This window comes from Pantoea sp. CFCC18179 (assembly GCF_059412405.1).
Map to the genome: position 1 here is coordinate 115,343 of NZ_JBNBPM010000004.1, position 57,671 is coordinate 173,013.

Here is a 57,671-nt window from a genome sequence, read left to right on the forward strand (position 1 = left end):
GTGGTTAACGTAGCCATCTCTAAAGCCTCTTAAATCAGTGATATCCCCGACATTCGATCGACATCACTGGCGGCAAAGAAGGAAGGTCAGGGAGGCCCTTCTGGCCGTCTACGGCATAGTGGAAAGTGTGATTTGGCTCACATTATATCACTCGATTTTAAATTTTGAACAAAATTTATACCTGGTATGGTAGAAAATTTTTTATCGAAGCGAGATAGGTAATTGCGGGAGAAGGCGGGCAAAAAGAGGTGCGCCCGCGAAGGGCGCGCAGAAAAGGTCAGCTAACCGGGCAGCACTCGCCGGTGGTGCGCTGGGCAAAACTGTTCATGTTGTTGTCGGCGCAATCAAAACTCAGCAAGCGTGGACGCTGAATCATCGCCTGGCGGCGCATGGTGTGGCGATAGGCAGTTGGCGTTTGCGAGAACTGACGACGGAACACGCGCGAGAACGTCTGCTGCGAGTCATAACCGTACTGCATGGCGATATCGAATACCGGGCGTTGCGTCTGGCGCAGCGCTTCAGCAGCCAATGTCAGGCGGCGTTCGCGAATATAGCCACCCAGCGTTTGTTTCGTGACTGCACGGAACATACGTTGCAGGTGCCATTTTGAATAACCGGATTTTGCCGCGACTTCATCAATCGACAGCGCTTTATCCAGATTCTGATCGATCCAGTGAGTCAGTGAATGAATGATTTCCTGTTGCATCATAGCCTCATCCTTCTGATGGTTTTTTGCCTGGTGAGAAATTCGAAGTTTTGCTGGGGTGCGAGTATAATTCCTCAAGTTAACTTGAGGTAAAGGCCCTAAATGAAAAAAGAACGCAATTACCCGAAGCCGGTGCTGACGCCCGGTGAAGTGGCGAAGCGCAGCGGCGTGGCGGTCTCGGCGCTGCACTTCTACGAAACCAAAGGCTTGATTTTTAGTTCGCGTAACGGCGGCAATCAACGGCGTTATAGCCGCGATGTGTTGCGCCGCGTGGCGATTATCAAGATTGCCCAACGCATCGGCATTCCGCTGGCAACGGTCAGCGACAGTTTGAATCACGTGCCAGCCAACAAGCGCATGTCGACGCAAGAGTGGGACGCGCTAACCCAGCATTGGCGCGAAGAGCTGGATAAACGCATCGAAACCTTGACGCGGTTGCGTAACGATCTGGACGGATGCATCGGCTGCGGCTGTTTATCGATGCGCGATTGCCCGCTGCGTAATCCGGGTGACCGTTTGGGCGAGCAAGGTTCCGGCGCGGTGTTGCTCGATCCTGAACAAGACGAACAGAAGCGTTAAGCCCGCATCCGCTATACTTGCCGGGAAACATTTACCGGCAAGGAAAACCGCATGATCACCGTTCACCATCTGGAAAATTCCCGTTCGCACCGCGTTTTATGGCTGCTGGAAGAGCTGTCGGTGCCGTATCAAATCAAACGTTATCAGCGAGAAAACACCTTGCTGGCGCCGGATTCATTAAAGAAGGTGCATCCGTTGGGCAAATCGCCGGTGATCACCGACGGCAACCGGGTGATCGCCGAATCGGGCGCGATTCTCGAATATCTGCAATTGAAATACGACAGCGAGCACCAACTGGCACTAACCGATGAAGAGGAGCAGATTCAGGCGCGGTACTGGCTGCATTACGCTGAAGGTTCGCTGATGCCGCTGCTGGTGATGAAACTGGTGTTCGCGCAATTTGGCAAGAAGCCGGTGCCGTGGCTGCTGCGTCCGGCGGGCATCGCGTTAAGCAAAGGCATTCAAAAAGCGTGGCTGAATAAACAGTTGGCGTTGCACGGCAGCGTGATCGAACAGCATCTCAGCCAGCATCGTTTTTTTGCCGGTGCACGTTTTAGCATTGCCGATGTGCAGATGAGTTTCCCGCTGCTGGCGCTGCAAATGCGCGGTTCCCTGCGTGAAATGCCCGCCACCGCCCGCTGGCTGGAAACCATGCAGCAACGCGCCGCCTGGCAACGCGCGCTGGAGCAGGGCGGCCCGATTCAGTTTCAGAGTTGATTTGGTTGGTCACCATAACTGGCGACCCTACATTCTGCGGTTTTGTAGGGTCGCCATTTATGGTGACCAAATAACCCTAAACCAGAGCGCATCATCGCATTTATGCGCGCCTAAAACACAGCGTCCCTGGATTTGTCCTGCTCTACCCACGATTAGTAGTTGAAAACCCCATGCCAAACGCCAGATAATCGTTTGCCTTTTTTCCGCGCCCCTTTTTACGGATCGGAATACGCGGCGACGTAAACGTTTGCCTGGATTTTCAGCTTGAAAAACCGCCATCAGGGATCGGCAAAGGTGCGCCGTGCGGCGACTCACATCACAAAAAAATATTGAGGAATAACTATGTCTGGCGAATCGCGCCCGGCCAGTGGAAAACTGGACGCCTGGTTCAACATTTCAGCACGCGGCAGCAGCGTGCGTCAGGAAGTCTTAGCGGGCTTAACCACGTTTTTGGCGATGGTCTACTCGGTGATCGTGGTGCCCGGCATGTTGGGCAAAGCCGGCTTCTCACCGACGGCGGTATTCGTTGCCACCTGTTTGGTCGCCAGCTTTGGCTCAATCATCATGGGCTTGTGGGCCAACCTGCCGATGGCCATTGGTTGCGCTATCTCGCTGACTGCCTTCACCGCTTTCAGTTTGGTGCTCGGTCAGCACATCAGCGTGCCAGTAGCGCTGGGCGCGGTGTTCCTAATGGGCTTGTTGTTCACGCTGATTTCGGTCACCGGCATTCGTGCGTGGATACTCCGCAACTTGCCGATGGGCGTGGCGCACGGCACCGGCGTCGGTATCGGCCTGTTCCTGCTGCTGATTGCCGCAGACGGCATTGGCCTGGTGGTGAAGAATCCTGCGCCGGGCTTGCCGGTGGCGTTGGGCCACTTCGTCTCCTTCCCGGTGATCATGTCGCTGATTGGTCTGGCCGCCATTTTCGGTTTGGAAAAACGTCGCGTACCGGGCGGTATTCTGCTGACCATTATTGCGATTTCGGTTCTCGGGCTGATTTTCGATCCGGCCGTGACTTACCAAGGCTTGTTCGCCATGCCGAGCCTGAAAGATGCCAACGGTCAATCGGCGATGTTTAGCCTCGATATCATGGGCGCGTTGCAACCCGTAGTGCTGCCAAGCGTATTGGCGTTAGTGATGACCGCGGTATTTGATGCTACCGGCACCATTCGCGCGGTCGCGGGTCAGGCAAATCTGCTGGATAAAGATGGCCAGATCATCAACGGCGGACGCGCATTAACCACCGATTCGGTTAGCAGCATCTTCGCCGGTCTGGTGGGCGCATCGCCTGCGGCGGTGTATATCGAATCGGCGGCGGGTACCGCGGCGGGCGGCAAAACCGGTTTGACGGCGATTGTGGTCGGTTTGCTGTTCCTGGTGATTCTGTTTATGTCACCGCTGGCCTATTTGGTTCCTGCTTACGCCACCGCGCCTGCGCTGATGTACGTTGGATTGCTGATGTTGAGCAACGTCGCCAAAATCGACTTCAATGATTTCGTCGATGCGATGTCCGGTTTGCTGACCGCAGTGTTCATCGTGCTGACCTGCAACATCGTCACCGGCATCATGCTGGGCTTCGCTTCGCTGGTGATCGGTCGCCTGTTTGCTGGTGAATGGCGCAAGCTGAATATTGGCACCGTGGTGATTGCTGTGGCGTTAGTGGCGTTCTACGCGGGTGGCTGGGCCATCTAACGGCAAAGTGGATTAATCCCCAGATTTTTCTCTTTCTTGCTCTCGCCGCACATCGGGTTGCCCCGCTGTGCGGCGTTTTGTTTTACACTTTCCAGCGCAACAACATCGCTTTAATGAAAATGATTCGCCTAAGGAAAGCATGGAAATCTTCTTTACTATTCTCATCATGACGCTGGTGGTTTCCCTCTCCAGCGTGGCGGCACGTATTCTGCCGTTTCAAATTCCGCTGCCGCTGGTGCAAATTGCCGCCGGTGCGCTCCTCGCCTTACCGGTCTTCGGCTTGCATGTCGATTTTGATCCCGAACTGTTCCTCGTGCTGTTCATTCCGCCGCTGCTGTTTGCGGACGGCTGGAAAACGCCGATTAACGAGTTCCTGCATCACGGGCGTGAAATCATCGGGCTGGCGCTAGTGCTGGTGCTGATGACCGTGGTCGGCATTGGCTACCTGATTTACTGGCTGGTGCCGGGTATTCCGTTGATTCCTGCCTTTGCGCTGGCGGCGGTGCTGTCGCCCACCGATGCCGTGGCGTTGTCCGGTATCGTCGGGGAAGGTCGCATCCCGAAAAAAATCATGTCGATTGTGCAGGGCGAAGCTCTGATGAACGACGCTTCCGGTCTGGTATCGCTGAAGTTTGCCGTCGCAGTAGCGATGGGCACCATGGTATTTACCTGGGGCGGCGCCAGCGTCGAGTTCCTCAAAGTGGCGGTCGGCGGTTTGGTTGCCGGTGTGGCGATTTGCTGGCTGTACGGCCGCTCGCTGCGTTTGCTGAGCCGCTGGAGTGGTGATGATCCGGCGACACAAACCGTGTTGCTGCTGCTGTTGCCATTCGCTTCCTATCTGATTGCCGAACACCTTGGCGTGTCGGGCATCCTCGCTGCCGTGGCTGCCGGTATGACCATCACCCGTTCTGGCATTATCCGCCAGGCTCCGTTGGCGATGCGTTTGCGCGCGAATAGCGTGTGGCAGATGCTGGAATTTGTCTTCAACGGCATGGTGTTCCTGATGCTGGGCCTGCAACTGCCGGGCATTCTCGAAACCTCTGTCGCGCAGGCGAATGCCGATCCCAACGTTGAGCTGTGGATGCTGTTTACCGACGTGGTGCTAGTGTATGCCGCGTTGATGGTGGTGCGCTTCGGCTGGTTGTGGATCATGAAACGCATCAGCCAGCGCTTCCTGAAAAACAAGCCGCTGGAGTTCTCTAACTATTCGCTGCGTGAACTGCTGATTGCTTCTTTCGCTGGCGTGCGTGGGGCGATTACGCTGGCCGGTGTGCTGTCGATTCCGCTGTTCCTGAGCAATGGCGACGCCTTCCCGGCGCGTTATGAGCTGATTTTCATCGCCACCGGCGTGATTCTGCTGTCGTTGCTGGTCGGTGTGGTACTGCTGCCCATCCTGCTGCGTGATGTTGAAAAGATTGATAAAACCGGTCACCGCCGCGAGATTCAATTTGCGCGCGCGGCGATGGCGGGCGTGGCGATTGAAAGCCTGCACAAGATGGAACAGCGGCTGGAAACCGATACCGAAGAGAACATCGATCCGGAGTTGCTGAAGGAAGTGAGCCTGCGGGTGATTGGCAATTTACGTCGCCGTGCGGAAGGTAAAAATGATATCGAGCAGGCGCAGTTTGCCGAAAATCTGGAGCGTCGTTTCCGCCTGAATGCATTGCGTGCTGAACGTGCCGAGGTGTATCACCTGCGCGCGACCCAGGAAATTTCCAACGAAACCATGCAGAAGCTGCTGCACGATCTCGATCTGCTTGAAGCCTTGCTGATCGAGAAGGAAGAATAATCCTTTATGGGCGTCCCAACGGGCGCCCTTGCTTCAACGCACTCAACCTTCGTAGGGTCGCCATTTATAGTGACCGGAAAAGCGCTACAGAAGCCTTCTTGTCTCCATCACATCTTACACCGACAGCCGCGGCGCCTGATCCGGCCAATACTCACGACAACACTCAATCCACGCCTGCGCGCTGCGCGACAAGTAACTGCCTTCCCGCCAAATCAAGCCTAAACTCCATTGCAGCTCCGCCTCCAGCGGCAGCCACAGCAGCGATTGCTTATCCAGACGCTGACAAATCGGTTCAGGCAGAATCGCCAGCCCCATTCCCGCTTGCACCATCGCCGCCAGAAAATCCCACTGCGCGCTGCGCAACGCAATGTTGGGCGTCAGATGCAGGCGCTGAAAGGCTTTCATGATCTGACGATTAAGCGCGAACTCTTCATTGAGGATCAGCAGCGGATGTTGCGCCAATTCCGGCAAACCGACCTGCGTATGCTCGAGCCACATCTCGTTGCGCGGCAGCAGCACGCAAAGCGGATGGTGCATCAACTCCAGCGTATTCAGCGGCAATTCGGCATCGATCGGCAAGGCGGTGAGGGCGATATCCAATGCGCCGCTCAGCACCGCTTGCTGCGCCGTCAAACCGCCATATTCGGCAATTTTCAGCTGTACACCGGGATAGCGACGACGAAAGGCGGAGATCGACCCGGCAATCTGCATGCCGACCATTGGCGGAATGCCCAGGCGCAACTCGCCGGTTTTCAATTGGTTGATATCGCCGAGCTGTGCTTCGAGCTGATGAAATTCCTGCAAAATCGCCAATCCGCGCTGATAAACCGCCTGGCCGCTGTCCGTCAGATGCAGCTTGCGTCCTTCGCGCAGCAGCAAGGTGCAACCGAGCTCCTCCTCCAACTGACGCAGCATTTTGCTGATGGTCGGTTGCGTCACGTAGAGTTTTTCCGCCGCGCGGGTGAAGCTTTGTTGTCGCACCACTTCGGTGAAGTAGCGCAGCGCACGCACGTCCATAATCATTCCTTTTTGGCATAGTTTGAATGATTTTAATTCATTTCTTTCACAGTTTGGCGCGGATTTATACTAAGCCCTGAATTTATTACTGGGGAACAGGAAATGATGGCATTAAGTCCGCGCAGAACGGATCTGCTACAACGGGTATCGATTCCACTGCAACTGGTGTTGTACGTCGGGTTATTTATTTTTAGTGGCGAGCTGGTGAACTGGCTGCATTTGCCGCTGCCTGCCAATGTGGTTGGCATGGTGTTGTTGCTGCTGTTGATTATGACTGGCGTGGTGCCGCTGCGCTGGGTCAAAGCCGGTGCAAACTGGCTGCTGGCCGAAATGCTGCTGTTCTTTATTCCGGCGGTGGTGGCGGTGGTGAATTACAGCGATTTGCTGCGCGCTGAAGGTTGGCGCATCTGCGTGGTGATTGCGGTGAGCACGCTGCTGGTGCTGGCGTCCACTGCGCTGGTGGTGGATAAATTGTATCGCTTCGAACTGGCGCGCGCGGCACGTAAGCAGGCTGCTCATGAATGATTTACTGATAAGCCTGCTGTGTCTGGCGTTCACGTTGCTGATCTACTACATCAACAAAATGCTCTATCGCCGCTGGCGCACGCTGCTGTTGATGCCGTTGGTGTTAACGCCGTTGGTGCTGGTAGCACTGCTGCTGTGTACCCATGTCAGTTGGAAAAACTACATCGCGGAAAGTCACTGGCTGATTTGGTTGCTCGGTCCGGCGACGCTGGCGTTTGCCGTGCCAGTGTATGAAAACCTTGAAATCATTAAACGCCATTGGCTGTCGCTGAGCGTCGGCGTGCTGACCGCGACGCTGGTAGCGGTGTGCAGTTCAGTGTGGCTGGCGCGTTTACTGACCTTGCCAGAAAGCATTCAACGCAGTCTGGCGGTACGCTCGATCACCACGCCGTTTGCGTTGGCCGCGGCACAACCGATTGGCGGCCAGCCGGATTTAGTGGCCCTATTTGTGGTAATCACCGGCGTGTTTGGCATGGCGGTCGGCGACGTGCTGTTTCTGCGCCTCGCCATTAAACAAGGTGTGGCAAAAGGCGCTGGTTTTGGCGCGGCTTCGCATGGTGCCGGCACTGCGCGCGCTTACCAAATCGGTCAGCAAGAAGGCGTGGTGTCGAGTTTGGTGATGATGCTGTCTGGTGTGGTCACGGTGATTCTGGCGCCCTTGCTAAGCCACTTGCTGTGGGTGTCTTAACGCTGTTTTTGAGTCTGGACTCATAGCTGTGTGTTATCGCTTTGCTTACTGTTTGCGCACGCAAATAACAAGGAAGCGAGAATGAAAAAGTTCTACTTAGCATGTGGCCTAATGCTGGCTACCTCCGGGATTAATGCTGCTGAGCTCGGCATTAAAGGCAGCAGCGATTTTTTTTCTGCCGCCATCAATAGTGATAGAACCGCGTTAGGCGTGCAATTCGGCGCAGAGTATGTGAAGGGCGAGCAGCAGACGCAATTTATGGTTGCCAATGTCGGATATGGCGCGGCATTCGGGGCATTGCGCGTGGTGCCACGTGTTGGCGCGTTCTGGGCCGATCTGGATAATAATCATTCCTACAGCAGTGGCTTAAACGCTGGCGTACGTTTAATGGCGCCGTTACCCAAAGCGGGCGCAACTTGGTTGTACATCGATTACAGCCTGGCTCCAGACTTCGCCACTTATCATTTACATCATTTGCATCAGTTAGAGGCGGGCGTTTATTACCAACCAGCCCACTGGCTAACATTAAGTAGCGGCTACCGTTATTTATCGACCGATGGCAAATACGGGCAAAATGACCAACGTCTGATCGATGGCTTATTCATCGGTGCCGCCTGGCGTTTCTGATGCTCTAAACGGTCGTAACCGGCCGTTTTCCCCGCTGTAACCCATTTTTACGTAAAGCTTTCCAAATAAAGTTGTCTCAATTTGTCAGGCTGTTAACCTTGCCGCCGAATTAATTGTCCTTCATGGAGTGGAATCACATGTTTAAGCAACTTGTTACTGGAAGTGTATTGGGTCTGGCCCTGCTGAGCAGCGGCGCACAGGCAATCGAGGGCAGTGTTGACGTGGGTGAGCGCAGCACCAACCTGAACCTTGGTCTCGGAACCACTTCGCCTGGCTTGTTCCTGAAAGGCAACTGGCTGCGTAGCGATCACGATGGCAGCACTTATGGTTTGGGTCTGGGCTACAACATTGATGTCGGTGATTTCCGCATCGCGCCAACCGCGAAAGCGCTGTTCACCCATCCGGAAGATGGTAAAGATGGCTTCGGCGTTGCTGTGGGTGCCGGTGCGCAATATAACTTCAACAGCATGTGGGGCTTGTACGGCGAATACTACTACGCGCCAGAAGCGTTCTCTGATCACCTCGATAGCTATAAAGAAGCGTCAGGTGGCCTGAGCTTCACCCCGATTTCACTGCTCAACCTGCGCGTGGGTTATCAGTACATCGAACTGAACAACAAAGGCAGCCGCAAAGATAACGTACTGGTCGATGGCCCGTATGTTGGTGCGTCACTGCGTTTCTAATGGTTTGATTAGCATGAAAAAGGGCGACCAATTAGGTCGCCCTTTTTGTTAGGGTGCGGCTTGTCCCTCATCCCGGCCTTCTCCCACAAGTGGGAGAAGGGTAGGGGCAGCCCGCACAATCCCTAATGCGATTTACCCTGTGAAATCCCAATCCCGGTCTGCGAACGAATAAACTGCCCACGGAAGCGAGCGCGTTCCTGCGCACCGCGCGCGGAATGATCGGTAATCGAGAACAGCCAGATACCAATAAACGCCGCCAGCATGGAGAACAGCGCCGGATACTCATACGGATAAATCGGTTTCTCGTGCCCTAATACCTGCACCCAAATCGTCGGGCCAAGAATCATCAGCACCACCGCCGTAATCAATCCCAGCCAGCCGCCAATCATGGCGCCACGCGTGGTGAGTTTCGACCAGTACATCGACAGCAGAATAATCGGGAAGTTACAGCTGGCCGCAATGGAGAACGCCAGGCCCACCATGAAGGCAATGTTCTGCTTCTCGAACAAAATCCCTAAGCCAATCGCCACCGCACCTAGCACCAGCACGGTGATTTTCGAGATGCGTAACTCCTCGCGCTCGGTCGCCTGACCTTTGCGGATCACGCTGGCATACAAATCGTGCGACACCGCCGAAGCCCCGGCCAGCGTCAAACCGGCTACTACCGCCAGAATCGTGGCGAAGGCCACCGCCGAGATAAAGCCGAGGAACAAGCTGCCACCCACCGCATTTGCCAGATGCACCGCCGCCATATTGGTGCCGCCGAGCAGCGCGCCAGTGGCATCTTTAAATGCCGGATTAGCGCCAACCAGCAGAATCGCGCCGAAGCCAATAATAAAGGTCAGGAAGTAGAAGTAGCCCATAAAGCCGGTGGCCCAGAACACGCTTTTACGTGCTTCGCGCGCATCCGCTACGGTAAAGAAGCGCATCAAAATATGCGGCAAACCGGCGGTACCAAACATCAAACCGAGGCCAAGCGACAGCGCCGATATCGGATCTTTTACCAGCCCGCCTGGCTGCATAATCGCCGCGCCTTTGGGATGGACTGCTATCGCTTCGGTGAACAGCGTGTTGAAGCTGAAGCCCACGGTTTTCATCACCATGATCGCCATGAAGCTGGCACCAAACAGCAGCAGCACCGCTTTGATGATCTGCACCCAGGTGGTGGCTAACATGCCGCCAAACAGCACGTACAGCACCATCAAAATCCCGACCATCACCACCGCGACATGGTAATCGAGGCCGAACAGCAACTGGATCAATTTGCCCGCGCCGACCATCTGCGCGATCAGATACAGCGCCACCACCACCAACGATCCGCAGGCCGACAGCGTACGAATCGGCTTCTGTTCCAGCCGATAGGAAGCCACATCGGCGAAGGTGTAACGTCCCAGATTACGCAGACGTTCCGCAATCAAAAACAGAATCATCGGCCAGCCGACAAGGAAGCCGAGCGAGTAAATCAGCCCGTCATATCCTGAGGTGTAAACCAGCGCAGAAATACCGAGGAACGAGGCCGCCGACATGAAATCACCGGCAATCGCCAATCCGTTTTGGAAACCGGTGATATTGCCGCCCGCCGTGTAGTAATCGCTGCGAGAACGGGTTCGTTTGGAGGCCCAATAGGTGATGCCTAATGTTGCAGCAACGAACACCACGAACATAATGATGGCTTCATAGTTGGTGGCCTGGCGCTGCACCGCGCCGGTAATCGCATCGGCGGCGAACACACTGGCGGGCACCACCGCGAGGAAAATCGACAGCAGGCGCTTCATGATTTCACCTCGCTCAGAACCTGTTTGGTCAGGCGATCAAATTCGCCGTTGGCGCGCCACACGTAAATGCCGGTCAACACGAACGACACCACAATCAAACCGACGCCAATCGGAATACCGCGCGTCACGTTGGTACCGGCATGCAACGGCGTACCGAGCCAACCCGGCGCAAAGGCGATCAGCAAAATAAAGCCGACGTACAGCACCAGCATGATCGCGCTGAGCAGCAACGCAAACGCCTGGCGCTTGTGCACCAATTCCTGATAGCGCGGATTGCTCTCGATTTGTTGCCAGACAGCTTCCTGTTGGTTCAGGGTTTCGTTCATCACATTTTCTCCAGAGGCAAGGCGGCCAGCATACTCACGATTAAATGATTTAACTGGCTGAATATTCTAGTTTTATAAGTTGTGCGAACTCAGAACTACTTGGCATATAAGGGCGGCCAAATGGCCGCCCTTACAACAGAAGCCGATTACGGCATGGTGATGGACTGTTTCTCCTCCAGCAATTTCTCTACCACGCCCGGATCGGCCAGCGTAGAGGTATCGCCGAGATTGCTGGTATCGCCAGCGGCAATTTTGCGCAGAATGCGGCGCATGATCTTGCCGGAGCGGGTTTTCGGCAGCGAATCGGTCCAGTGCAACACATCCGGCGTGGCAATCGGGCCGATCTCTTTACGCACCCAATTACGGACTTCGGTGTACAGCTCTGGCGACGGCTCTTCGCCGTGGTTCAGCGTGATATAGGCGTAAATCGCCTGGCCTTTGATGCTGTGCGGAATGCCCACCACCGCGGCTTCGGCAATCTTCGGATGCGACACCAGCGCCGATTCAATCTCGGCGGTGCCGAGGCGGTGGCCGGAAACGTTCAGCACGTCATCGACGCGGCCGGTGATCCAGTAATAACCATCTTCATCACGGCGTGCGCCGTCGCCACTGAAGTAGCGGTTTTTGAAGGTGGAGAAGTAGGTTTGCTCGAAGCGATCGTGATCGCCATACAGCGTACGTGCCTGGCCCGGCCACGAATCGACGATCACCAGGTTGCCTTCAGTTGCGCCGTCCAACGCATTGCCTTCGTTATCGACTAATGCCGGCTGCACGCCAAAGAACGGCTTGGTAGCGGAACCGGCTTTCAGCTCAGTCGCGCCCGGCAATGGTGTGATCATGAATCCGCCGGTTTCGGTTTGCCACCAGGTATCGACAATCGGGCAGCGGCCATCGCCAATCTTGTTGTAATACCATTCCCACGCTTCCGGGTTAATCGGCTCGCCGACCGAACCCATGATGCGCAAGCTGCTACGATCGGTTCCTTCAATCGCTTTATCGCCTTCGGCCATCAAGGCACGAATCGCGGTTGGCGCGGTATACAGTAACGTAACCTTATGTTTATCAACCACTTCCGCCATGCGGCTGGGTTTCGGCCAGTTCGGCACGCCTTCAAACATCAGCGTGGTAGCGCCGCACGCCAGTGGACCGTAAATCAGATAGCTGTGGCCGGTGATCCAACCGACATCGGCGGTGCACCAGTAGACATCATCTGGATGATAATCAAACACATACTTAAAGGTGCTGGCGGCATACACCAGATAACCGCCGGTGGTGTGCAGCACGCCTTTCGGTTTGCCGGTGGAACCGGAGGTATAAAGGATAAACAGCGGATGTTCGGCATCGACGGCGACAGGCTCATGCTGATCGCTGGCCTTCGCCACTAAATCGTGCCACCACAAATCGCGGCCTTCGCGCCAGCCGGTATCTTTGCCGGTGCGCTTGAACACCACCACGTTTTTCACTGTGGTGACGTTGGGATTGTTCAGGGCATCATCAACGTTTTTCTTCAGCGGAATGCTGCGACCGGCGCGCACGCCTTCGTCAGCGGTGATGATCAATTTGGCGTTGGAATCCACTACGCGACCGGCGACCGCTTCCGGTGAGAAGCCGCCGAAAATCACTGAGTGCACCGCGCCAATGCGCGCGCAGGCCAGCATCGCCACCGCCGCTTCCGGCACCATTGGCATATAGATGGCAACCACGTCGCCTTTCTTCACGCCCAGGCTACCGAGTACGTTAGCGAAGCGGCACACGTCGCCATGCAGCTCGCGGAAAGTAATGGTTTTGCTTTCGCTGGCGTCGTCGCCTTCCCAAATAATGGCGGGATGATCGCCACGCGTCGCCAGATGGCGATCAAGGCAGTTGGCGGCGAGATTCAGCGCGCCGTCTTCATACCAGCGAATTGAAATATTGCCGGGGGCAAAGGAGGTGTTTTTCACTTTGCTATAAGGTTTAATCCAGTCGAGGATTTTGCCTTGTTCACCCCAAAAGGTGTCGGGATCGTCAACCGATTGTTGGTACAGCGCCGCATACTGATCGGCATTTATCAGGGCATTCGCTGCGATGGCAGCGGGTACGGGATGCTTGTGTATTTGGCTCATGGCTGACCTCCTTGAAGATGTTAATCATATGTCAATCAAAGGTTAATTGAAGCGCGTTCAAAAGCTTTGTTTCTGTTTTGTAGTCTGGATCACGACCTTTTAGCCAGCCATAAAATGGCTGAATCGCTTCTGACAAATGCATCCATAAATACAGCCAATTCTGCTGTTAATTCGCCAGCATGCCGGGATTGCTGTGCAAAAATCCAGCAAACGCACCCGGCCAGTTTTTACCCACTAATGCATAGCTATGCGGAAACTTATCGAATTAACACTTTTCATAACAGCGAGTTATAGCCGTTAACTCACCTCAGCATTTTATGCTACTAACCTGAATAAGATTTGCGCTATCCCGCCGGGGGTTGCATTTACCGTAGTGAAAATGGTACTTATCTCGGCCCTGTTCAGCAGGTATCAACTCAGATTGCATCATTTCGCAGGCGCAAAATGCTGGCACGGCAAGAAATGAAAGCAATCAACAATAACCCTCTATTTTATCGGGCTTTTGCTCACTTCCCTGTGTGACATTTCTTCTGCACCTTCGCAGCAGAGCAAGGGGTTTTTGACTTGAGGAAATAAGCGTTATGAAAGGTTTTAAGTTCACCCTCGCATGGCAGATTTTGCTAGCGCTGATTTTGGGCGTCATCGTGGGAACTGTGCTGCATAATCAGCCAGACGATCGTGAATGGTTAATCACTAACATTCTGACGCCAGCTGGTGACATCTTCATTCATCTGATCAAAATGATTGTGGTGCCGATTGTCATTTCTTCGTTGATTGTCGGCATTGCTGGCGTTGGCGATGCGAAAAAGCTCGGCCGTATTGGTGTCAAAACCATCATTTATTTTGAAGTGATCACCACCCTTGCCATTGTGGTCGGCATTACGCTGGCCAACGTATTCCAACCCGGCAGCGGCATTGATATGTCAACGCTGGCAACGGTGGACATCTCTAAATACGAAGCCACTACCGAAGCGGTGCAGGGTGCGCCTCACGGTCTGGTCACCACCATTTTGTCGCTGATCCCGCAGAACATCTTTGCCTCGCTGGTGAAGGGCGACATGCTGCCGATTATCTTCTTCTCGGTGCTGTTTGGTATGGGCCTGTCGGCGTTGCCGAAGGAACATCGCGATCCGCTAGTAACGGTGTTCCGTTCGATTTCCGAAACCATGTTTAAAGTGACGCACATGATCATGCGTTATGCGCCAGTCGGCGTGTTTGCGCTGATTGCGGTCACTATCGCCAACTTCGGTTTTGCTTCGCTCTATCCGCTCGCCAAGCTGGTGCTGCTGGTGTACGTGGCGATCCTGTTCTTTGCGTTCGTGGTACTTGGTGCAGTAGCGCGCTTCTGTAAGCTGCGCATTACTACGCTGATGCGCATTCTGAAAGACGAGCTGATTCTTGCCTATTCGACGTCCAGTTCCGAAACCGTGCTGCCACGCATCATGCAGAAAATGGAAGCCTACGGCGCACCGAAAGCCATCACCAGCTTCGTGGTGCCAACCGGTTATTCGTTCAACCTCGACGGTTCAACACTGTACCAAAGCATCGCGGCGATCTTTATCGCACAGTTGTACGGCATCGACCTGTCGCTGACCGATGAAATCATTCTGGTGCTGACGCTGATGGTGACGTCGAAAGGCATCGCTGGCGTACCGGGCGTCTCCTTCGTGGTGCTGCTGGCAACGCTGGGCAGCGTGGGTATTCCGCTGGAAGGTTTGGCGTTCATCGCCGGTGTCGATCGCATCATGGACATGGCGCGTACCGCCTTGAACGTGATCGGCAACGCGTTGGCCGTATTGGTGATTGCGCGCTGGGAAGACCAGTTCGACACCAAACAAGCCGCCGCATACGAGCTGCAAATGCGTACGCAAAGCGCCAGTTAATCTTAGGCGCTTAATCTGATCAAACCCGCTTCGGCGGGTTTTTTTATGCCCGCTGCGGACAGTTCTTATGTCTTCCTCATCAAGAACACGCTGTAATCTACACCCACTATAACCACCATTTGTTGTTTTGTGTGGTTATAGTGGGTATGATTCGGGTGATTCAGGGAGGGTATTTTGACTAGTGCTGAACTCATTAAGCTCCTGGAGAAAAATGGGTGGGTGAGGAAAAGGGTGAAAGGAAGTCACCACATTTTTAAAAAGAGTGGCATTAGCTATGCAATTGCAGTCCCTCATCCCACTAAAGACATGTCAACAGGGACGTTAAATACAATACTTAAACAAATGTGATGGCAGGCGCGCGCGGCGCGCCTGAATTTCGGATAGTCATTTCTTAAGTGCTTTGCACGCAATAGGAACCCAGCTAAAGCTGGTGGGGGTTACAAATGAGATTTCCCATTTATATTCACAAAACTGAGAGTGGCACTTACTCCGGATTTGTACCTGACGTGATCGGGTGCTACTTCGCTGGCGATACTTTTGCGAACACCATTCAGGATGCAGCAGAAGCGATAGATGCTCATGTTGAGTTTACTGTCGATGAAGGTGGCTCCATTCCGCAGGCTAAATCCTTCGATGATTATCTTGATCATGAAGATTGTCAGGGAGGCGCATGGGCTTATGTGGATGTCGATCTCAGCAAGTATGAAGGGAAGGCTGTGAAGTTAAACATCACCATTGCCCAGAATTTGTTAGCGCGCATTGATCGCTACGTCGAGAAGCATCGGGAGTATGGTTCAAGGAGTGGATTCTTAGCCGAGTTAGCGCGCAGGGAATTAGCCAAATCATAAACCGCATCATCAAACCATAAGCCTGCTTGTGCAGGCTTTTTTGTGCCGGTCAGTCAGCAAAAATCATTCTCACTGGAGTAATTAACAATTCCATATACTATATGGTTTTTAGAATAAATAATTCCATAGCAGGAGCATGCCATGAACATCGATCTTAGCCAGATGATCACCGAAGGTCGTAATCCCGCCAGTCAGAACATTGATGAACTCGCCACTGAAGCGATGCTGCGTGTGATTAATGATGAAGACAAAAAAGTGGCGCTGGCGGTGGAAGCCATCGTGCCACAGATTGCGCAGGTGGTGGATGCCATCACGGCGGCCTTCTGCCAGGGCGGACGTCTGATCTATTGCGGCGCAGGCACTTCAGGCCGTTTAGGGATTCTCGATGCCAGCGAATGCCCGCCGACTTTTGGCACGCCGCGCACGCAAGTGGTGGGTTTGATCGCTGGCGGCCATACCGCGATTCTGCAAGCGGTGGAGAACGCCGAAGATAACGTCGAACAGGGCGCGCAGGATCTGCGTGATATCGGCTTCAATGGCAACGATGTGTTGGTGGGGATTGCCGCCAGCGGGCGCACACCGTACGTGCTCGGCGCGCTGGCCTACGCACGCCAGCAGGGCGCGTTTACTGCGGCGTTAACCTGCAATCCCAACAGTCCGATGTCGCAAGCGGCGGATGTGGCGCTCACGCCGGTGGTCGGCCCGGAAGTGGTCACCGGCTCATCACGCATGAAAGCCGGTACTGCGCAGAAGCTGGTGCTGAATATGATCACCACCGGCGCGATGATTCGCAGCGGCAAGGTGTATGGCAATCTAATGGTGGATGTTGAAGCCACCAATCAGAAGCTGGTGCAGCGCCAAATCAACATCGTGAAACAAGCCACCGAATGTGATGATGCCACGGCGCAGCAAGCGCTTTCCTCATGTGGCGGACATTGCAAAACCGCGATTGTGATGGTGCTGGCAGGTTTAGATGCCGCCGAGGCGAAATCCCTGCTGAACCAGAATAAAGGCTTTATTCGTCAGGCATTACGCGATGCAGGAGCACAATAATGGCCGCCATCACCGAAGGATTGCTGCGCGATATCCTGCACGCGGTGGGAGGCGCGCGCAACGTGGTGCAGTGCGGTAACTGCATGACGCGCCTGCGTTTGACGTTAGCGGATGCCACGCAGGTGGATAGCGCGAAACTGAAAACCTTACCTGGCGTGCTCGGTGTGATCGACAGCGATGCGCAATTGCAGATCGTGCTCGGTCCCGGCAAAGCGCAAACGGCGGCAGAGAAAATGCAGCTGCTGCTTAACGATGGCGATCAACCGCCAGCGCCACGCGATTTGCACAGCATTGCCAGCGCGCAGAAGCAGCAGATGAAGGCGAAACAAACCAGCGGATTGCATCGTTTTCTCTCCTGCTTCGCCACCATTTTTACCCCGCTGATCCCCGGTTTTATCGGTGCCGGTTTGTTGCTGGGGTTTGCCACCTTGATCGAGCAGATCTTCCACCTTAATCAACCCGGCGATCACGCGCGTTGGCTGCTGGACACCGTGGCGTACATGAAAGTGTTCGGCAAGGGGCTGTTCACCTTCTTGAGTATTTTGATCGGCTATAACGCGCAGAAAGCCTTTGGCGGCACCGGCGTCAATGGCGCGATTATCGCATCGTTGTTTGTGCTGGGTTACGTGCCCAAAGCCACCGTCGGCTATTACAGCGGCATGGAAGATTTCTTTGGCATGGCGATCGATCCGCGCGGCAATATTATCGGCGTGTTATTGGCGGCGATATTTGGCGCGTGGATTGAGAAACAGCTGCGCAAAATTATTCCCGATAATCTCGATATGATCCTGACATCGTTGCTGACGTTATTAATTACCGGCGCGGTGACTTTCATGGTGATTATGCCGATTGGCGGCGAATTATTTAAAGGCATGTCGTGGTTGTTCATTCATCTCAATAATAATCCGTTTGGCTGCGCCATTTTGGCCGGATTATTTTTAATCGCGGTGATGTTCGGTATTCATCAGGGCTTTATTCCGGTCTATTTCGCGCTGATGGAAACGCAGGGCTTTAATTCGCTGTTCCCAATTTTGGCGATGGCCGGAGCCGGGCAGGTCGGCGCGTCGCTGGCGTTATGGTGTAAAGCCGATAAACATTCGCTGCTGCGTCAACAGATTAAAGGCGCGATTGTGCCGGGCCTGTTGGGCGTGGGTGAACCGCTGATTTATGGCGTCACGCTGCCGCGCCTTAAGCCGTTTATTACTGCGTGTTGTGGCGGCGCACTCGGTGGTTTCTTTATCGGACTGGTGGCGTGGCTGGGACTGCCAGTGGGGATGAATACCGTGTTTGGTCCATCGGGATTAGTCACCTTGCCGCTGATGACTTCTTCACAGGGCATCTTCGCGGGCATGGCGGTGTATCTCGCCGGGCTGATTGTGGCGTGGGTTGGCGGTTTCGCCTTTACCTGGTGGGGCGGCACGCGCGGCGTTGATTTAAGTTAGCCGCAACGGTTTTCGTAGGGTCGCCATTGATGGCGACTTGGGCGTCGGTGCCGCGTTTTTAGGTCACCATAAATGGCGACCCTACGAAATTCCGCTGCGCCCGGGTTAGAACCATTTATGGTCTGCTAAAGTGTGATTGATGTCACATTTTTTGCATAAGCCGTATCGCTTAGCTTGGTACTGAGGCTTTTCACGTTAATGGGCCATCTGTAAGTAAAGCGTTAGGAAAAAATAAAGGGTTTATTAACGAGATACAAAGCTAGCACTTAACTTAACGCTGGCCTTTATTTATTTTGAATATCCATCCCGCATCGCATTTATTTCTCCAATATGACAATAGGTTAGCGATAATTCCCTTTTGCGTCTTGTAGCAAAAAAGTCTATACCTAAGCCCAACAATAAAATGCGATAACAACAGTTCCATTCCTTTTTCGCTGCACCGTACTTTCTTCACACAGGCTTCAAATAAATTGCTTACCGGGATGGGTGTAATTGCTGCCGTTTTATCCCCTCGCGATGAATTTAACGCTGTTGGCTAACAGCGTGGACGCTTTACGCCCATTGGAGGAAGTATGAGGTTCAGATTAAATCCGATCGCTTTGAGTATTTCTGCTGCACTTGCGCTGTTTTATCCGTCAATCAATGTTCAAGCGGTAACGTTGGGCAATTACACACCACAAGCCAATGACAATCAGGTCGGCGCGCAGCCAAACAGCGTTAACGGTGTTGGCAGCACAGAAACGCTGACCGGCAGTGCCACCTCAATTGCGCCCGGAACCGATGGCGCCGTCACCACCACCTTAGGCCAAGTCGCGATCACCTCCGGCGCGGAATTCCTCAATCAAACCCGACTCGATCCCGGCCCGCAAAACTTTGCCATCGCAGTTCCCGATCCGACCACTGGCGGCAACACCACCTTCCAGGTGTACAACTCGGCCAGTTTGGTGGCGCAGGCTCCGGTGACATCCAGCACCAGCGTGCCGGATATCCAAAATGTCAATGGCGACCAATATATCGATGCGCGCATCGCCAATGTCACCAACGGCGGCACGCTTAACGTCAATATCGGCCAGGCTAACGCTAACAGCAGCGCCACCAGCAACAGCTGGAGTATGGCGGCCAAGCAAACCACCTTGTTCCAGGTGAACAGCGCGAGCACGTTGAACTGGGATTCCAACAACCGCATCAACTTCTTTGGCAGTGTGGCACAGGCCAATGGCGCGACGGCCACGCAAACTTATCAGGTGCAGAGCGTCGCCACTTACAACGGCAGTTTTAGCGTGCAAACGCTGGATGGTAAAAGCAACAGTTTCACGGTCACCAACGCCAGCCAGTTGCAGACGTATAACAACTGGCTGATTAGTCAACTGCAAGCCGGTAATCTCAGCACCAGCAACTACCTGACAGAGTTCAATAAAGCGGTCAGCGTCAGCAATCAAAATATCGTTTACAACGTCAGCGCTACGCCGCCTGATGAAGTGACGCAGCCGATTGGCAATCGCATCGTGGTCAATGCCGATGGCGCAGGTTCAACGGTGCACCTGGCAGCCGGAAAAACGCTGGAAGTGAACGGCGCAACCGGCGGCGCGGTGAAAGCCTCCAACGGCGCGCAAGCGGTGATTGATGGCAAACTTGCCAGCCGTGGCAGCGCAGCTAACAGCGGCACCGCGCTGGTATTAGCGGATGGCAGCAGCGGCAGCACCAGCACCACCGGCGTGATAAATGGCGGCTTCCTTAATCGTGTGGATGGCACCGGCATTGGTTCAACCGGTTACGGTGCCAATGGCGTGCTGGTACAAAGCGGCAGTACCTTCGACAACAACGGCATCGTCAACTTCGCCACCACCGGAAGCAACACGCCATTTGGCGTCGCCGGAATTCGCCTCGATGACGGCGCCAGCGCCAATAACCACGGCAATATCAACGTCGGTGTAAACGGATCCAGCGCACGCGGCACCGCATCGGGCGTGTTGCTGACTGCTGATAACGCGAACTTCAACAACAGTTCGGGCGGCCAGATTTACATTGGACGCGGCCCGCAAAACAGCCTGACCGATAATGTTGCTGATACCGCGATGAACCAAAGCGGCTTAACCAGCGGCATCGCGCTGGTCGCCAACGGCACGGCAACCAATGAGGGCAATATTACCATTGGTTCAAGAGTGCAAAACGCGGCGGGGATGTCGGCGGCCGGCGTTAATGGCGGCACCTTGATCAACGCCGGTACTATTGATGTCAACGGCGCGGCGGCCAGCATTCCGCGCGAGAACGTCGGCATGTTAGTAACCAACAGCAGCGGCATGATCAATAACGCAGGCACCATCAATCTTAACGGTGTGAATGGTACCGGCTTAAAAGTATTGGCAACCAATGGCGGCACCGCCTCCGCTAATTCTACCGGCACGATTAACGTGGCAGGCGGCGCCGATCCTGCCAGCGGCACGCGTAACTTTGGCGTGTGGGTGGAAGGCCAGGGCAACGGCACTGCTACCGCCACCATTGATGGCCCGGTAAATCTCAGCGGCAATGGCGCAATTGGCGTGCACGCGCGCGGTAACGCCACGGTGAATGTGGCGCAAGACGCCATTCCGAGTTTCACCTCCGGCAGCAACCAAATCGCCTTCTTCGCCTTTGGCCCGAATGCGCGCATCAACGTGGCGGGCAACAATCCGTTTGACGTCACCACCACCAACTCCACGCTGTTCCGCGTTGAGCAGGGCGCGGATTTTAATGGCAGCAACTTGTCGCTCACTGCCTCTGGCGCGGGTTCGACCGCAGTGAATGGCAGCGGCGGTGCTGGTACTGAAGTGTTTACCCGCAACGCCACACTGAATGTCAGCGGCGCGGGCGCCACCGGCGTCAACATTGAAGGCGGCGCCAGCGGCACCATTGATGCCGCCACCAATATCAATCTCACCGGCAATAACGCGATTGGCGCGATTGTCGATGGGCAGAAGCATGCGTTATCTGGTGCCAACAGCGGCGCGCCGGTCAGCAGTACCACGCTCAATTCCGCAGCGGCACTAAACTCTTCGCAAAGCGGCTTGATCGGCTATCTGGCGCGTAACCGAGCGCAGTTGACCAATAGCGGTGATATCAATTTCAGCGGCGCGAATGCGACGGGCATCCGCGTTGAGAGCGGCGCAACCGGCACCAACAGCGGCAATATCACAATTAACGACGGCGGCACCGGCATTGTGGTCAACAGCAATGGGAGCACTGCGGCGACCACCGCTAACAACAGCGGCAACATCAATGTTAATGGCGGCAGCACTGCCAGCCGCAGCCGCGGCGTTAGTGCCAGCGGGAATCGCGCGGTGGCGAATCTCAATAATGGCACCACGCTCAACCTGAACGGCACTGGCGCGATTGGCGCTGAAGCGTTGAACGGTGCGCTGGTGAATGTCGGCAACAGTGCAACGCCGGTGTTTAATAACAGCGATCAAATTGCGTTTCACGCCGCGGGCAGCGGCTCGCGCATCAGTTCGGCGGCCAACGCGTTAGACATCAATAGCAATGGTTCAACCGGCTATCGCATTGATGATGGCGCCGCGCTGAGCTTCACCAATCCGACCACCTTGACCTCCAGCGCCAGCAACAGCACCGGGGCAATTATCTCCGGCAGCGGCAGCAGCCTGAACAGTCGTAACGCCAACTTCACCGCCAGCGGCCAGGGCAGCACGGCGATCCGTGCCGAAGGCGGCGCCAACGCCACGCTCGATAGTGGCAGCAGCATCAACCTCAGCGGTAGCAATGCGGTCGGCGTGCTGGTGAATAATCTGCGCACCGATCTGAGCAATGCGCTGGATGGCAGTTCCGCCGCCACCAGCGTCACCAGCAACGGTAACGTCAACGGAGCAGGCAGCGGCGCGATCGGTTTTGACGTCACCAACGGCGCTAATCTGGTGAATAACGGCGCGGTGAATCTTACCGGCAGTAATAACATCGGTATCCGTTCGCGCGCCGGTAGCACGCTCACTAACAATGGCACGGTGAATGTCGCCAATGGCACTGGGCTGGACGTCTCTGGCAACGGCAGCACGCTGGCAAAAGGCGGCGCGATCAACGTCGATAACGGCGTTGCGGGCGTGCGCATCAGTGATGGCGCACAGCTGGCGTTGACCGGCAGCGATACGGTGATCACCACGCGTGGCAATGCGCACGGCATTTTGCTGGATAGCGGCGCATCGGCGTTAAGCGCCAGTGATGCCACCATCAATGTGCTTGGCAGCGGCAACGGCATTGAAAACCGCGCTGAACTGAGCAACGTCGGCCTGAGTAATCTCACCATCAACGTTGGCGACGGCAACGGTATTCGTACCGCCGTGCCGTTCGATCCGGCTTCCACCGTGACCACCAATGTGTCGGGCAGCGGCACTGGTTTGAACATTGCTAATGCCGATGGCAGCACCACCAACGGTAATTTAACTCTCGGTTCCGGCTATCAGTTTAACGTTACTGGCGCAGGCGGCACCGGCATCCGCGCCAATACCACTGGCAATGTGACTACCGCCGCCAACGTGAATATCGACAACGCAGCGGGTGGTTCGGCGCTGGTATCCAGCACCGCAGGCACCATCGTGAATACCGGTACGTTCACTTCCAACAGCTTGACCGCGCCGGTGGTGGATTTGCGCGGCGGCAAAACGGTGTTCGAGAACTTTGGCAACATCATCACTGCTAATCCACAAACCGTGGCGGTAGCGGGCAGCAATGCTGATGATGAAATCCTGCTGACCGAAGGCGAAGTGCAGGGCGACATCAATCCCGGCGGCGGTTCGGATACTTTCCGCTGGACCGGTGGCACGCTCAACGGCAGCCTGACGATGGGCAATGACAACAACAATTCGGCGTTGGTGAGCAATGTCGATCTCGGCACCACTTACCATCTCACCAGCGGAAGCGGCACCGGCAATACCTTAACCTTCAATCAAATCAATTATCGCGGCGGCAGCTTCAGCGCCGACGATCTCAGTAAAGGCGTCAACCTCGGCAGCGGCTGGAGCACCATCAACTTCACCAATACGCAATGGACCTTAACCGACAACCTGCAACTGGCGCACAGCACCGTCAACGTGGATGCCAACTCCACATTGTTCGCCGGTGATAATGTGCATCCCACCTTGTCGGGCGGCACCGCGGATTCGCTGGTGGTGAACAACGCCGGTACGCTGGATCTCACCAACGGCGCGGGTTCGCCGGGCAATACGCTGGATATCAACGGCTCGCTGGCGTCGAGCGGCGGCCAGGCCAATCTGGTTACTAACCTCAACAGTGGCGGCGCGTTGAGCAATCAGTTCACTGACCACCTTAACGTCACCGGCAATGCCACAGGCACCACCTTGTTAAACGTCAATCTGGCGCAGGCCAGCACTGGCGCGCTGACCGATCTCAATCGCAACGGCGGCGTGGAAGGCAATGAGGGGATTTCACTGGCGCAGGTTGGCGGCAATGCCAGCGCCAATAGCTTCGCGCTGAAAGATGGCTATCTCGCTGCGGGGCCGTGGCAGTACCGGCTTTACACCTTTGCGCCGGGCAGCAGCGATCCGAATCAGCGTTTAGTCAGCGGCAGTGGCAACAATTACTGGGATTATCGTCTGGCGAATTACTACGTTTGCGAGAATAGCGCCGATTGCCAGCCAACCTTTGTCACAGATGCGTTTGGCACGCCGCACAGCTACGATTCGCGTCCAGCGGTGGTGCCGCAAGTACCGTCTTACGTTTCTGCACCGGTTGGTTTGGCTTATTACACTGCGGCGATTATCGACGATCTGCATAAGCGTCTCGGCGAACTGCGCCATGAGCAAACGCGGCCAGAAGGCGACGGTGGCGAGATGTTCGTGCGCTATATCGGTTCGAACCTCAAGTACAAAACCGATCAAAGCTTCCGCGATTATGGCTATGACTTCGACCTCGATTACAGCGCGGTGCAGGTCGGCGGTAATTTGCTGCGTCTGGATGGCGAAAAAGACAGCCTGCGCGGTGGCTTAGCTTACACGCGCGGTAACACGCGCATCCGCCCGCACGCCGCCGACGGTTACAGCAGCACCACCTTCGACAGTGACAGCCTGGCGTTGTACGGTACCTGGCAGCGCCAGAGCGGTTTCTATCTGGATGGCGTGTTGTCGTTTGACTGGCATCGCGGCGAAACCGATACCGCGCGTACTCAAGAAGTGGCGAAGTTGAAAGCGCACGGCTGGACGGCATCGCTGGAGAGCGGCTATCCGTTTGAATTGGGTGATGGCTACAAACTCGAACCGCAGGCGCAGTTGATGTACATGAAGTTGAATATGAACGACTTCACCGATGAAGATGGCAACAAAGTGCGTTATGGCGATTACAAGCAAACCATCGGCCGCCTTGGCGCGCGTCTTGATCGTACCTGGACAGATGACAGCAATCGCCAATACACGCCGTATCTGCGCGCCAACTATTACAAAGGTTGGGGCGGTACGGCGAGCACCAACGTGTCTTCGGTGGATAATCCGGCGTTTGGCGGCACCTTCAACAGCGGGCATTTTGGTCAGATGTGGGAAGTGGGCGCGGGCGGCACGGCGACCTTGCAGAAGGATGTGTCGCTGTACGCGGAAGCTGATTATCGTAAAGAGATCGATGGCAACGGTGCCAAAGGTTGGCGCTATAACGTCGGTGTCCGTTGGCAGTTCTAATAATTTGTAATGTCGCCATTTATGGTGACCGCTGAAATACAGGCATAAAAAAACGGATGGTTTGCACCATCCGTTTTGCATTACATCATGGCTTACTCAGACGTTAGATTGCCTGATACTGCTCGTCTTGCAGGTTTGCAGCCGCAACGGTGCTGGTTGCAATACCTGAAGTGGTGGTTACAGAAAGATCCGCCTGAGAGAGATTCAGGCTAACCGGCTGTGCTTCTGCTTCAACCTCTTTATCCAGCAAGGTTTCTTGCGCATCGCCCAGCAAATCTGCACCCAAGATATCAAACAGGTTGATCTCCTCGTTTTTGCTAGCAGGCGCAGGTTCACCGATCTGGAAGGTAAACACTTCGCTATCGACACCGTTCACACGGGCAATCACGCTGTATTCGCCATCTTCAAAGCGGCTGTCCACTTCGAGATACCATTTACCGTCGATGGTTGCGCCAGTGAAGCCCAGTGAGCGGCCATCGGTGGTCAGCAATTGCACGGTGGCATCTGGCGCTGCTTTGCCATACAGCACGATGCTGTTGTCGTTGATTGGATCACCGCCAGAAGGCTGCGAGTTATCGTAATCAAAGTAGCGGCCGGTGATGGAGTCGATAGAGACAATATCGGCGTTTGCATCCGCTTCAACGGTGAATTCGCGAGCAAACAGACCTTCTTTGTACTCTCCTTTCACAGTAATGCTGTGCGCGCCATTGGCGAGAGCCAACTGGAACGACCAGGTGCCATCTTGCGCTGTCAGCACGCTACCCACCAACTGACCGTTGTCGTAGATTTCCAGCACGATGTTCTGAGCAGCCAGACCGCGCAGTAGTGGCGTTGCATCATTGGTCACTTCTTGATGACCAATAAACGCTTCACCAGTTACATCGTTATAAGCACCAAAGGTGATGTTGTACTCTTCCGGACTCGCCAGCGAGAAGATCAATTTCGGACCAGTCGCACCATTGGCACTGGATGCCACGACTTCGTGACCACCCGCGACCAACGGTTCAGTGGTCTGGAAGCTCCAGCGACCATTTTGATCGGCCAACGCGCTACCGACGATGTTGCCATCAATCGCAATGGTCACCAGAGAACCGGCTTGTGCAACACCATTAAATACCGGCGTATTGTCAAAAATGTTGGCGTTATAAGCGAAGCTTTCAATGCCGCCATACTCGCTGATACCACCGAGCACTACCGGCGCGGCAACTTGAGTCGCAATGACTTCGAAATTGAAACCTGCGCTAGCATTACTGCTGCCTTCACCAACGGTAATCACGTGATTACCCAGCGAGAGCGCCGTGGCAGGTTTAAATGTCCATCCACCATCACGATCAGACATGGTTGAACCGATTTCCTGGCCGTTATCGAAGATGTGCACTAGAGAGTTGGCAGGAGCGCGACCATGCAAACGTGGTTGGTTATCATCAGTCTGACTGTTTTCTTTCAGTACGCCGGTATTGAAGAATTCATCAACTACTTGAGTGATAACGAATGGGTTTTCTGGTTCAACTGGGACTTCTGGCGCCGTGATCACGAAATCAAACTGGGCGCTAACGTTGTCGTTGCCCACTTTCGCTACGATGCTATGCGCACCGGCTGCCAGCGGATCGGTAACGTTAAAGGTCCAGCTGCCATCACGCATACTGGTAACAACAGAACCAATCTCTTTATCGCCTTCATACAGACGAACCAGCACGCCTTTCGGGCCTTGACCGCGCAGTAATGGCGTGGTGTCCTCAGTTGAGTTGTCACCGGTTTTTTCACCAGAATTGCTGCCAACAAAGTTGATACTTACCGGAACTTTAATGGTGAAATCATACGCTTCAGTTTCGCTGCCATTGCTGCTCTTAATGACAAAACTGTGTTTACCGTTTTCCAGGTAGGCTGGATTAACCGGGGTGAACTCCCAGTAGCCAGAAGCAGACACACGACGTTCGCCGATTTTCACCCCGTTATCGAAGATCTGTACCAAACTGTTTGGCTCGGCGTTACCGATAAACCGTGGCGTATCATCATCGGTGGTTGAGTTCTTCTTAATCAGACCTCGTTGCTGGCCGGCATCATCAATGACCAACTCAATTTCTGGCACCTGCGGCTTAACAGCTTCCGGTGCCGTGATGGTGAGGGCAACAGGCGCGCTGGCGGTGCCTTGTGCAGTTTTAAAGACAAAGTTGTAGCTGCCATAGTCCAACTCTGGCGTGATGCTCCAGATACCACGAGAATCAGCCACGGTTGAGCCAACTAACTGTGCGCCGTTGTACATGTAGATCACAACATCAGCACCTGAGCGACCAGAGAAACGCGGGGTGGTATCTTGGGTGGTGTCACCAAAAATGCGCTCATTCCAGCCATTGGTGTCTTGATAAATACCCGTAACGTCAACCGGCTCAGCATCATTAGTAATGATAGTTAGCGGGAATGGCTTGGTAGCTGAACCTTCCCCGGCTTTAAATACCAGGTTGTAACTGCCCGCTGTCAGGGTTGGTGTCAGGCTCCAGCTTCCCCATGCATCAGAGGTGGTTGAACCAATCTCTTTTTCGCCATTAAACAAACGGATCACTACATTCGCGCCCGCTTTGCCGTGGAAATATGGCGTGGTGTCTTTGATGGTCGAGCCAGGTGACAGATAACGGTTGTAACCGGCTGAATCTTCCTGTGCACCCCAAATCTCGATTGGCTGCGCATCGGCTGAAGCGATGGTCAGCGCAAACGGCTTGCTGTCAGAGCCTTCACCCGCTTTGAACACCAGATTGTAGCTGCCCGCTGGCAGGGTTGGCGTCAAACTCCAGTAGCCCTGAGAATCCGCTACTGTAGAGCCAATCTCTTTATCACCGTTAAACAGGCGAATCAGCGTATTAGCACCGGCTTTGCCCATAAAGCGTGGCGTGGTGTCTTGTGTGGTTTCACCTGATTTGATCGGTTTGTAATTGTAGCGATCGGAATCATCAATCACATTGGTGATTTCGATTGGCTGAGATTCTGCCAGCGTGATGTTCAACAGGAAAGGTTGAGTGGCTACGCCTTCACCGGCCTTAAACACCAGACTATGGCTGCCCGCGCTCAGGGTTGGCGTAATGCTCCAGTTGCCCCAGGCATCAGAGGTGGTTGACGCAATAACTTTGTCGCCATCAAGCAAGCTGATCAGCGTATTCGCTGCGGCTTTACCGTCGAAGCGTGGCGTGGTGTCTTGAGTCGTGTCGCCAGAACGCAGCGTTTTTGGCACGTAAGGGTTGTTGTTATCGTAAACAAATTCAACCGTTACTGGCACTTGAGGGACTTCAGGCTCAACTGGCACTTCAGGCTCAACTGGGACTTCAGGCTCAACTGGGACTTCAGGCTCAACTGGCACTTCAGGCTCAACTGGCACTTCGGGCTCAACTGGCACTTCAGGCTCAACTGGCACTTCGGGCTCAACTGGGATTTCAGGCTCAACTGGCACTTCGGGCTCAACTGGCACTTCAGGCATTGCTGGGAAATTAATATCGTAGCTGCCAGAGATCGGGTTACCAGCACCAACAACCTGAGCAGTAAAGCTGTGCTCGCCACCGTCAAATCCCTGCGCGCTATACACCCATCTACCCGATGAATTCGCGATGACGCGGGCAATTTCTACGCCGTTGTCATAAATGATGACGCGCATATTTGGCGTTGCGCGGCCTTCGAAAACCAGGTTGTCTTGTTCAATATTTCCACCTGATTCGATCGGCGCAAGTCGGCCATTAATCGGTGAGCGGATGGTATCGATGATGGCTTCGTTAGGTTTAATTGGTACGATCGGTGGCAACGTATTGGCTGTTGCATTAGCGATGGAAGCCGTGTTGGCACTTGCTTGTGCAATGCGAGAGGTATTCTGGTTCTTAGATGTGCTCATTATTCAATCCTTTTAATTACTGTGCGTCATGTGAAATCAGTGCGCAGTATTTCGGGAATGAAGTGTTTATTTGACGAGAAATGTCCCAATTGATTGTCAACTAATGTATGCATTAATTTTTTTTATTTAATATCAATAAATTCAATGGGTTGATTTTTTATTTTGATTTAAATTTTTCGTTATAAATTCAATTGATGCATCCTTAAATATCGTGATTCGGAGCTTCGAGCAAAGTCTCAATCCCTAAGTGAATAAAGTGAGATTTTAACTGAGCCTGAAGCACGTTACGTTTTCCAGCACTACTCGCCGCTAAACCTCGATTCTAACTACCCTAAATGAAAATTTATCGTTCAAACGCAGGCGATAAAGTGCGAGTCATTTCCCAAACCTGATGCAATCAGGTGAAAAACGCTAAAGCCACACGCCAAACGTGCCGAAAAGATAAAAAAGCATAATTGATTTTTTCCTTTAGCCTGCGTATTGCAAGGACACACACATGCGTAACAACCAGCCCATCACTCAGCGCGAATTCATTTTCGATGATAACGCCACGCTGATGTCGACCACCGATCTCAACAGCTATATCACCTATGCCAACGATGCTTTTATTGAGGTCAGCGGTTTTAGCCCGGAAGAGGTTAATGGCCAGCCGCACAACATGGTGCGCCACCCGGATATGCCGCCAGAAGCGTTCGCGGATATGTGGTCGACGTTGAAACAGGGCGAGCCGTGGACGGCGCTGGTGAAAAACCGCCGCAAGAATGGCGATCACTATTGGGTGCGCGCCAATGCCATTCCGGTGGTGCGCGACGGCAAAGTGCAGGGTTTTATGTCGGTGCGCACCAAGCCCTCGTCACAGGAGATCAAGCAGACGGAAGCGCTGTACCGCGATTTCCGTGAAGGTCGCGCCAAAGGCCGTCGTTTCCATAAAGGCTTAATTATTGGCACTGGCTGGCGTCGCCTCGGTTCGATTCTGAAAACCTTGCCGCTGCGCTGGCGTATCCGATCCACTTTGCTCACGCTGCTGCCGCTTGCGGTGATTGGCGTGTGGCTGCTTGGCCTCGCTCCGCTGGCGATCGGCTGCTTTGCGGGTGGCATGGCAGGACTGTTATTGCTGGCAAGTTTCTGGCTGGAGCAGCAGATTTCGCGTCCGATGGAGCGCATGTGCAAGCAGGCGCTCAGCGTGGCAACCGGCGCCAGCCACAGCGTGGAACAAATTGATCGTGTCGATGAAATTGGCGTCACGCTGCGCGCCATCGGCCAACTCGGCTTGATGTTCCGCTGGCTGGTGGATGATGTCAGCGGCCAGGCGATCAACGTGCTCAACGCCAGCGATGCTATCTCACGCAGCAACGACGAATTGAGCCGTCGCACTGAACAAGCCGCTGCCAACGTGCAGCAAACCGCCGCCACCATGAATGAAATGACCGCCACGGTGAAAAGCAACACCGACAGCGCCAAAGAGGTGAATGGTTTATCAGAGAACACCAGCCATGCGGCGATCAAAGGTGGCGAAGTGATGCAAGAAATGGTCGGCATGATGGCGGAAATTGCCGACAGTTCGAAGCGCATCGCTAACATCACCAGCGTGATTGATGGCATCGCTTTCCAGACCAACATTCTGGCGCTCAATGCAGCGGTAGAAGCGGCGCGCGCAGGCGAGCAGGGCAAAGGCTTTGCCGTGGTGGCGGGTGAAGTGCGCAGCCTGGCGCAGCGCAGCGCTAAAGCCGCCAGCGAAATCAAAATGTTGGTGGAAACCAGCGCCAGTCGCGTGCAATCCGGCAGCGATCACGCCGATGCGGCCGGTCACACCATGCAGGAAATTGTTGGGCAGGTGCAGAATGTCTCTGCGTTGATTGCGCAAATCAGCGGCGCGACGGCGGAACAAGCTATCGCGTTGACGCAGGTGAGTACCGCGGTGGAAGATCTCGACGACATCACCCATCAAAACGCCGCGCGCGTGGCAGAAAGTGCCGAAGCCTCTGAACGCATGAAGCATCAAGCCAATCGCCTGGTGGAAGCGATCAGCGTATTCCGTTAACGCTCAGCACGTTCGGCGCGTAATGCGCCGGGCGGCGTGCCGACGATGCGTTTAAAGGCGCGACTAAATGCTGCCAGCGAACCGTAACCGAGGTGGAAGGCCACGCTTTCCACCGCTTCGCCTTCATGCACAATGCGTTCTACCGCTAATCGCATGCGCAATTCGGTGAGATAACGCAGCGGCGTCATGCCGGTGGCGCTCTGGAAGCGCGCAGCAAACACCGAACGCGAACTGCCCGATTCACGCGCCAAACGCTCCACCGTCCAGTTTTCGCCCGGTTCACGGTGCATCGCCGCCATCGCCAGGCTCAAACGGGGATCGCGCAGCGCCTGCACCAAGCCGCTGCCTTTGCCGCAGCCGTTTTCCACCCAGCCACGCACGATCTGCGCCGCCACCACATCAGCCAGTCGCGACAAAATCCCGGCGAAACCGGCTTTGCGCTGGCGCGTCTCGCGTTCCATTGCATCCAGAATCGGTTGGATTTCGGGATATTGCGCCAGCAGCGTACTGACTAGCATCACATCCGGCATGGTGTGCACCAACGGCTGCATGCCGCCGAGTTCAAACGCCATGCAGGCGCTAAACAGAATCACATCGCTGTCATCGGCACACACTTCTGCGCTGTCGTCGATGGCGCACACGCTGTCGCAGATGGGTCGGCTATTAAATGTCGAAATTGGCACGCAGGTGGCCGCTTCGTCGGAGATTAACGCGTGCGGCTTGCCGTGCGGAATCAAGATGGCATCACCAGCTTGCAGCGGATAAATCACGCCGGAGGCTGAGCGGATCAGCAATGAACCTCGACCCACAAAGTGCAGCTGCGCCTTGCCCGGCGCATCGTCATATTGCAGACCAAACGGCGCGTGCAGCGCGATACGCTGATATTTCACGCCATACAGGCGCATGCCCATCAGCAATTCACTGGTCAGATCTTCATAGCGGCTCATACGAATCCAGACGAATAATCAAAAAACAAAGTTTCTGCATCATAGATCGTCTTGCATTGTCTCACTATGCTTAACGCTAAATATTTTGTGATGGGGATCACAGATGAGCCTGGATACTGAAGTTATCGAAACACCAATAGAAGTGGATAAACCGGCGTGGGGCGCAGTGTTCGCCATGGCATTTGGCGTGTTTGGTTTGATCACCGCAGAGTTCTTGCCGGTGAGCTTGCTGACACCGATTGCCGATTCACTCAGCATCAGCGAAGGGCAAGCGGGGCAAACCGTCACGGTGACTGCGTTGGTCGCGCTGTTGACCAGTTTAGTGATTGGTAATGTGACGCGCCAACTCGACCGCCGCGTGGTGATGCTGGGCTTTACCTTGCTGCTGATCGCTTCAGCGCTGCTGGTGGCCTTTGCGGAAAACCTGCCGATGATTCTGCTGGCGCGCGTGCTGCTCGGCGTAGCGATTGGCGGCTTCTGGACGCTCTCAACGGCGATTACCATGCGTTTGGTGCCGAGCGATCAGGTACCGCGTGCGCTCTCAATCGTCTTTAGCGGCATTTCGCTGGCAACCATTATTGCTGCGCCGCTGGGGAGCTATCTCGGTGGCATTATCGGCTGGCGTAACATCTTTATGCTGACGGCTGCGCTCGGCGTGCTGGCGCTGTTGTGGCAGTTCTTTACCTTGCCCGCCATGCCGCCGGTCAACAAGGCGCGCAGCGGTGGCGTGTTGGATCTGCTGCGTAAAAGCGTGATGCGCTGGGGCATGCTGGCGGTGATCATGATGTTTACCGGCCACTTCGCCTTCTTTACTTATCTGCGTCCGTTCCTGGAAGGCAGCGCACAACTTAACGTTAATCAGCTGTCGTTGGTGCTGCTGGCGTTTGGCGTGGCGAACTTCTTTGGTACCTCGCTGGCCGGGTATCTGGTGACGCGCAGCGTGTCGCTGACCTTGACCGCAATGGCGCTGGTGATGAGCGTGACGGCGTTGCTGCTGGTGAGTTTTGGCGAGGTATCGTGGTTAGTCGCAGCGGGCGTAGCGCTTTGGGGCCTGGCGTTTGGTTCGATGCCAACCGGTTGGTCAACGTGGATCTCCCGCGCGGTGCCGGATGATGCCGAATCCGGCGGTGGTTTGCTGGTTGCGACGATTCAGTTGGCGATTACCGCAGGAGCAGCGGCGGGCGGCTGGATGTTCGATCTGCAAGGTGCCGGCGGCGTGTTCCTCGCCAGCGGTGTGCTGATGCTGTTAGCCGCTATCACCATTTTCACCCGCGTTCGTCATCACGGTTAATTGATGGGCGGCATTTATGCCGCCATTTCCCGTCAGGTCGCCATTCATGGTGACCTGATTCAATCCCGCACCGCTTCACCTATCACAGCCATAAATCCTGCCTTTTATTCAAAACCTGGTTTTTTAACCGTTTGCGCCAAATCTAACCTTAACGTGCTTTTGATGTTCAAAATAATCGAACGACTACGGCAAATCTCTCCGCTTTTTACTGATCGAGTATCGGCCTACTATGTATCTCAACAAGGCGATGACGCCTTACTCAATCAAACGACCATTAAGGAATTGACCATGAAATCTATCAAAACTTTTGCTGCTGTTGTTGCTCTGACCGTTCTGCCATTCGCTAGCTTTGCGCAAAGCATCACTGCAACCGCTTCAACCATCGATGGCGCAGAAGCGCAAATCGCTGCTCAAGCGCATGAAGCTGGTGCTTCCTATAAAGTGACCGAAGCCAACTTCAACAACGGCGTGCACATGACTGCCGAGCTGACCAAATAAGTTGCGTTAACGTTCTGTGCTGACAGGGTGCCTTCGGGCGCCCTGGCGGCGTTTCTGCCCTGATAAAATCCTGTCACTTCCCTTCCGAAATGATTACTATTCTCAAAAAGTAACATCCTTCGTCAGCTCGCCTCGGGCTGTCTTTTAAACATTGGTTGTAATGTCGAGCTTTCATTCCACTGCTTAAGGCGGTGTTTTTGCTATGGAGAAGTTATGAAGGCGAATAAAAAATCATGGGCGTTGCGTCCGTTGCTGTTAGCCACGGCGCTGTTTGCTACCTCTGCGGCTATCGCGGCTGAAACGCCGCCGTTGAACCAGGTGATTTCCAAAGGTGCTTACGAACTGGCGTTCAGCAACAGCGATAACGCGCTGTTCCTCGCCACCGCACAAAGCAGCAGCGATAAAAAAGGTGGCACCGTTTATCGTCTCGATCCGCAGGATTTAGCGATCAAGCAAACCATCAATACCGATTTGCCGACCTTCGGCGCGGCCATTAACCAACAAACCAACATCTTATACCTCGGCAATACGCGTGATGCGTCGTTGACGGCGGTTGATGCCAGCAGCGGCAAAGTGATTAACACGCTGTTGTTGGATGGGCGTCAGCGCAGTGAAACCGTGCGTCCACTGCAACCGCGTCAGGTGGCGGTCGATCAGGCAACTAATCGCGTCTACATCACCGGTCTTGGTGAGCAGAGCGTAGTGTGGGTGGTGGATGGCAAAACCCTGAAACTTGTCAGCACCGTGCCGAACACCGGCAAAATGGGCACCGGTTTAGCCATCGATTCGGCAGCACAGAAACTGTATGTCACCAACGCCGACGGTGAACTGGTGACCATCAATACGCGGCTGAATGCCGTTGAAAAGCGCCAGAAAATTGATGGCGACAAGGATCACTTCTTCCTGAATATCTCATTGGATACCAAGGGAAAACGCGCTTTCCTCAGCGATTCCAAACAGTCGCAGGTGCTGGTGCTGGATCTGCGTACTCAGCAGGTGATCCACAAGATCGATGTGCCAGAATCATTGGCGGTGCTGTTCAATGCCGATCGCGATGAGCTGTACGTCACGCATCGCAAAGCCGGTGAAATCAGCATCATTGACGCCAGCAACTATAAAGTGAAGCGCACGGTGAAAGCGCCGGGCTTGCCAAACAGCCTTGCGGTATCGGCGGATGGCAAAACGCTGTTTGTCAGCATCAAGCAACCGGGCACACGCAAAGAGCCGCCGAAAAATCCGGATAGCGTGCTGCGCATCGAACTCTGATCGGTAGTTTTCTGAAACTGGAGGGCGGCTTGTGCCGCCCTTTGCATTTCCGCACTCCGCAGCGCTTTTATCGCGCTATATAAGCTACCTTGTAGGACGACAACACCATTGGAGGGAAGGCAATGAGCCAGTTTTTTATGCATGAGAAAAACGATCTGGTCAACGAAGCCATCGAAGGGGTGCTGCTCAGCACGCCGTGGCACAACCTGAGCCGCCTTGATCTCGGCGACGAGATTCGCGTAGTGGTGCGTTCCGATTGGGATAAAAGCAAAGTGGCGCTGATCTCCGGCGGCGGTTCCGGTCACGAACCGGCGCATGCCGGATTTGTCGGCAAAGGCATGTTAACCGCAGCGGTGTGCGGCGACATCTTCGCCTCGCCGAGTGTTGATGCGGTGCTGAACGCCATCGTTAATGTCACTGGCGATGCTGGCTGTCTGCTGATTGTGAAGAACTACACCGGCGACCGTCTGAACTTTGGTTTGGCCGCCGAGAAAGCCAAGAATCTTGGCTACAACGTTGAATTGGTGATGGTGCAGGACGATATCGCCTTGCCAGAAAATCCGCAGCCGCGCGGCATCGCAGGAACCGTGCTGGTACACAAAATTGCCGGTTTTGCCGCTGAACAAGGGCAATCGCTGGACGAAGTGAAAGCGCTGGCACAGCGCGCCATTGATGCCACCTCGTCGATTGGCTTGGCCTTTGCCACCTGCCATATTCCCGGCGAGAAGCGCGATGAACGTGTCGAAGCGGGACACAGTGAATTGGGCATGGGTATTCATGGCGAGCCGGGCGTGGTGACGCTGGATACGCAAAACAGCCGCCAAATCACCGGCATCATGACCGATAAACTGGCGCAGGCGCTACCGGATGGTAAACAGGCGCTGTTGTTGATCAACAACCTCGGCGGCTTTTCACAGCTTGAATTAGCGGTGCTGACGCGTGAAGTGCTGCAATCAGCGCTGGCGGCGCGCATCACTCATTTGATTGGCCCTGCGACCTTAGTCAGTGCGCTGGATATGAAAGGTTTCTCGCTGTCGCTGCTGGCGCTGGAAGAGCCATTCCTGGAAGCATTGAACGCGCCGGTTCAGGTGCTGGGTTGGGTGCCGGTGTATGACTTTGCGCCGATCAGCCTGCAACGTGCCGAGAAAATCGGTAGCGTGCTGGATTTCGATGCCTCCGAAAATGCGGAGGTGGCGAAGATTGTTGAGCGTGTGACGCAAACGCTGATCGATCTGGAAAGCGAGCTGAATGCGCTGGATGCCAAAGTCGGCGATGGCGATACCGGATCAACCTTTGCCGCCGGGGCGAAGAAGATTCAGCGTGGCTTAAAGGATAAACAGTTGCCGCTGAATGAATTACCGACCTTGCTGGCGCTGATTGGTGAGCAGTTGGCGACGGTGATGGGCGGATCAAGCGGCGTGTTGATGTCGATTCTGTTCACCAGCGCTGGGCAGCAGCTGGAAGAGGGCAGCGCGTTACCGCAAGCGTTGATGCACGGTCTGGAGCGCATGAAGCATTACGGAGGCGCGCAGCCAGGGCATCGTACTTTAGTCGATGCGCTGCAACCGGCGCTGGAAGCGTTGGTGGCTGGTGAATCACTGGCTGCGGCAGCGCAGGCGGCGAAGCAGGGCGCGGATGCGACCGCAAAAATGCAGAGCGCCAAAGCGGGGCGTTCGGCCTATCTCAATCAGCAAAGTTTGGATGGGGTGAAAGATCCCGGCGCTTATGCCATTGAGCAGGTGTTTAAGGTGTTGGCGGGGTAAAAAAGTGAGGTCGCCATGAATGGCGACCCTACGTAGGGTGCGCATTTATGCGCACCGCTTCAATGACCGCACCTTACTCAGATGCTTCGCGCATCATCTCGTCGTGCGGGATATCCTGCAAAATCTGCTCAAAACTGCGCAGACGTTTGTAGATCGACATCAGCTCGACCAGCGTTGACCATGAAGTAATCAGGTACTGGAACGATGAACGCACCTGATCAAACACATTGGTAATCTGGTTCATCAGGCCAAGCGTAATCGACGCAGTAACAATCGATGGCAACAGTAAAAACAGGCCAAACACGTTATCAACCTGCAAATAGAGGATGCGTGTGATGTTGAAATACAAGTAATGGAAATACAGGCGGAAATAGTTATAGCGCACGCGGCTGAATAGTTCGGCAACTGTTGGCGGTGCTGCGCGATCCGCATGATCTTCGCCGTAAACCAATTCCTTACGATAAGCCGCTTCAACCTTTTGATTGCGGAACTCCAGCCCCGGCAATTTAATACCGACCAGCGCCAGCAAACCGGTACCAAACACTGACCAGATAATTGCGGCAATCACCAGCGCATACGGGATGTTACCGAGAATCGGCACTTCTTTGATGTGGTGCGACAACGCCACCAGCACCGGCAAGAACGCCACCAAGGTCATGATGGCCTGGATGAAGCTGACGCCCCAATCTTCCAGCGTAGTGGCGAAGCGCATGGTGTCTTCCTGCACACGCTGAGCGGCACCTTCGACATGGCGCAGGCGTTGCCAGTTATGCATGTAGTAATTGTTCATCGCGGTACGCCAGCGGAAAATCCAGTGGCTGATAAAGAAGGAACTGATCACCCCCATCACCACCGCGATCAGGGCAATACCAAGGAAGGAGGTAATCTGGCGGTAGAACTCTTCAACAGTGACCGCGTTGGCTTTGCTTAACGCCTTCTGGATCATGTCGCCAAACGGATTATACCAGGCGTTAATCGCCACACTGACCTGCACGCTAAACCACGTAATAAAGATGATCAGCGCGGTGCCCCATACTGACCAGCGCTGCCAGGGATGGTTATCAATCACGCGCCAGGTGAGCGCAAAGATCGCGGTCATAATCCAGTAATAGGCATAAAACCACAGTTGGCTGGCATGAATGAATCGGCTGGCATTGGTCGGTAACGGCTGTTGCATCGCCGCCTGCAAGGCAGGCCAGCGTGCTGGGAAGTCACTAAAAAAGCCAAACCAGGCAAAAATTGCAATCAAACTCCAAATCGCAGCTGAGCTGAAAAACAGCGATGGCCGCGGAAAAAAGGACTTAAACATAGGCACTCCGCTGTTGTGTGTACTCTTTTATACCGTCTCAGACCGTTATCTGTCTGTTGTGGGATGTATCTGACGATGACAGCATCGCCGCTGCAATGTAAAGCGGCAGCTACAATTGTTAAGTAATTAGTGCGAATTTGTTTCTAAGAACTAATTAAACCCCAGCAATGGTGTTACAATATTTGCACTGTTACCGGTAACAGTGCTGCTGTATCCCTTAAGCTATCACTAAAAAAACAATACAACGCAACTACTTAACTTTCATGCCGCATTATATGTGGTACTGAGGCAATGTCATGTCAGAACAAAAAAATGGCCATACTCGCAGGGATTTTCTGCTGAGAACCATCACCCTGGCGCCGGCAATGGCGGTAGGCAGTACGGCGATGGGCGCACTGGTGGTGCCGATGGCCGCCGGGGCAGCAGAATCAACCGCTTCACCCCAACAGGCGCGCAGCTATCAACCGAGCTGGTTCACCGCCGAAGAATTCGCCTTTATTACTGCGGCCGTGGCGCGCCTGATCCCCAATGATGATCGCGGTCCTGGCGCGCTGGAAGCCGGTGTGCCGGAATTTATCGATCGCCAAATGAACACCCCCTACGCCACCGGCAGCAACTGGTACATGCAAGGCCCGTTCAACCCGGATCTGCCAAAAGAGCTCGGTTATCAACTGCCTTTAGTGCCACAACAAATCTATCGCCTTGGCCTGGCCGATGCCGATGGCTGGAGTAAAAAGCAGCACGGCAAAGTGTTCGCGGAGCTCACCGGCGAACAGCAAGATGCCTTGCTGACCGCATTTGAAAGCGGCAGCGCCGAGTTCCCGCAGCTGCCGGCCAAAACCTTCTTCTCCTTCCTGCTGCAAAACACCCGCGAGGGTTATTTCAGCGACCCGATCCACGGCGGCAATCAAGGTATGGTGGGCTGGAAGCTGATTGGCTTCCCAGGCGCACGCGCTGACTTTATGGATTGGGTGGAACGCGGCGAACGTTATCCGTTCCCGTCAGTGGATATTCGCGGGGAGAGGGCGTAAGCGTGGCAAATGAATTGAAAAAAGTGGACGCGGTAGTAGTCGGTTTTGGCTGGGCTGGCGCGATCATGGCCAAAGAGCTGACCGAAGCGGGCCTGACGGTAGTCGCGCTGGAGCGCGGTCCGCATCGTGATACTTATCCGGATGGATCTTATCCGCAGTCGATTGATGAATTGACTTATAACATCCGTAAAAAGCTGTTCCAGGATCTGTCGAAAAGCACCGTCACTATCCGCCACGATGCTTCGCAAACCGCGGTGCCGTATCGTCAACTGGCGGCGTTTTTGCCGGGCACCGGTACCGGCGGCGCAGGTTTGCACTGGTCTGGCGTGCACTTCCGTGTTGATCCGGTGGAGCTGAACCTACGCAGCCATTATGAGCAGCGTTACGGCAAAAACTTCATCCCGGAAGGCATGACGATTCAGGATTTCGGCGTTAATTACAACGAGCTGGAACCGTTCTTCGATCAGGCCGAGAAAGTGTTCGGTACTTCCGGTAGCGCCTGGTCAATTAAAGGCAAGTTGCAGGGCAAAGAGAAAGGCGGCAACCCGTACGCGCCCGATCGCTCCAGCGACTTCCCGCTCCCAGCGCAGAAGCGCACCTACTCAGCGCAGTTGTTCGCGCAAGCCGCTGAATCGGTGGGCTATCATCCGTATGATATGCCGTCAGCGAATACCTCTGGCCCGTACACCAACACCTACGGCGCGCAGATGGGGCCGTGCAACTTCTGCGGCTATTGCAGCGGTTACGCTTGCTACATGTATTCCAAAGCCTCGCCGAACGTCAACATCCTGCCTGCGCTGCGTCAGGAGCCGAAGTTCGAGCTGCGCAACAACTCTTACGTGCTGCGCGTCAATCTGACCGACGACAAAAAGCGCGCCACTGGCGTGACCTATCTCGACGGCCAGGGCCGCGAAGTGGTGCAGCCAGCGGATCTGGTGATCCTGTCGGCGTTCCAGTTCCACAACGTGCACTTGATGCTACTGTCCGGCATCGGCAAGCCGTACAACCCGATTTCCAACGAAGGTGTAGTAGGCCGTAACTTTGCCTACCAGAACATCTCCACGTTGAAAGCGCTGTTCGACAAAAACACCACCACCAACCCGTTTATCGGTGCCGGTGGCGCAGGTGTGGCGGTGGATGATTTCAACGCCGACAACTTCGATCACGGTCCACACGGCTTTGTTGGCGGTTCGCCATTCTGGGTTAACCAGGCGGGTACTAAACCGATTTCTGGTTTGCCCACGCCAAAAGGCACGCCGAATTGGGGCAGCCAGTGGAAATCTGCGGTTGCGGATACCTACAACCATCACATCTCGATGGATGCGCATGGCGCGCACCAATCGTATCGTGCCAACTACCTCGATCTCGATCCGAACTACAAAGATGCTTACGGCCAGCCGCTGCTGCGTATGACCTTTGACTGGCAGGATAACGACATCAAGATGGCGCAATTTATGATTGGCAAAATGCGCAAAATCACCGAAGCGATGAACCCAAAAATGATCATCGGCGGCGCGAAAGGGCCGGGATCGCACTTCGATACCACCGTATATCAAACCACGCACATGAGCGGCGGGGCGATCATGGGTGAAGATCCGAAAACCAGTGCGGTTAACCGTTACTTGCAGAGCTGGGATGTCTCGAACGTGTTTGTGCCGGGCGCTTCCGCGTTCCCGCAAGGACTCGGCTACAACCCAACCGGCATGGTCGCGGCCTTGACCTATTGGTCGGCCAAAGCCATTCGCGAACAGTATCTGAAAAACCCTGGCCCGCTGGTACAAGCATAAGGAACACGGCGATGATCAAAAGCATTTTAGCCCTGTTTCTGGGCACGATGACGTTCGCCGCCATGGCGGACGATAGCGCTTCGGACGCGTTGGTAAAGCGCGGTGAATATCTGGCGCGCGCCGGTGACTGCGTGGCGTGTCACAGCACCGAAGGCGGCAAACCGTTTGCCGGTGGACTGCCAATGGCGACGCCGATTGGCACCATTTATTCCACCAACATCACGCCAGATAAAACCAACGGCATTGGCGATTACAGCTATGACGATTTCCAGAAAGCGGTGCGTCACGGCGTAGCGAAAAATGGCGACGCGCTGTATCCGGCGATGCCGTATCCGTCTTATGCCGTGGTCAGCGACGACGACATGAAGGCGCTGTACGCCTACTTCATGCACGGCGTGCAGCCGGTGGCGCAGGCCAATAAAGACAGCGACATTCCGTGGCCGCTGTCGATGCGCTGGCCGCTGGCGATTTGGCGCGGCATGTTTGCGCCAGACGTGAAAGCGTTCCAGCCTGCGGCGCAGGAAGATCCGCAGTTGGCGCGCGGTCGCTATTTGGTGGAAGGGCTTGGTCACTGTGGCGCTTGCCACACGCCGCGTAGCATCACCATGCAGGAAAAAGCGCTGAATAATGACGAAGGGAATAATTATCTCTCCGGCAGCAGCGCACCGATTGATGGCTGGACCGCCAGCAATCTGCGTGGCGATAACCGCGATGGCTTAGGCCGCTGGAGTGAACACGATCTCAAACAGTTCCTGCGCTTTGGCCGTAACGATCACACCGCAGTGTTTGGTGGCATGACCGACGTGGTGCAGCACAGCCTGCAATATCTGAGTGATGACGATATCAGCGCCATCGCTAAATATCTGAAATCCCTCGGCGCGAAAGACACCAGCCAGGCGGTATTCACGCAGGATGATGCTGTCGCGAAAGCGTTGTGGAAAGGGGATGACAGCCAGCCAGGCGCGGGCGTGTATGTGGATAGCTGCGCCGCGTGCCATAAAACCGACGGCAGCGGTTATCAGCGCTTCTACCCGGCACTGCGCGGTAATCCGGTGGTGATGGCTGACGATCCGACTTCGCTGATTCACATTGTGCTGGTTGGCGGTACTTTGCCGGGCGTGCAAGGCGCTCCTTCGGCGATCACCATGCCGGCGTTCGGCTGGCGTCTCAACGACCAGCAAGTGGCGGATGTGGTGAACTTCATTCGCGGCAGCTGGGGCAATGGCGTGAAGTCTGGCGTGACGGCGAAAGATGTGGCGAAGTTGCGTAAGGAGTCACCTCACCAAGGTAACGCGGATATTAAGGTGTTGGAAGGGGAGTAATTTTTCCCTCACTTGATCTGGTCTTGTGCTAGATCGGTTCCCTCTCCCACTTGTGGGAGAGGGACAAACGACTCAGACCTTAAATATTTTCCAAATCCATCCCACGGGTTTTCGGCCCATAAATGCCCACCGACAGCATCACCATCAACATGCTCAACACGATAAAGGCGATCACGCCCTGGCTGCCGGCATACTGCAAAATAATGCCAATCAAAATGCTGCTAAACACCGTCGACAGGCGGCTGAACGAATAGCAGAAACCCACGGCGCGGGCGCGAATGTGCGTTGGGAAAATCTCGGTTTGATAAGCGTGATAGCTAAAGGTCAGCCACGCGTTGCTGTAGGTGATCAGGAAACCGCAGATGATCATCAGCACCGGATGGGTCATAAAGGCGAACAGTGTGCCGAACACCACCGTCATCAGCGAAGACAAAACTATCTGCCATTTGTTTTCGATCTTATCGGCGTAGCGGCTGCAAATCAGCGAACCGAGCGGGTACGCCAGCGTAATGAAAAACGCATACAGCAGGCTGTGGGTGACGGTCGCGCCTTTGCCCGACAGCAGCGCAGGCAGCCAGTTGCCGAAGCCAAAGAATCCAATCGCCTGGAAGAAATTCATCACCACCAACATCAGCGTGCGCTTGCGATAGGCTGGAGACCAAATCTCGCTGAACTTGCCTTTTTTCGGCAGTTGCGCGGCGGCATCATTATTGGAAAAATCTTCGCCTGGCTCGATGCCACAGCGTTTTTCCATTGCGCTCAGCACCTGATGCGCTTCCTGATGGCGGCCTTGTTGCGCCAGCCAACGCGCCGATTCCGGCAGGTTTTTACGAATCAGCCAGATTACCAGCGAACACACCGCACCGGCAATCACCACCCAGCGCCAGCCTTCCAGATTAAGAATGGTTTGCGGCACCAACCACCATGACATCAACGCCACCGCCGGTACCGACAGAAATTGCACGAAGAATGAGAAGGCGAACGCGCGGCTGCGCAGGTGCGCGGGTACCCATTCCGACAGATAGGTATCGATGGTTACCAATTCCACGCCAAGGCCAATGCCGACCAGGAAGCGGAACAGGATGATCATCTCGGCGCTTTGCTGGAACGCCATTAATAGCGAGAACACGCCGTACCACGCCAGCGCACACATGAAGGTCAGGCGGCGGCCAAAGCGATCGGCGTACGGCGCGAGCAAGCTGGCACCGACGAACAGGCCAAGGAAGGTGGCGGAGGCGAAAGCGGCTTGATCGGCGATGCCAAATACGCCCGCTGAACCGGTGTGGAACACGCCAGCGGCCACCAATCCGGAACTGATGTAGCCGGTTTCAAACAGATCGTAGAGTTCAAAGAAACCGCCCAGCGCCAGTAGCGTGATGAAGCGCCACAAACCAGCGGAGGAGGGCAGCGCATCGATGCGCCCGGCTAAGGTGCGGCGATCCGCGCTGATGTGATCGTTCGCCATCCCTGTCGACGTGATTGTTGTCATTGTTGTTATACCTCGGTGTTTGCAGAACCCGCTGACGGCTGAGATTGGTTTTAAAAATAATTAACCGTTAGCAAGCGAAGGAATAGCAGGATAATAAATTCAGCAGAAGTTGCCGAGAGGCGTCACGATGACATTTTGGCAACGTACGTTGCAGTTCACAGAAATGTGATCGCCGTCCGTGGCGCAGGGTTACGGCAGGCTGGGATAGACGCCCGGACCAATCGGTAAACCGAGGGCATACCACGCTAGCAGCAGCACAATCCAGCTAATGAAGAACACCACCGGATAGGGGAAGATCAGCACATAATAGGTGCCAAGTTGCGCATCTTTTTGATAGCGCTGGAGGAAACCCAGGAACAGCGGCAGGAATGGCGACATGGGGGCCAGCGGTAACACTGCGGAATCGGCGATGCGGAAAATCATCTGCGCGAAAGCCGGATGGAAGCCAAGCAGCATAAACATCGGTACAAACACTGGCGCGAGAATCGACCAAATCGCCGAGCCGCTGGCGATAAACATGCACAAGAACGCAGACAGGAACATCAAACCGAGAAACGCCGGTGCGCCGCTAATACCCGCGCTCTCCAGCACATCGGTCAGGCCAATCGCCATGAACTTGCCCATGTTGCTCCAATTAAAGAAGGCGACAAACTGCGACAGCGGAAACACCATCACAATAAAGCCCGCCATGCTTTTCATCGGATCAACCAGCAACTGCGGAATATCGTCCGGGCGGCGAATCTGCTTGGTTACCGCGCCATAGGCAATCGCTACCACAAAGAAGAACAGTATGATGATTGGCACAATGCCCTGAATAAACGGCGAAGGAATGATGCTGCCGGTTTTCGGATCGCGCAGCGGCGCGTGTTCCGGCACCACTAGCAGCGCCATCAATGCGATAAACACCAGCGCGGCGATACCGGCGGCTTTCAGGCCGCGATTCTCCAGCGCGGTCAGCGGTGGCAGGCGATCGTTATTGCCACCATTCCACGCAGGCAGGCGCGGTTCGACGAATTTGTCAGTGAGTAGCGCACCGGCGATGGTCAGCACAATTACCGAGCTGGCCATAAAGAACCAGTTGTCGATGACGCTAACATGCACGGTTTCGCTCACCGCTTTGGCGGCTTCGGTACTAATGCCGGACAGCAAGACATCGGTGGTAACGATCAGTAAGTTGGCGGTAAATCCGGACGCTACGCCGGCAATCGCCGCCAGCAATCCGGCCACCGGATGACGACCGACCGCGAGGAAGATCAGCGCACCGAGTGGCGGCATCACCACCAGCGCGGCATCCGACGAAATGTGGCTGAAGAAGGCGATAAACAGCACCATGTAGCTGGCATAGCGGCGGCTGACGCGCGAAGCCATCTTCACCATCAGCGATTGCAGCAGGCCGACTTTTTCCGCCAGACCGGCACCAATCACCAGCGCCAGAATCGATCCTAACGGCGTGAAGCCGCTGAAGTTTTTGATGATGTTGGGCAAGATCCACTGAATGCCGGCGACGCTCAGCAGGTTGTTCACCCGTACCAATTCGCCATTGGTGGGATTTTTTACCGCCACATCCAAATTGCTGATAATCGCAGTGGCTACCATCAGCACCACAATCAAATAAACGAACAATAAGAATGGGTTGGGCACTTTATTGCCGACCCGTTCAATTAGGCTGAATAGTTTGCCGGGGCTGCGGCTCTCCGTGGTGGCTTCCATTGATTTTCCTCGTCAGTCGTCTTGTTGTGTTTGCATGCCCTCTCGGGGCTATATTTTTTTGTGTTTTTTGTACTGAGGTCACCATAAATGGCGACCCTACAACGTAGGGGGCGCATTTTTGCGCCCCAGGAATATCGCGACGTTTAGGCTAGTTTCGATGGTGTTACGTCAGATGGAATCGGGCAAACGTAGGGTTGTTCGCTGCGTACCCGCTCAAACTCCGCGCGGCAACGCGCCAGTGCTTCGTCATCCTGCAACAACGTTAGCGCGGTGGCGGCCATCACTTTGGCGGCCAGGCACATGCCTTTATGCGCAATCGAGGTGCGCCCCTGCGCCACCAACTGCCAGGTGTGCAGCGGCGTACCGAAGGCGAAGCAGGGCGCGAAGCACTGCGCGGTTGGCGTGACCCAACTGACATCGCCAACATCGGTCGATCCGTACAACAACTCGCGCGTCACCGCATACGGTGCCACTTCATCCATCAAAATCTTGTCGCCCAGCGCCTCGGTCCACGCCACGCCCGCTTCGCCGCCGGTACGCGCCGCATTGAGACGCGCGTTGCGCAGATCGTCCTTGCTCAGTGTGGATCGAATCTCGGCGGCAAAGGCGCGTTCTGCTTCACTGTAGTCAGGCAAACCAAACTGATGCAAATAGCGCTCCATCACGCTTTCCAGCGCGCGATTCGGCACGTAATTAGAGCAGGCTTTGTCGAAGCGCACCGTCATTTGCGTGTCAGTCATCAGGGCCGCGCCTTTGGCGATGTTAATCACGCGCTGATAAATATCCTGCGCTTGATCGAGCTGCGGCGCGCGAATCAGATACAACACTTCGGCATCGGCCTGCACCACATTGGGGGAAACGCCGCCAGTGTTGGTCACCGCATAGTGCAAACGCGCTTCCTGCACGATGTGTTCACGCAGGAAGTTGGCGCCGGTGTTCATCAGCGTTACCGCATCCAGCGCGCTGCGTCCCAAATGCGGCGAGTTGGCCGCGTGTGCCGCCACGCCTTTGAAGTGAAAAGCAGCCTGAATATTGGCAAGCGTGCTGAGGTTGAACATGCCGCTAAAGCCTTCGGGATGCCAGGTAACCGCCGCATCGACGTCATCAAACAAGCCTTCGCGCACCATAAAGGTTTTGCCCGATCCGCCTTCTTCGCCCGGACAGCCGTAAAAACGCAGCGTGCCGCGTTGGCCGTGTTGCGCCCACCAGGCTTTGATGGCGAAGGCGGCGGCTAGTCCGGCAGTGCCGAGTAGATTGTGGCCGCAGCCGTGACCGTTGCCGTTTTCCACTAGCGGCTGCGGCGTGGCGCAACCCGATTGCTGGCTTAAACCGGCCAGCGCATCAAATTCGCCGAGAATGGCGATCACCGGCTTGCCGCTGCCGATGCTGGCGACAAAAGCGGTGTCGATGTTGCCGACGCCGCGTTCGACGTGAAAACCCTCCTGTTCCAGCGCATCGGCCAGCAGCGCAGAGGATTGCGTCTCTTCAAAGCGCGTTTCCGGCACGTCCCAAATTGCATCGCTCAACGCACTAAAACGCGGTTGGTTTTCGTTGATGTAATGATCGATAAATTCGCTGTGGCTCATCGTTGGCCTCCAAACTGCGCTTGATTCAGCGCCAGCGTCGCCAGCGTATGTACCGCCGTCGCCATGATCGCTTCATCGAAATCGAATTTGGCGTTGTGATGGCCCGCCGCCAGTTCACAACCAAAAATCACGTATGAGGATTGCCCGCCACGCTGCTGCACGCGTTCCAGCATGTAGGTGGCATCTTCGGAACCCGCCGCCTGCTGTTTGGTATCGACTACCGAGGTGAAAATGCCTAACGCATCAGCCTGTTGGTGGATGAAATCGACCCACGGCTGGCTTGGCGTGCAACTGCGTGCACCGCCCATCAGTTTTACGTCGTGTTCAACGCCGTACATCGCCGCAGCGCCGGCAATTACGCGCAACGCTTGCTGATAGATATCATCGTTGACCTCATTGCTGGCGCCACGCGTTTCCACCTTCATCAGTGCGAAATCTGGCACGACATTGCGTCCGCTGCCCGCCTGCAACACGCCAACGTTGACGCGCGCTACGCCGCCGCTGTGTTGCGGCAAATTATGCAGCGCCAAAGTGGCTTGCGCCGCCGCCAGCAACGCATTGCGGCCCTCTTCGGGTTTACCGCCCGCGTGCGCACCAACGCCGGTGAAATGGACGTCGAGCTTGGTGGTGGCAAGGAAGCTGTCGCTGCCGCAGACGATTTCCCCGGCTGGCACGCCGGTGCCGAGGTGAATGGCGGTAAACAGATCGACATCATCCACCACGCCAGCGGCGACCATCGCTTTCGCGCCGCGCACACCCTCTTCGGCGGGCTGGAAGATGATTTTGAGGGTGCCGCTCAATTGATCTTTCATCTCCATCAATACGCCTGCCAACGCCAGGCCAATGGTGGTGTGCCCGTCGTGACCGCAAGCGTGCATCATGCCAGCGTTGCACGAAGCAAAGCCTTCACGCGTTGGCAGGTGATCGGCGGCGCGGCTTTCGTTTTGATCGAGCGCATCCATATCCACGCGGAAGCCCATCACCGGGCCGGGACGACCGGTTTCCAGCGTGGCAACCACGCCGCAAAATCCGCCGGAGAAGTGTTTAATCCACTGCGGCAGCGCCCCTTGCTCCAACGCGCGCGCTTCTTGCTGTGCCAGCACCTCATCAGATGGCAAGCCCATGCGCGCATCGGCATCAATCACTTCGCGGCCGAGCTGAAGTTGATAACCAAGGCGATGCAGCTCTTCGGCCACTAAAGTTGCGGTGCGGAATTCCAGCCAGCCCGATTCGGCAAACTGGTGCAGATCGCGACGCCAGGTTTGCATCTGCGGGATACGCGCGTTGACAAGATCAAGCAGGGTTTTCATCGGCATTTCCTTTGTGTTGGTTTTTTATGCATTCAGTCGAATCTACACATTGGTTTTACCCGGCATAAGATGCGAATATCTTGCTACTGATAAACAACGGTTATCACCCAACGATGTCGACTCATCTCAAACTTCATCAGTTACGTGCTTTTGTTGACGTGGCGCGTCAGGGCAGTATTCGTGCCGCCAGCCGTTTGTCCGGGCTGTCGCAGCCCGCGCTGACCAAGGCAATTCAGGAACTGGAACTGACGCTCGGCGCGCGCCTGTTCGAGCGCAGGCAGCAAGGCGTTACGCTCACCGATATCGGTGATAACTTTTTTCAACATGCCAGTTTAGTGCTGGAAGAGTTGCGTGTGGCGCAGGAGGATATTCAGCAGCGGCTGGGTTTAGCCGGTGGACGGGTGAATATTGGCGTCGGTGGCAGTATCGCGCGCACCATCATGCCGCTGGTGATTAATCAGTTTCATCGTGAATATCCGCTGGTGAAGGTGCGTATCGTCGAAGGCCAGCTGGTTTCGATGGTGCATGAACTGCGCCAGGGCGAACTGGATTTCACCATCAATACCTACGATAAAAACCATCTCGATCAGGAATTGTTATTCGAACGTTTGATGGAGCGCGAATATCAAGTGGTGATGCGCAAAGGCCATCCGATGGCGCATGCGCGCACGTTGGCTGAGCTGCAACAGTGCGACTGGACCATGCCGACGCCGCAGGGCAGCTATTATCGACTGCTGCACGATATGTTTGGCGAACGCGGCATGGCACCGAAAATCGTGGTTACCTGTGAAACCTTTATGGCGTGCACCAGCCTGGTGGCGCAGAGCGATTTCGTCAGCATTATTTCGCGCGATGTGATTGAAGATCCCACCCACGGCGGGCAGTTAATTGCGCTCGAACTCGACGAGCCGTTGCCCAAAGCTACTTTCTATTTAATCCAGCGCAAAGACACCGCGCTAACGCCAATGAGCGCCTATATGGCGCAGCTGTTCCGCCGCTATTGTCAGCAAAGGTAAGAGTGCGGCCTGGCTCGCAACTGTTTAATTATTGCCCACTACACTTGCATTGGACGATCCATTGAGGGAGAGCAAACCATGCAAGTGACACCCTATTTGTTTTATGACGGTTGCTGTGAAGAGGCGATCGCGTTTTATCTTGCGGCGACCGACGGCGAGCTGTTGTTTAAGATGACGTTTGGCGATATGCCGGATGAAACGCCGGTGGAGGACGAAGGTTGTCCATCCGGGATGAAATTTTCCCCTGAGGATATTATGCATGCGCATGTGCGCATCGGGCAGGGCGAAATCATGATGAGCGACGGCGGACAGCCGCAGAATTACGGTGGGTTTGCCGTGAGTTTATCGACGCCGGATGAAGCCCAAGGCAAGCGCTGGTTTGATGCGTTATCGGCGGGCGGCAAGGTGACGAAAAATTGGGAGCCGACGTTTTGGGCCAACGGTTTCGGCATGTTCACCGATAAGTTCGGCGTGCCGTGGATGGTGAATGCGTATAAGCCGCAGATTTGATTGGGGTAAGTGCGGTTTTCGATGCGGTGCGCAAAAATGCGCACCCTACAACGTAGGGTCGCCATTCATGGCGACCGTTTTAAAACCGCACGATACTTCTGTCGATTAGAAGTTGTAACCCACTACCAGATAATAACCAAAACCAGTCGATTTCACTTCAAACGGACCGTTACCGAAGTTCAGCTCCTGGCCGTCAGCCCACTGGCCGCCGTTGTGGAAGTAACGCGCCACGGTCGAAACGTGCCAGTGATCGTAGTTCAGCGACAGAATGTGGCTAGATGCGATCGAGTTGCTGGTACGTGAAGGACCAGTTTCATCACGCAGATCCGAACCCCAATCGAAGTTGGTGAAGCCGATGTAGCTCAGCTTGCCGCCCCACAGGTCAGTAATCGGCACAAAGTATTTCACCTTGAAGCGATAGCCATCCCAGCTGTTCTCGTTCGCCGCACCGTAGTTTTCCCACTGGTATTTGGCGTAGACGTTCAGCGACAGGCCCACTTTGCTGTGCGTGTCGATATCGGTGCCCAGACCCATGTACCACGTGTTCTGACGGCTATCGCTGTTGCGACCCATGTCATAGATGTAGTTGTTGGCGAAGTACCACTCTTTGAATGGACCAAACGACAGGTCGGTTCCGGTCAGCTTATCAATCGAGAAACGTGGCTCAATTTCCATGAACATCGGCGAACCGTGGTCGAACACGCCGTTGGCGTTGCTATTACCCACGCCGAAGAAGTTGGTCAGATCGAGGTAGCCGTAGAAGTCGAACCAATCTTTTTTGGCGAAGGCTTCATATTCCAGATACACGTCGTTGTTGAACTGCGGTCCAAAACGGGTGTGATAGCTGCCGACCACGTTAACGCTTTGATGCCACCAATCTGAAACGTACTGCGGATCGCTGTCTGCCGCTTGTGCCGCGCCGGTCCAGCTACTGGCCAATAAGGCCCCTGCTATCAACGATTTATAATTCATTATAGTTAACCACATGCTTATGACCGCTGGACTAACGCCGCGATCGGGTGAAATTGATCCCAGGGGATGGGCGGTGTGTTGTTGTATCCGGTCTGAATCGCCAGATTTTCAAGCTCGCGTAATGTGCCTGTAACAGAGGCATAGAAAATAGATTTTGGTCACGTTTGTCAAAAAGTGTTGCAGTTTGATTCATTGTATTTGTGACGAGCATCACATAAAAGGCGTGAAGCGAACGGAACCCCGCAACCGATTACGTTGTCGCGTCCAGCAGTCAAAATGTTTGATGTGGAGAAAAGATGTAGCGGCGCGATTTATCGCGCGCCCTCATGACGATGTACCGTACCCGCAGCAGTCATGCGCAATAACTTGCGCCGCTACGGCACGGTGTGGCTTATGGCAATGTAACGCGCACCTGTAGACCAGCAATCTCGCCATGCGCATTGTGGCGATTGGACAGCGCGACTTGCATCTGATGTTTCTGCGCCACGCTGCGCACAATCGACAGCCCTAAACCGCTGCCTTGTGCCTGCACATCGGGTGAGCGGGTAAAGCGATCAAAAGCGCGTTCGATAAAGGATTCCGCCATGCCGGGGCCGTTATCAACGATATCCACCACGGTATGATTGCCGACGCGATGCAACAGCACATCGACCAAACTGCCTTCTGGCGTATGCAACATGGCGTTGCCGATCAGGTTATCGAACAGGCTACGCAAATCAGAACGACTGGCGTGCAGACGATAATGTGTGGTGCCGTTGAAGCCGATATCAATGCCGCGCTTATCCGCCACTACCATAAGCTGCTCAATGCTTTCTTTGAGCAAATCGTCCAGTTCGATGGTTTCCACCGTCGCCACTACCGATTGATCTTCCTGACGCGAGATATTCAGCAACTGCGTCACCAAATGACGCGTGCGCGTTACACCGGCTTCCAGCTGATCAAACTGGCGGCTGGCTTCACCCGGTTGGATATGCTGACGCAAATTCTCCAATTGCAACGTCACTGCCGTAACCGGCGTACGCAGCTCATGTGCGGCATCTTCAAGGAACTGGCGCTGCGACGACCAGGCCGCGCGCAGCTTATCCAACAATGAGTTATAGGCGGCGACCAGCGGCAGCACTTCATCCGGCAAACCATCGGGAGAAACCGAGTGCGGATGCAGCGTTTCCTGCGCGGCGATGTGGCGTGAAGCCACGCGCAGATCGCGGGTGATAGCGCGCACCACCAGCCAAATCACCAGCAGCGACAGCGGCATCATTAGCATCAACGGAATGATCGCTGACAGCGCGCGCTTCAGCATCAAACTCTTCATATAGCCAATGTTGTGCAACACCTGAATATTGCCGATTTCGCTGCCTAACTCGCCGGGCCGCGTATACACGCGCCATTCGCAGTCATCGCCGCAGTCACCGACTTTAAGATCGTGCCAGCCCTTTTGCGCTTGCAGAGGTGCACGTAAATCGGGCCACGAACTGGCGCGCAGCTTGTTATTGGTATCCCACAGTTGAACGATGTAGGTGCTTTTCAGCTTCTCAGCGTGCATCACCATCGGCATCAGCGCTGGCATGCGTTGGCTGGTGGCCCACGCATCGGCGATTTTGGCCAGCTGATCGTCCTTCATGGTGCCCATCATGTCGCCGTAGCAGTGATAGAAATACCAGGTGACACCGCCGATCATCGCCAGATGCAGAATTACCAGCGTGGTCAGCAGTTTGTTACGCAACGAGCGCATAAATGTGAAAGGTTTCATATTGCGGGGACTCGCCAACCGAGTCCGCGGACATTGCGGATCACTTCGTTATCCAGTTTGCGGCGCATGCCGTGAATCAACACATCGACGGCGTTGCTACTGACTTCTTCGCCCCAGCCGTAAATGCGGTTTTCTAACTGTTCGCGCGACAAGATCGCGCCCGGACGCTCCAGCAAGGCATAGAGCAGGGCGTATTCACGCGCCGTAAGTTGCTCGCGCTGGCCTTTGTATAAGACTTCGCGCGTCATGATGTCGATTTGCACATCGCCGCTGCCGAGCAGGGAATCCGCCGCACCGTGACGACGTCGGGTAATGGCTCGCATGCGCGCTAGCACCTCTTGCAGATCAAAGGGTTTCAGCAAATAGTCATCCGCACCGCTATCCAATCCCTGAATGCGTTGCTGCACGGTATCGCGCGCGGTCAGCACTAACACCGGCGTCATATCACCACGCGTGCGCGCCCGGCGCAGCACGTGCAGGCCATCTTCGCGTGGCAAGCCGAGATCCAGCAACACGCAGGTGTAACCGCCTTCGGCCCAGGCATTGCTGGCAAACACGCCATCGCGTACCCAATCCACCGACCAACCTGCGGCTTCCAGCGCTTGCTGCAAATTGGCGCCAATCATTTCATCATCTTCTACCAGCAGCACACGCATGATGTCCTCCGAAATTAATGCACGAAGTGTAAACCTGTATTCTTAGCGCAGAATTACACCGCTTTTCCCCCTTGCTAATTCTGCGCTAATTTTCTGCTAATTAAGGGATAAATTTAACGCGCTATTGTGGCTGCACTGGACATATTGCCAACGCAGGAGAATCCCATGAATCAGCGCGAATTTATCCGTAGTTTGCTGGACTGGATAGAGAACAATTTAGGGCACGATCTGCATCTGGATGAAGTAGCACGCCGCTCGGGATACTCCCGCTGGCACCTGCAACGTCTGTTCCGCCAGCACACTGGCTTCTCGCTGGCCGAGTATATTCGTCAACGCCGATTGACCGAATCTGCACTGACATTAATTAACAGTGATGAGGCGATTTTGCAGGTGGCGATGAGTTATGGCTTCGATACCCAACAGGCCTACACTCGCACCTTCAAAAACTACTTTATGGTGACGCCGGGCCAACTGCGCCGCCAACGTCGCGTCGAGCCGGATCGTTTGTTGTTCCCATTGGCGGTCGCGTAGGGCCGCCATTTATCGTGCAATGCCGCTCATTTAAGCATCCAATTAGCGGTCACCATAAATGGCGACCCTACGAAAACCGCGCGAATCCGTTGTAGGGTCGCCATTCATGGTGACCTTTTCACCAACCGCACGAAACTTAATGTAAGCTACTGTTCTCACTTATTTCGTCTGCCAGAGAACATGGATAACAGCGACAATCTCACCGCCATGATGCTGTTTGCGCGCGTTGTGGAACGGCAAAGTTTTAGCGAGGCCGCGCGCACCTTGGGCGTCTCCAAATCGCACGTCAGTCGCGAAGTGGCGCGGCTGGAAGTGCGGCTCGGCATTAAGCTGCTGCAACGCACCACGCGCAAAGTGGTGCTGACCGAACTCGGCCAGGCGTACTATCCGTTTTGTACCCGCATGCTGGAAGAGATGCATCGCGCCGATGCCTTTGTGCAGCAAGTACATCAATTACCGGCGGGTAACGTGCGCTTGCAGGCACCGATCACCTACGGTTGCCAATGCGTCGTGCCGACGCTGAATGATTTTATCCGCCGCCATATTCACATCAATGTCGATCTTGAACTCACCACCAGCGATGATCCACAACCCAACGCCGATGTGGCGATTGTGATTCGTGCGCGCGCGCCAGATGCACCCAATTATCGTGAACTCAGCAGCATTGATTGGGGTTTATACGCCACGCCGGATTATCTGGCGTCGCATGCGCCCATCGATCATCCCGAACGCCTTACGCGCCACGATTTGTTGCTGTTTCACGGCCCGGCACATACCGCCGCACTGCCTTTCCGCCGCGACAAACAGCGGCTGGCGCTGGATGTGCATAGCCGCTTCCGCGCCAATAACAGCATGGCGTTGCTGAATGCCGCATTGGCGGGCACGGGTATCGCTTATCTGCCGGCGTATATGACGCAGGAAGCGTTAGCGCGCGGCGAAATCCAGCAGGTGCTGCCGGAATGGCAAATGGATCGCCTACACAGCTACCTGCTATTGAAAGAGCAACCGCAACCCTCTTCGCCGATAACCTTGCTGTGTGATGCGCTGATAAACGCGCTCAGCAGCCGTTGATTGTTGTTACCTGACAACAATAAGACGCCGCCTGGCAATTATCGCTTTAACCCTGTTTTCTGTGTTGGCTGGCTGTTAGCCTGCTAAAAAAGCAAAAACAGGGATATCACCATGCAACAACCGTCAATCGCGTTAGCGCCCGAACAGCAACATTGGAAGCGAAATTTATTTGTCTGCGTGTTGGGTTCGTTCAGCACCATTGTGGCGATGACGCTACTGTTGCCGTTTCTGCCGCTCTACGTGCAGCAACTCGGCGTGCAGGAACCGGCGGCGATTGCGCGCTGGTCGGGCGCAGCGTATGGCGCCACCTTCCTCAGCGCGGCGTTAACCGCGCCGCTGTGGGGCAAATTGGCCGATCGCTATGGCCGCAAACTGATGTTGATTCGCGCCAGCCTCGGCATGGCGATTGCGATGTCGTTGATTGGCATGGCAACCGCGCCGTGGCAGTTGGTGGCGCTGCGTTTACTGGCTGGTTTGCTTGGGGGTTATGCCTCGGGATCGACCATTCTGGTAGCGGCGCAAACGCCAAAAGAACAGACCGGCTGGGCGCTGGGCGTGCTGTCGTCCGGCATCATGGCCGGTAACGTGGTGGGCCCGCTGCTGGGAGGCGTGTTACCGCCGCTGATTGGCATCCGCCATACTTTCTGGCTGACCGGCGCGGTGATTTTTCTCGCTTTCCTCGCAACCACCTTTTTACTCAAAGAAGTGCCGCGTGCCGCGAAGAAGAACAACCAACCCAACGCGGTAGCGGATGAAATGCCCGTTAATTTGCCCGTGGTCCGGTTGATGTGGCTGTCTGGCATGTTGCTGATTTTCGCTAACATGTCGATTGAACCGATTATCACGTTGTATATCGGCCAGTTTGTCAGCGGCGATCATGCCGTCACGGTAACGGCGGGATTGGTGATGGCAGCCGCCGCGCTCGGCAGCATTCTCTCCGCGCCGCGTTTGGGGCGTTTAGCCGACCGGATTGGACATGGCCGCGTGCTGGTTTATGGCTTGCTGGCCTGTGCGCTGCTGCTGATCCCGCAGGCGTTTATCACTGAAGCGTGGCAATTGGTGGTATTGCGTTTCCTGATGGGCATGGCGTTGGGTGGTTTGATGCCGTGCGTCACGGCGCTGATTCGCCACAGCGTGCCGCAATCGCAGGTGGGTAAAATGCTGGGTTATTCGACTTCGGCGCAGTATGTCGGCCAGGTTTCCGGTCCGCTGTTCGGCGGCTTTATCGGTGGCGCGTTGGGTATGCGCCCGGTGTTTCTCGCGACCTGCGTGATTATGGCGCTGTGCGCCTTCTTAAACGCACGAGTGCTGCGCAAACGCTAAATCGTAGGGTCGCCATTTATGGTGACCTTCATGCTGAACGCACCATTCGCTACATTTGGCTTCTGCCTGGTCACCATAAATGGCGACCCTACAATGCGGCCATCATCGCGGTCCCGATAAATGGCGGCCCGAAAAAAAGGCGGGCTTCGCAGCCCGCCTTTCTCATTGCATCAATGCGAAAAGTTACTTCGCATCTGGCAGTGCGTAAGCAATCACATAATCGCCTAGCTTGGTGCCAAACGAACCGTGACCACCTGCCGCGATGACAACGTACTGCTTGCCATCCACTTCATAGGTCATCGGCGTTGCCTGGCCGCCTGCTGGCAGACGTGCTTGCCACAGCATCTCACCGGTGTTGGTGTCGAATGCACGCAGGTAGTTATCGGCAGTCGCACCAATGAAGAACACGTTACCGGCAGTGGTGATTGGGCCGCCCAACATCGGCATACCCATTTTGAACGGTACTGGCACTGGCGCGCTATCGCGAACGGTACCAATACGTTTTTTCCACACGGTTTCGTTGGTTTTCAGGTCAACCGCAGAGACATAGCCCCAAGCCGGTTGTTTACACGGCAGACCAAACGGTGACAGGAACGGATTCAGCTCCACGCCGTACGGTACGCCGTACTGTGGCTGGATGCCGGTTTCAGTGCCTGAACCGCCTTTGTCGTCAGCCGGTGGCTCGATCGGGTTGCCCGGACCGCGTGGCACCAGCTTCGAAACAAACGGCAGCGCCATTGGGTTAGCAATCGCAATCTGACGATGTGGATCTACCGCGATACCGCCCCATTCGAACATGCCAAGGTTACCTGGGAACACCAGCGTGCCTTGCTCAGACGGCGGGGTGAACGGACCTTCGTAGCGCAGACGCTTGAAGATCACGCGGCACACCAGTTGGTCATACATGGTCGCGCCCCACATGTCCTTGTCCGTCAGATTTTGTTTCGGACGGAAGGTCAATTCGGAGTACGGCTGAGTAGGTGAAACGTGGTCGCCTTTGGCTGCGCCCTGCGGAACTGGGGTTTCTGGTGCAGGAACCACCGGCTCACCGGTACGACGATCCAGCACGAAGATGTTACCGGTTTTCGCAGGTGCATAAATCACCGGCACGGTTTTGCCATCTTTGTCAGTGATATCGGCCAGCGTCGGCTGCGACGGCAGGTCCATATCCCACAGATCGTGATGCACGGTCTGATACGACCACACCAGCTTACCGGTGGTGGCATTCAGCGCCAGAACGCTACTTGCATAACGCTCCTGCTCTGGGGTGCGATTGCCGCCCCAGATATCCGGCGTTGAAACACCCATTGGCAGGTAAACGGTATCCAGTTTCGGATCGTAAACCGCCGGTGCCCATGAGTTCGGTGAGTTCATGGTGAAGGTGTGTTCATCAGCCGGAATCGCGTTAGGATCTTTCGCGCCCGGATCGAATACCCACAGCAGTTTACCGGTGTTCACGTCGAAGCCACGGATGGCGCCAGACGGCTCACGGGTTGAGTAG

At 55.1% G+C, this 57,671-nt stretch carries 44 protein-coding genes (2 of these 44 running past the window's edge); 27 read left to right on the forward strand and 17 right to left on the reverse strand.

From position 1 onward, the window contains the following. A protein-coding gene (locus tag ACPUC7_RS10085; RefSeq protein WP_343552332.1) for a YjcB family protein crosses the window boundary here: on the reverse strand, positions 1-17 show its beginning. 265 nt of this gene lie to the left of the window's left edge; only the first 17 of its 282 coding nucleotides appear in the window; its start codon is at positions 15-17; its stop codon lies off the left edge, out of view. A gap of 260 nt (positions 18-277) precedes the next feature. After that, on the reverse strand, positions 278-709 hold the full coding sequence (gene soxS / locus ACPUC7_RS10090; protein ID WP_343552331.1) for a superoxide response transcriptional regulator SoxS: 432 nt from the start codon (positions 707-709) through the stop codon (positions 278-280). A gap of 99 nt (positions 710-808) precedes the next feature. Between soxS and soxR the strand changes: the two genes are divergently transcribed. The 4 genes from soxR (at position 809) to ACPUC7_RS10110 (ending at position 5,483) form a co-directional block, all read left to right on the forward strand. Continuing rightward, the gene (gene soxR, locus ACPUC7_RS10095) at positions 809-1,285 is read left to right on the forward strand and encodes a redox-sensitive transcriptional activator SoxR (protein ID WP_009128647.1); all 477 of its coding nucleotides are present in this window, start codon (positions 809-811) and stop codon (positions 1,283-1,285) included. A 51-nt stretch (positions 1,286-1,336) separates the two neighbouring features. Then, positions 1,337-2,002 carry a glutathione S-transferase family protein gene (locus ACPUC7_RS10100; protein ID WP_494922835.1) on the forward strand — a complete coding sequence of 222 codons (666 nt, stop codon included), beginning with the start codon at positions 1,337-1,339 and terminating at the stop codon, positions 2,000-2,002. A 342-nt stretch (positions 2,003-2,344) separates the two neighbouring features. Beyond that, complete coding sequence (locus ACPUC7_RS10105; protein ID WP_343552329.1) at positions 2,345-3,694, forward strand: NCS2 family permease; 1,350 nt, start codon at positions 2,345-2,347, stop codon at positions 3,692-3,694. Between the two features lie 139 nt (positions 3,695-3,833). Continuing rightward, positions 3,834-5,483, forward strand: coding sequence for a Na+/H+ antiporter (locus ACPUC7_RS10110; protein WP_343552328.1), 1,650 nt, complete (start codon positions 3,834-3,836; stop codon positions 5,481-5,483). Positions 5,484-5,597: 114 nt separating this feature from the next. Here the strand turns inward: ACPUC7_RS10110 and ACPUC7_RS10115 are convergent, their stop codons facing one another. Beyond that, positions 5,598-6,500: a LysR family transcriptional regulator gene (locus ACPUC7_RS10115; protein ID WP_494922836.1), complete on the reverse strand. Its 903-nt coding sequence runs from the start codon at positions 6,498-6,500 to the stop codon at positions 5,598-5,600. Positions 6,501-6,602: 102 nt separating this feature from the next. On the opposite strand from ACPUC7_RS10115, the gene ACPUC7_RS10120 reads away from it, so the two are divergent. The 4 genes from ACPUC7_RS10120 to ACPUC7_RS10135 all read left to right on the forward strand — a co-directional run bounded on the left by ACPUC7_RS10120 (position 6,603) and on the right by ACPUC7_RS10135 (position 9,023). After that, on the forward strand, positions 6,603-7,025 hold the full coding sequence (locus tag ACPUC7_RS10120) for a CidA/LrgA family protein (protein WP_494922837.1): 423 nt from the start codon (positions 6,603-6,605) through the stop codon (positions 7,023-7,025). Continuing rightward, positions 7,018-7,713 (forward strand): LrgB family protein, encoded by a 696-nt coding sequence (locus ACPUC7_RS10125; protein WP_343552325.1) that lies wholly within the window; start codon positions 7,018-7,020, stop codon positions 7,711-7,713. The genes ACPUC7_RS10120 and ACPUC7_RS10125 overlap by 8 nt, the downstream gene beginning before the upstream one ends. Before the next feature lie 81 nt (positions 7,714-7,794). After that, positions 7,795-8,340, forward strand: a complete 546-nt coding sequence (locus ACPUC7_RS10130) for a YfaZ family outer membrane protein (RefSeq protein WP_494922838.1) — start codon at positions 7,795-7,797, stop codon at positions 8,338-8,340. A 137-nt stretch (positions 8,341-8,477) separates the two neighbouring features. After that, positions 8,478-9,023: a YfaZ family outer membrane protein gene (locus ACPUC7_RS10135; RefSeq protein WP_494922839.1), complete on the forward strand. Its 546-nt coding sequence runs from the start codon at positions 8,478-8,480 to the stop codon at positions 9,021-9,023. Positions 9,024-9,145: 122 nt separating this feature from the next. Here the strand turns inward: ACPUC7_RS10135 and actP are convergent, their stop codons facing one another. The 3 genes from actP to acs form a co-directional block, all read right to left on the reverse strand. After that, positions 9,146-10,798: a cation/acetate symporter ActP gene (gene actP, locus ACPUC7_RS10140; RefSeq protein ID WP_494922840.1), complete on the reverse strand. Its 1,653-nt coding sequence runs from the start codon at positions 10,796-10,798 to the stop codon at positions 9,146-9,148. Then, a complete protein-coding gene (locus ACPUC7_RS10145) occupies positions 10,795-11,124 on the reverse strand; it encodes a DUF485 domain-containing protein (RefSeq protein WP_343552321.1) in 330 nt (109 codons plus the stop codon). Before ACPUC7_RS10145 ends, actP begins: the two co-directional genes overlap by 4 nt. 146 nt (positions 11,125-11,270) lie before the next feature. Next, the gene (gene acs / locus ACPUC7_RS10150) at positions 11,271-13,226 is read right to left on the reverse strand and encodes an acetate--CoA ligase (protein WP_494922841.1); all 1,956 of its coding nucleotides are present in this window, start codon (positions 13,224-13,226) and stop codon (positions 11,271-11,273) included. Positions 13,227-13,807: 581 nt separating this feature from the next. Here acs and gltP point away from each other — a divergent pair. From gltP to ACPUC7_RS10180, 6 genes are all read left to right on the forward strand, one after another. Beyond that, the gene (gene gltP / locus ACPUC7_RS10155) at positions 13,808-15,109 is read left to right on the forward strand and encodes a glutamate/aspartate:proton symporter GltP (protein WP_343552319.1); all 1,302 of its coding nucleotides are present in this window, start codon (positions 13,808-13,810) and stop codon (positions 15,107-15,109) included. 174 nt (positions 15,110-15,283) lie between these two features. After that, positions 15,284-15,457, forward strand: coding sequence for a type II toxin-antitoxin system HicA family toxin (locus tag ACPUC7_RS10160; protein ID WP_494922842.1), 174 nt, complete (start codon positions 15,284-15,286; stop codon positions 15,455-15,457). 95 nt (positions 15,458-15,552) lie between these two features. Next, positions 15,553-15,957 (forward strand): type II toxin-antitoxin system HicB family antitoxin, encoded by a 405-nt coding sequence (locus ACPUC7_RS10165; RefSeq protein ID WP_494922843.1) that lies wholly within the window; start codon positions 15,553-15,555, stop codon positions 15,955-15,957. A gap of 141 nt (positions 15,958-16,098) precedes the next feature. Next, positions 16,099-17,010, forward strand: coding sequence for an N-acetylmuramic acid 6-phosphate etherase (gene murQ / locus ACPUC7_RS10170; protein ID WP_494922844.1), 912 nt, complete (start codon positions 16,099-16,101; stop codon positions 17,008-17,010). Next, positions 17,010-18,452, forward strand: a complete 1,443-nt coding sequence (gene murP / locus ACPUC7_RS10175; protein WP_494922845.1) for a PTS N-acetylmuramic acid transporter subunit IIBC — start codon at positions 17,010-17,012, stop codon at positions 18,450-18,452. Before murQ ends, murP begins: the two co-directional genes overlap by 1 nt. A 572-nt stretch (positions 18,453-19,024) precedes the next feature. After that, positions 19,025-25,120 (forward strand): autotransporter outer membrane beta-barrel domain-containing protein, encoded by a 6,096-nt coding sequence (locus ACPUC7_RS10180; RefSeq protein ID WP_494922846.1) that lies wholly within the window; start codon positions 19,025-19,027, stop codon positions 25,118-25,120. A gap of 103 nt (positions 25,121-25,223) precedes the next feature. Here ACPUC7_RS10180 and ACPUC7_RS10185 read toward each other — a convergent pair whose 3' ends face one another. After that, complete coding sequence (locus tag ACPUC7_RS10185; protein WP_494922847.1) at positions 25,224-28,991, reverse strand: Ig-like domain-containing protein; 3,768 nt, start codon at positions 28,989-28,991, stop codon at positions 25,224-25,226. A gap of 496 nt (positions 28,992-29,487) precedes the next feature. Between ACPUC7_RS10185 and ACPUC7_RS10190 the strand changes: the two genes are divergently transcribed. Next, on the forward strand, positions 29,488-31,032 hold the full coding sequence (locus tag ACPUC7_RS10190; RefSeq protein WP_494922848.1) for a methyl-accepting chemotaxis protein: 1,545 nt from the start codon (positions 29,488-29,490) through the stop codon (positions 31,030-31,032). On the opposite strand, the gene ACPUC7_RS10195 is transcribed toward ACPUC7_RS10190, so the two are convergent. After that, positions 31,029-31,979 carry an AraC family transcriptional regulator gene (locus ACPUC7_RS10195; RefSeq protein WP_343552313.1) on the reverse strand — a complete coding sequence of 317 codons (951 nt, stop codon included), beginning with the start codon at positions 31,977-31,979 and terminating at the stop codon, positions 31,029-31,031. The two genes, ACPUC7_RS10190 and ACPUC7_RS10195, sit on opposite strands and share 4 nt — an antisense overlap. Positions 31,980-32,082: 103 nt before the next feature. Between ACPUC7_RS10195 and ACPUC7_RS10200 the strand changes: the two genes are divergently transcribed. The 4 genes from ACPUC7_RS10200 to ACPUC7_RS10215 all read left to right on the forward strand — a co-directional run bounded on the left by ACPUC7_RS10200 (position 32,083) and on the right by ACPUC7_RS10215 (position 36,797). Next, on the forward strand, positions 32,083-33,270 hold the full coding sequence (locus tag ACPUC7_RS10200; RefSeq protein WP_494922849.1) for an MFS transporter: 1,188 nt from the start codon (positions 32,083-32,085) through the stop codon (positions 33,268-33,270). 288 nt (positions 33,271-33,558) lie between these two features. Continuing rightward, a complete protein-coding gene (locus tag ACPUC7_RS10205; protein WP_343552311.1) occupies positions 33,559-33,768 on the forward strand; it encodes a YdgH/BhsA/McbA family protein in 210 nt (69 codons plus the stop codon). 213 nt (positions 33,769-33,981) lie between these two features. Next, positions 33,982-35,034, forward strand: a complete 1,053-nt coding sequence (gene yncE, locus ACPUC7_RS10210; RefSeq protein ID WP_494922850.1) for a 7-bladed beta-propeller protein YncE — start codon at positions 33,982-33,984, stop codon at positions 35,032-35,034. Between the two features lie 122 nt (positions 35,035-35,156). Next, positions 35,157-36,797, forward strand: coding sequence for a dihydroxyacetone kinase subunit DhaK (locus ACPUC7_RS10215; protein WP_494922851.1), 1,641 nt, complete (start codon positions 35,157-35,159; stop codon positions 36,795-36,797). Positions 36,798-36,870: 73 nt separating this feature from the next. Here ACPUC7_RS10215 and sbmA read toward each other — a convergent pair whose 3' ends face one another. Beyond that, positions 36,871-38,106 (reverse strand): peptide antibiotic transporter SbmA, encoded by a 1,236-nt coding sequence (gene sbmA, locus ACPUC7_RS10220; protein ID WP_494922852.1) that lies wholly within the window; start codon positions 38,104-38,106, stop codon positions 36,871-36,873. A gap of 296 nt (positions 38,107-38,402) precedes the next feature. Here sbmA and ACPUC7_RS10225 point away from each other — a divergent pair, with 296 nt between their 5' ends. Genes ACPUC7_RS10225 through ACPUC7_RS10235 form a run of 3 tightly spaced genes read left to right on the forward strand, consistent with a single transcriptional unit; the run spans position 38,403 to position 42,246 of the window. Beyond that, positions 38,403-39,137 carry a gluconate 2-dehydrogenase subunit 3 family protein gene (locus tag ACPUC7_RS10225; RefSeq protein WP_343552307.1) on the forward strand — a complete coding sequence of 245 codons (735 nt, stop codon included), beginning with the start codon at positions 38,403-38,405 and terminating at the stop codon, positions 39,135-39,137. A gap of 2 nt (positions 39,138-39,139) precedes the next feature. After that, the gene (locus ACPUC7_RS10230; protein ID WP_343552306.1) at positions 39,140-40,924 is read left to right on the forward strand and encodes a GMC family oxidoreductase; all 1,785 of its coding nucleotides are present in this window, start codon (positions 39,140-39,142) and stop codon (positions 40,922-40,924) included. An 11-nt stretch (positions 40,925-40,935) separates the two neighbouring features. Beyond that, complete coding sequence (locus ACPUC7_RS10235) at positions 40,936-42,246, forward strand: c-type cytochrome (protein ID WP_494922853.1); 1,311 nt, start codon at positions 40,936-40,938, stop codon at positions 42,244-42,246. Positions 42,247-42,325: 79 nt separating this feature from the next. Here the strand turns inward: ACPUC7_RS10235 and ACPUC7_RS10240 are convergent, their stop codons facing one another. From ACPUC7_RS10240 to ACPUC7_RS10255, 4 genes are all read right to left on the reverse strand, one after another. Next, entirely contained in the window at positions 42,326-43,735 is a 1,410-nt protein-coding gene (locus ACPUC7_RS10240) for an MFS transporter (RefSeq protein WP_494922854.1), read from the reverse strand. A 189-nt stretch (positions 43,736-43,924) separates the two neighbouring features. Continuing rightward, on the reverse strand, positions 43,925-45,445 hold the full coding sequence (gene abgT, locus ACPUC7_RS10245; RefSeq protein ID WP_494922855.1) for a p-aminobenzoyl-glutamate transporter: 1,521 nt from the start codon (positions 45,443-45,445) through the stop codon (positions 43,925-43,927). Positions 45,446-45,588: 143 nt separating this feature from the next. Then, the gene (locus ACPUC7_RS10250; RefSeq protein WP_494922856.1) at positions 45,589-47,031 is read right to left on the reverse strand and encodes a M20 family metallopeptidase; all 1,443 of its coding nucleotides are present in this window, start codon (positions 47,029-47,031) and stop codon (positions 45,589-45,591) included. After that, positions 47,028-48,341, reverse strand: coding sequence for an amidohydrolase (locus tag ACPUC7_RS10255; RefSeq protein ID WP_494922857.1), 1,314 nt, complete (start codon positions 48,339-48,341; stop codon positions 47,028-47,030). Before ACPUC7_RS10255 ends, ACPUC7_RS10250 begins: the two co-directional genes overlap by 4 nt. A 113-nt stretch (positions 48,342-48,454) precedes the next feature. On the opposite strand from ACPUC7_RS10255, the gene ACPUC7_RS10260 reads away from it, so the two are divergent. After that, complete coding sequence (locus ACPUC7_RS10260; RefSeq protein ID WP_494922858.1) at positions 48,455-49,357, forward strand: LysR family transcriptional regulator; 903 nt, start codon at positions 48,455-48,457, stop codon at positions 49,355-49,357. 78 nt (positions 49,358-49,435) lie between these two features. Continuing rightward, positions 49,436-49,867: a VOC family metalloprotein YjdN gene (yjdN, locus tag ACPUC7_RS10265; protein ID WP_494922859.1), complete on the forward strand. Its 432-nt coding sequence runs from the start codon at positions 49,436-49,438 to the stop codon at positions 49,865-49,867. A 105-nt stretch (positions 49,868-49,972) separates the two neighbouring features. Here the strand turns inward: yjdN and ACPUC7_RS10270 are convergent, their stop codons facing one another. From ACPUC7_RS10270 to ACPUC7_RS10280, 3 genes are all read right to left on the reverse strand, one after another. Beyond that, complete coding sequence (locus ACPUC7_RS10270; protein WP_494922860.1) at positions 49,973-50,839, reverse strand: nucleoside-specific channel-forming protein Tsx; 867 nt, start codon at positions 50,837-50,839, stop codon at positions 49,973-49,975. Between the two features lie 391 nt (positions 50,840-51,230). Continuing rightward, positions 51,231-52,589: a sensor histidine kinase gene (locus tag ACPUC7_RS10275; protein ID WP_494922861.1), complete on the reverse strand. Its 1,359-nt coding sequence runs from the start codon at positions 52,587-52,589 to the stop codon at positions 51,231-51,233. Next, positions 52,586-53,245 (reverse strand): response regulator, encoded by a 660-nt coding sequence (locus ACPUC7_RS10280; protein WP_343552297.1) that lies wholly within the window; start codon positions 53,243-53,245, stop codon positions 52,586-52,588. Before ACPUC7_RS10280 ends, ACPUC7_RS10275 begins: the two co-directional genes overlap by 4 nt. 165 nt (positions 53,246-53,410) lie before the next feature. Here ACPUC7_RS10280 and ACPUC7_RS10285 point away from each other — a divergent pair, with 165 nt between their 5' ends. The 3 genes from ACPUC7_RS10285 to ACPUC7_RS10295 all read left to right on the forward strand — a co-directional run bounded on the left by ACPUC7_RS10285 (position 53,411) and on the right by ACPUC7_RS10295 (position 56,170). Beyond that, positions 53,411-53,776 (forward strand): helix-turn-helix domain-containing protein, encoded by a 366-nt coding sequence (locus ACPUC7_RS10285; RefSeq protein ID WP_008105596.1) that lies wholly within the window; start codon positions 53,411-53,413, stop codon positions 53,774-53,776. 180 nt (positions 53,777-53,956) lie between these two features. Next, on the forward strand, positions 53,957-54,847 hold the full coding sequence (locus ACPUC7_RS10290; RefSeq protein WP_494922862.1) for a LysR family transcriptional regulator: 891 nt from the start codon (positions 53,957-53,959) through the stop codon (positions 54,845-54,847). A 111-nt stretch (positions 54,848-54,958) separates the two neighbouring features. Next, positions 54,959-56,170 carry an MFS transporter gene (locus ACPUC7_RS10295; RefSeq protein ID WP_494922863.1) on the forward strand — a complete coding sequence of 404 codons (1,212 nt, stop codon included), beginning with the start codon at positions 54,959-54,961 and terminating at the stop codon, positions 56,168-56,170. A gap of 183 nt (positions 56,171-56,353) precedes the next feature. On the opposite strand, the gene ACPUC7_RS10300 is transcribed toward ACPUC7_RS10295, so the two are convergent. Then, on the reverse strand, positions 56,354-57,671 hold the 3' portion of the coding sequence (locus ACPUC7_RS10300) for a glucose/quinate/shikimate family membrane-bound PQQ-dependent dehydrogenase (RefSeq protein ID WP_343552294.1). The gene runs 1,073 nt beyond the window's last position; only the last 1,318 of its 2,391 coding nucleotides appear in the window; its start codon lies beyond the right edge, outside the window — the gene reads right to left on this strand; it ends in the stop codon at positions 56,354-56,356.

Bases quoted from the DNA above. Each gene is read 5' to 3' on its own strand.
- murQ (WP_494922844.1), top strand. From the start codon at position 16,099: ATGAACATCGATCTTAGCCAGATGATCACCGAAGGTCGTAATCCCGCC.
- ACPUC7_RS10135 (WP_494922839.1), top strand. From the start codon at position 8,478: ATGTTTAAGCAACTTGTTACTGGAAGTGTATTGGGTCTGGCCCTGCTG.
- ACPUC7_RS10110 (WP_343552328.1), top strand. From the start codon at position 3,834: ATGGAAATCTTCTTTACTATTCTCATCATGACGCTGGTGGTTTCCCTC.
- ACPUC7_RS10255 (WP_494922857.1), bottom strand. From the start codon at position 48,341: ATGAAAACCCTGCTTGATCTTGTCAACGCGCGTATCCCGCAGATGCAA.
- ACPUC7_RS10275 (WP_494922861.1), bottom strand. From the start codon at position 52,589: ATGAAACCTTTCACATTTATGCGCTCGTTGCGTAACAAACTGCTGACC.
- ACPUC7_RS10185 (WP_494922847.1), bottom strand. From the start codon at position 28,991: ATGAGCACATCTAAGAACCAGAATACCTCTCGCATTGCACAAGCAAGT.
- yncE (WP_494922850.1), top strand. From the start codon at position 33,982: ATGAAGGCGAATAAAAAATCATGGGCGTTGCGTCCGTTGCTGTTAGCC.
- yjdN (WP_494922859.1), top strand. From the start codon at position 49,436: ATGCAAGTGACACCCTATTTGTTTTATGACGGTTGCTGTGAAGAGGCG.
- ACPUC7_RS10260 (WP_494922858.1), top strand. From the start codon at position 48,455: ATGTCGACTCATCTCAAACTTCATCAGTTACGTGCTTTTGTTGACGTG.
- ACPUC7_RS10280 (WP_343552297.1), bottom strand. From the start codon at position 53,245: ATGCGTGTGCTGCTGGTAGAAGATGATGAAATGATTGGCGCCAATTTG.
- ACPUC7_RS10130 (WP_494922838.1), top strand. From the start codon at position 7,795: ATGAAAAAGTTCTACTTAGCATGTGGCCTAATGCTGGCTACCTCCGGG.
- ACPUC7_RS10215 (WP_494922851.1), top strand. From the start codon at position 35,157: ATGAGCCAGTTTTTTATGCATGAGAAAAACGATCTGGTCAACGAAGCC.
- ACPUC7_RS10240 (WP_494922854.1), bottom strand. From the start codon at position 43,735: ATGACAACAATCACGTCGACAGGGATGGCGAACGATCACATCAGCGCG.
- actP (WP_494922840.1), bottom strand. From the start codon at position 10,798: ATGAAGCGCCTGCTGTCGATTTTCCTCGCGGTGGTGCCCGCCAGTGTG.
- ACPUC7_RS10270 (WP_494922860.1), bottom strand. From the start codon at position 50,839: ATGAATTATAAATCGTTGATAGCAGGGGCCTTATTGGCCAGTAGCTGG.
- ACPUC7_RS10100 (WP_494922835.1), top strand. From the start codon at position 1,337: ATGATCACCGTTCACCATCTGGAAAATTCCCGTTCGCACCGCGTTTTA.
- soxR (WP_009128647.1), top strand. From the start codon at position 809: ATGAAAAAAGAACGCAATTACCCGAAGCCGGTGCTGACGCCCGGTGAA.
- ACPUC7_RS10120 (WP_494922837.1), top strand. From the start codon at position 6,603: ATGATGGCATTAAGTCCGCGCAGAACGGATCTGCTACAACGGGTATCG.
- ACPUC7_RS10250 (WP_494922856.1), bottom strand. From the start codon at position 47,031: ATGAGCCACAGCGAATTTATCGATCATTACATCAACGAAAACCAACCG.
- ACPUC7_RS10195 (WP_343552313.1), bottom strand. From the start codon at position 31,979: ATGAGCCGCTATGAAGATCTGACCAGTGAATTGCTGATGGGCATGCGC.
- gltP (WP_343552319.1), top strand. From the start codon at position 13,808: ATGAAAGGTTTTAAGTTCACCCTCGCATGGCAGATTTTGCTAGCGCTG.
- ACPUC7_RS10290 (WP_494922862.1), top strand. From the start codon at position 53,957: ATGGATAACAGCGACAATCTCACCGCCATGATGCTGTTTGCGCGCGTT.
- acs (WP_494922841.1), bottom strand. From the start codon at position 13,226: ATGAGCCAAATACACAAGCATCCCGTACCCGCTGCCATCGCAGCGAAT.
- ACPUC7_RS10180 (WP_494922846.1), top strand. From the start codon at position 19,025: ATGAGGTTCAGATTAAATCCGATCGCTTTGAGTATTTCTGCTGCACTT.
- ACPUC7_RS10205 (WP_343552311.1), top strand. From the start codon at position 33,559: ATGAAATCTATCAAAACTTTTGCTGCTGTTGTTGCTCTGACCGTTCTG.
- ACPUC7_RS10115 (WP_494922836.1), bottom strand. From the start codon at position 6,500: ATGGACGTGCGTGCGCTGCGCTACTTCACCGAAGTGGTGCGACAACAA.
- soxS (WP_343552331.1), bottom strand. From the start codon at position 709: ATGATGCAACAGGAAATCATTCATTCACTGACTCACTGGATCGATCAG.
- ACPUC7_RS10225 (WP_343552307.1), top strand. From the start codon at position 38,403: ATGTCAGAACAAAAAAATGGCCATACTCGCAGGGATTTTCTGCTGAGA.
- ACPUC7_RS10190 (WP_494922848.1), top strand. From the start codon at position 29,488: ATGCGTAACAACCAGCCCATCACTCAGCGCGAATTCATTTTCGATGAT.
- murP (WP_494922845.1), top strand. From the start codon at position 17,010: ATGGCCGCCATCACCGAAGGATTGCTGCGCGATATCCTGCACGCGGTG.
- ACPUC7_RS10165 (WP_494922843.1), top strand. From the start codon at position 15,553: ATGAGATTTCCCATTTATATTCACAAAACTGAGAGTGGCACTTACTCC.
- sbmA (WP_494922852.1), bottom strand. From the start codon at position 38,106: ATGTTTAAGTCCTTTTTTCCGCGGCCATCGCTGTTTTTCAGCTCAGCT.
- ACPUC7_RS10295 (WP_494922863.1), top strand. From the start codon at position 54,959: ATGCAACAACCGTCAATCGCGTTAGCGCCCGAACAGCAACATTGGAAG.
- ACPUC7_RS10125 (WP_343552325.1), top strand. From the start codon at position 7,018: ATGAATGATTTACTGATAAGCCTGCTGTGTCTGGCGTTCACGTTGCTG.
- abgT (WP_494922855.1), bottom strand. From the start codon at position 45,445: ATGGAAGCCACCACGGAGAGCCGCAGCCCCGGCAAACTATTCAGCCTA.
- ACPUC7_RS10200 (WP_494922849.1), top strand. From the start codon at position 32,083: ATGAGCCTGGATACTGAAGTTATCGAAACACCAATAGAAGTGGATAAA.
- ACPUC7_RS10105 (WP_343552329.1), top strand. From the start codon at position 2,345: ATGTCTGGCGAATCGCGCCCGGCCAGTGGAAAACTGGACGCCTGGTTC.
- ACPUC7_RS10145 (WP_343552321.1), bottom strand. From the start codon at position 11,124: ATGAACGAAACCCTGAACCAACAGGAAGCTGTCTGGCAACAAATCGAG.
- ACPUC7_RS10235 (WP_494922853.1), top strand. From the start codon at position 40,936: ATGATCAAAAGCATTTTAGCCCTGTTTCTGGGCACGATGACGTTCGCC.
- ACPUC7_RS10285 (WP_008105596.1), top strand. From the start codon at position 53,411: ATGAATCAGCGCGAATTTATCCGTAGTTTGCTGGACTGGATAGAGAAC.